We start from the raw sequence: 57,671 nt of genomic DNA, 5'->3' as shown, positions 1-57,671 counted from the left end.
ATGCCAGAGAAAAAACGTCAAACTGCTTATGAATTATCTAAGTGTATGACTTGTGGTGTATGTTTAGAAGTTTGTCCTAACGTTACAAGTAAAAATGACTTCGTTGGTGCACAAGCTATCTCACAAGTTAGATTATTTAACTTACATCCAACAGGTTCAATGACAAAAGACGAAAGATTAGAAGCACTAATGGGCGGTGGAGGCTTACAAGAATGTGGTAATTCACAAAACTGTGTAAATGCTTGTCCAAAAGGCATCCCATTAACTACTTCTATCGCAGCATTGAATAGAGAAACTTCATTCCATATGTTCAAATCATTCTTTGGTTCTGACCATCAAGTAAATTAATATTTATATACCAACATCTGTGGCGTAAACAGGTGTTGGTTTTTTTATGAAAAAATTTATATAAAATTTCTAAGTAATATAAAGTGAGATAGATGAATTAAAAAAAGTATCTGTGCTACAATAGTAGTTACTAATATTAAGAGGATGAACGCATATATGGATAAACCAATCGGAGTTATAGATTCAGGAGTTGGTGGTTTGACTGTTGCTAGTGAAATTATCCGCCAACTTCCCAATGAAACAATTTATTACTTAGGAGATATTAAACGCTGTCCTTATGGTCCGAGAGCAAGTGAGGAAGTTAAAGCATTTACTATTCAATTGGCACAAAAGTTATTACAATATGATATTAAAATGCTAGTTATTGCATGCAACACTGCAACTGCAGTGGCATTAAAAACGCTACAAGAACAATTAACAATTCCTGTTATTGGCGTTATAGAACCTGGCGCAAGGACTGCAATTATGACTACTAAAAATCAAAATGTTTTAATTTTAGGTACAGAAGGTACAATAAAATCTGAAGCTTACCGTCATCATATTAAGAATATCAACCCAAATGTCGAAGTATCAGGCGTAGCATGTCCAGGATTTGCACCTTTAGTAGAGCAAATGCGCTATAAAGATCCGACAATTACGAGCATCTTAATCCATCAAACTTTAAAACAATGGCGTAATTGTAAAGCTGATACAGTAATATTAGGATGTACGCATTATCCATTACTGTATAAGCCAATCTATGACTATTTTGGTGGTAATAAAACAGTGATTTCATCGGGATTAGAGACAGCTAGAGAAGTTAGTGCATTACTAACATTCAGTAACGAACATGCAGGTTATCAAAAAAATCCTAAGCATAAATTTTTTGCGACAGGGGATACAGAACATATCGAAAGAATTATTGCAGAATGGCTAAAAATGAATGTTACAGTCGAAGTAGTCGATGTAGAGGAGGAAGTAGTAAGTGAAAGATATAGTCATAGCATCTAATAACAAAGGAAAAATAAACGATTTTAAAGTTATTTTTCCTGAGTATAATATCATTCCAATCGGTGATTTAATTCCAGGTTTCGATGTTGAAGAAACAGGTACTACTTTTGAAGATAATGCTAAATTAAAGTCTGAAGCAGCAGCACAAGCTTTAAATAAGCCTGTAATCGCAGATGATAGTGGATTAGAAGTATTTGCTTTAAATGGTGAGCCTGGCGTATATTCAGCTAGGTATGCAGGTTTAGAAAAAGATGATGATGCAAATATCAAAAAAGTATTAGAGCAGCTAGGTGACACAGAGGATCGTCGTGCTCAATTTGTTTGTGTCGTTAGCCTAAGTGCACCAAATGAAAAAACAATTCAATTTAAAGGCACAGTTCAAGGTGAAATTACACTAAATAAAATTGGTGATGAGGGATTTGGCTATGATCCAATATTCTACGTACCAGATTTAAATAAAACCATGGCACAGCTACAAGCGCATGAAAAAAGTGAGATTAGCCATCGAGGTAAGGCAATCGACCAATTACAACGCTATTTAAAGGATGATAATTAATGTCGAAATGGATAATTGTAAGTGATAATCATACGGAAAAAGGTATCTTATTTGAAGTGATTAATCACCACCCAGATGCTGATGTAGCCATACATCTTGGAGATTCTGAGTTTACTTATGAAGATAGTGAACTTAGTTATTATTATAAAGTAAAAGGGAATACCGATTTTTATCCAGAATTTGAAAACGAACAAGTCATAAATAGTGAAAGCTGCCGAGCATTTATTACACATGGGCATCTATATCAAGTTAATCGTAGTAGAATGCAACTGGCCGAACGTGCCCTTGAAGCAAACTGTCAATTAGCATTTTATGGGCATACACATGTTGCAAAATATGAAAATATTGCAGGTGTGCATGTCATCAACCCTGGTAGTATTAGTCAATCAAGAAGCAGTGAAGAAGAAAGTTATGCAGAACTGTTAATTGCTGAAGACACTAATGCAGTTACTTTGAATTTTAGAAATCGTCGACATGAAATAATAGAAACAATTAATTTTGAATTATGATCTCTAAAAGCGTGTAAGTGAATGTCGAATTATAATGCATAGTAAGTGGGGTTGTAACTATGCATTATAATTTATATTTACTTAATGATCGTTATTGAAAAAAAGAGGGTTATTAGGTTATAAATCGTGCAAAATGGCTATTTATAGTGAAAAATCATCATTATTTTAATTATAAAAGTATTGCTTTATAAAGATGAATTAGATATAATAATTATTGTGTTCAAAACGTGATGTCCTGGTAGCTCAGCTGGATAGAGCAATGGCCTTCTAAGCCATCGGTCAGGGGTTCGAATCCCTTCCAGGACGCTAACAGAGCTTTATAGCTCACAATTAAAAAAGAAACCCCATTATGATGGGGTTTCTTTTTTTGTTATACAATGCCACACTATAGAAAATAATAATCACTATATAAAAGAATAGATATTCTCAAGTGAAGCAAACTTGAGAAAATGATGATTAGAAATTATAGAGCAATCCTATACGACATATGAACTTAAGACTGTATTTTTTATGTACACTTATATTATGGTATGAAGTTATGATTATTGGTATAATTGATAGTTTTCGTTTATGTTTAGTGCAATGTATTTCAGTGTATTGTTGTAGTATTAAAGATAAGGGGGATTAGAAATGAAATGTGAAGTGATTTTAAAAAATGATAAAACAATTTATGTAGATGATTTTAATTGCATTGAATATACTGATGGGTATGATGCTGAAACGAAATTATTTGAAAATAAAGATTTCGGGGGCTTAGATTTGCTAGACGATGTTACATATACAATTATTGGCAGTAGTATCATAAAAGTTAAAGGAGAACAAATTCTTTATTTACATTTTAAAAAATAAGTATCTCATCTAATCAGGATTGAATAGCGATTGGGAAAAATATTTTGAATAACTACAGAAAAATATAAAGCAAATGAATACTTGATTTTGTTTAACTAATAAATGAGTGTATAAATCAACTATAATTATAATTTCTATCTAATATAGTAGATGTTTTATCCTTAAATCAGTACAACATGAGTTATGTTGTCAATCATTCAACTAATTTTAGAAATAATAAGCGTAAGAGGAATAGTACTAACAAAGCAACTAAGAACGCAATATGTTATATTTTAGCTAATAATCTTTTTTGGATATGCAAATAAATCTTGGCAACAAAATATATTGCCAGGTGTGTTAGTTAATAAAAAGGATGCACAAGAATCACTAAATTGGGTTAAGTTTATTGCCCAAGACGAAAATTGTGTAGAAGCAATAGCAAATCATGATACGAACACAGAACCACATACAATAGTTTTATAATTTTGGAAAGAGTTAATGTAAGGTTTTTTTGTACAACCACCTATTATGATCAATGGGTGGTTGTTTTATGTGCGTCGCTAGTATGAAAGTTTAAATGAATATGACTCGAAAAAATATTTCATAATGTGACTGGGGAAGAGTCCATAAAAGTTGATTATTAGTCACAAGTCGAGTTCCATCATGCTTCCTTCATTTGATTTCATAAATCCCGTTTTTTCATAAAAATATTCTGCAAGTTCCCCACCTGTAATTAGAAAAATTTTATTTATACCATCAACTTTGAGTGAGTTAGAGACAGAGTTCATTAAATTTTTACCTACACCTTTTTGTTGAAATTCAGGTATGACATGGAATTCATCAATACAAAATTGATTCATATTACTGAAATAATAATCTATTCTACCGATACACATAGCGATTATTTTGTTATTGTTTTCAATTACATAACCCTTAGAATTGAAGCCACTCAAAGTGGCTTCAATCCTAAGTAACGCTTCTTCTTCAGTCCATTTATTATACCACGGTGCTCCTTTGTATGCTGAAACTAAATTTTTAGCACAATTAGTATAATCATCGCTTTTAATTTTTCTGAATTTCATATTTATACCCCATTTTGATTGTATAAGAATTTTAGTATCTGTTTTTGTAATTATCGTTTTACAAACGAGTTTCTTCTTGTCTTAATAGTACTATATATATATTGTGTGTCACAATGTGAATATATTTTACTTAAGCAAACGTTTTTATTACTTTATGAACTTACATTTACATTTGACCTGCTAATTATCGTACATTGTTTTTAGATTAAAGCATGCCATTATTTATTTTTCTGCGTTATGTATAGCATAATATCAATTAAAACAAGAGGTAGTGTATGATTAAAACAAAGTTTAAATTGGAAAAAAACAAACGACGTTTTATTCAGCCGATAAAACAATTTATTGATTGGATAGAAGTATATCGAGAATTTAATCAAAATATACATATAATAATTCACGATTATCCCATATTGTCCTACGGTTATGTGAACGATTGCCAAATAGATATGTATCATAAAACAATTTACTATTCCCTATATGATATAGAAAATGATATGAAAAAGAATTATAGTAAGAAATTTAACATAGACATTATAACTAATGTCATGATTGAAGTGTTTGAAGATTTAAGTTTACAGTTAAGTAAATTTTACATTATTAATCAAGAGAACATGACTATACATGACTTCATAGTTAATTATGAGAAGTTTGAAAAGCAAATGTACCATGAACAAAGATGTATGGTTTATCAATTTGCCTGTATGAATACTAAATATAGTAAACATCTAAAAAGTGGTTTAAAGATAACATATGATAATGCTATACCTTATAAATTACAACATGCTATAGAGTTGTTTGAAGGTTTTATAACAGAACATATGAAATTCCCAATTAAAACTAAAGTAAAAATGACTTATGAGAATTTAATTGATTGCGATGGTTATTTTAAGTATCCAAACAATTTATTTAAGTACCCCAAAATTAAAATATCTTTAAATGATTTTGAGTGTATAGAAAATGAGTTAGGTTCATTCGATGCTGTTTTGAATATCTTAAGAATTTTAGCACATGAATTAGGTCATTATCATGCTTTTGTTAATGGGGTTTGGAATTATGATCAACACAAGCGAGAAATCGACGCATACAATTTTGAAAATTTAATAATACAAAAATTTATAGATGAAGTCTATTATAATTACTATTAATAGCAATTAACGTTATTAGAATATAAGTATAATAGATATTTATGTCTTTGAGGGGATTAAAAGTAATGAAATATGTTGTTAGGTAAAGTTGTACCTTTCCTATTGTAAATAGGATTTAATTTCATTTATGAATGCTATAAATGTATTTTTATCTACTTCTAAGCGTATAGACGGACCTGAATCACTTGGACTGTTTGAGTAATTCAATCCAGAATCAAAATTTAAATAAAAGATTATATCAGTTGTAATACTTTCAAAAACGGTAAAAGATATGTTTAGCTCGTAAAATGCATATTCTATTTTGTCCAACTTGTCAGTGAGGTTATTAATTTGATCAATTTCGGGAGAAAATAACACAAATTCATCATTAATTGTATTATCTTCATAAGTAACTGTTAAAGCAAAAATAATCGTTCTCAAATCATCTTCTACATAAGTATTTTTATGTTTTAAACTTATTGAAATATTACTGCATTTATAATTATTATCCTTAAGAACAATAGTATTTTTAGACATGAATTATCCTTCTTTCTCCACATTTTGTAATTTTCATCTTAGTCACAATATAGTAAAGGGGATAACAATCCCATTATGAATAGGCAACTTGATAAGATTAATAATTAAAAAAACAGCACCAACTCTAAAGAGTAAATGCTGTTTATTCTTAAACTTGAGATTGGCAATAATACTAAATGTTTGTCGATAGGATATATCGACTAAATACAGTGTAGCAAATAAAAGTGAAAAGAGCGTAATAGTCATTACAATAGTAAAAAAAGGGACACTATAAGTAATATGGAGAGTAGTTTGTGTAACAAGATTTAGTCATTTGATTCAGCATCATCTACTGATGAAATGAGCTTTTACTGTTCAATTTAAAAATTTTACTTTTAAATTGAATGCTATTTACGTATTTATAAAGAGAAGCTTATTATATGAATAGTCTTAAAAACTATAATTTAAAAAAAGATACATAAATAACAATGTTTGGACGAAGTATTAACTTTTAATATAGATGGCATAATGAGCTACACACTTGAATAAAATAATTTACGTTTTGTATTTATCATCGTATGACGTGATTTTATAAATACTAAGTAATGTGAGATTAATAAAGAAATAAGCATGTTTAGTAATAATTAGTAAATATGAAGAGGAGTGGTTTTATAGATTACCGTTATAATATACATACTAATTGTATGGAAGTATTTGGAAACAGTGATGAAGTTAAAATTTGTTTCGTCGCTGCGGGTACTATTGCAATTAAAAAGGATATGAATTCAATTCAATATATGCAGGGTGAAATCTTTGTACTTACACCTTATGATCAATTACCACTCATTAAATTTACTGGTGTGTTAATAGAATTAAGTATGAACGTGCTTATTTTCAATAGGTTTGCTTTTTATAACATAGAGCATGAAAAGAGTGTTTACTCAGAAAGACATGATTTTTTGAAGCGGCATTTTTTAGAAGTTATATCACAAATTAAAAAACAACAGTGGTTCGATGCTGATGTTAGTGTTATAAAACTTATAAATTATGTGCGTATGTATAATTATTATAATCCAGACGATATTAAGGTTCTGAGTCCTGTAATCAAACAAGTATTGGATTATATTAACGTTAATTATCAGCAAGGTTTAACACTAAACGATTTAGCACAGCAATTTTATGTAAATCCAAGTTATCTGTCGCGACTATTTTCAAAAGAGATGAATATTACTATGGGAAACTATATCAAGAAATTTAAAATATATAAAATAGCGTTGGAGATGTTAATAACTCAAACTACTGAAGGCTTCTATGAAAAGTACGGATATAAAAATTATTCAACGTATAATAAGAATTTTAAAAGTGTATTTGGTGTGCCACCTGAGCAGTTTTTACAAGATAGGAAAAAGTTGAAGGTAAATGACAATAGGTACAAAAACTTTACTGAATTGAAAAATTTTTGTGATGGTATAGAAACTGCATAAATGAATAGCAAAATAGTTCTAGTGTAAATTACACTTACTAAGAAAATATAAAATCAATATGATAAGTAAAATATGTAATTTGCATAAAAAGTAGCGCGCTTTCTGAACTATCATAGTGAAGTGAAGTATGAAACATTCATGATGATATTTTAATTAACGTAATTTAATTGTATGAAAATTTAGATTTATAACAAAAGCACATGGATTTTTGTTAGTTATAGTAGAAAAATAAATTAACTAAAGTAAATTTATAACCTTTGTACATGCGATTATGTAGCTAATCAACTCCATTTTGTGAATAATGTAATAAAATGTGTATATCTATGTAAGTATATAGTCTTATTATTTATATTACTATTTCTTTTCAATGAAATTAATGATATATTACAAATATGTTACAAGTTATTGTGCAAACTTGTAACTAAAAAGTTCTCTACATCTAGTTATGCTCAAACTAAGATGTAATTTAAATTACTTCATGTTAATGAACAAAGACATTCATTTGTAAAGGCAATCGGTTGCGATTGCCTTATTTTAATAATCTTTATAAAAATTATACATTTTTTAATTGTGCAGTAATCGTATTGTAAATTGAATATGCTATTATCTGTGGAGTAACAATTAAAGTTAGAAAAATAAGCTTGTCTGGAGAGATGACATTGAAGGATAAATTACAAAAAAGTTTAAATAAATATGTTGAAAATGGCAAACTTGAACAAGGTTTGCATAAAGTTAATGACCAAGTAAGAAAAAGAAAAGGTAAGGATTTTTCTAAATATATTGATAAAATAATGAAGAAATTACAACACAAATAATTGTTGCTAAGTATAATTAATGGATTAACGGTAAAGAAAAATTGTGATGGGTTAGGGTATGTACCTTAACCTTAGACTGTCGACAAAGTTTCTGACTTTTGTAGGCAGTTTTTTTATGCACGCTTTCCTCGGGCACTGCCTCAGCCTGTAGTCTTCGGCGGGTGCTATTACCGCAGGAGTCGGCATAAATCACTGCTAATATTACCCAAAATATTATAATATATAAATTAAACAGTAGTGATGTTTATTCTGTTAATTAATTGGTAAAAGATAGCAATATGAAATGATTTTTGATTATGAATTAGTTACTAACAATCATTTGTTGCGCTATGTTGATGCGATATTAGTTTTAAATTTTGCATATAGGCTTGTCGAAGACAATATTATGCTAGGGTATACACCTTAGTCTTTTTCTATATTCGATAAATTGTTAAACTAATCTTATAGGTAGCATAGATTGGAGATTAAGATATGACTAGAAAAACGGTACTTCTAGATTTTGATGACACATTGGTTAATTTTAACGACGCCGAAGAATTTGCTTTTTATGCTTTGGCAGAAAATTATCAATTAACATTAAATGAACAAGATTTAATAACATTCAAAGAGATTAACCAAGCGCATTGGGAAGCATTCCAAAATGAACGTTTAACTAAGGAAGAGGTATTGAGTAAGCGATTTGAAGCTTATTTTGCATTACATAAAATGAATGTCAATGGTGCTCATGCCGATCAAGTTTTTCGAGACGCTTTAGCAAATGCGCCTTTAAGTTATTTTGAACATACTTTAACTACATTACGTCAATTAAGCAAAGTGCATGATTTGTATATTGTTACAAATGGCGTATTAGAAACCCAAGAAAAGCGTATTGCTAAGTCTTTATTTAAAGATTATTTTAAAGGCGTCTTCGTATCAGAACAGACAGGTTTTCAAAAGCCAATGCCCGAATTTTTTGATTACGTTTTTAATACAATTGGCCATGAAAAACGTAAAAATAGTATCATTATAGGAGATTCTTTAACTTCGGATATTCTCGGTGGGAAAAATGCAGCAATTGCAACCTGTTGGTTTAATCCAAGACAGAATACTAATAATACACAAATACATGCTGATTATACTATTCAATCATTTGATGAATTATTAACTATTATATAGAAAAAGGTTGTGTAGCAAAAAGCCACACAACCTTTTATTTTATGGTTCCCATGTTAAAATGTCATGGTTTTCATTATTTTGTTGCTCTAAATCTTTAAAGCCATGTTTAAGGAAAAATTGCTTAGATTGATTACGAGCAATGACTTTTATAGGCAAATCTTGAGATTTTGCGAAGTCTAATAGATCAGTACCATAACCACGATTTTGGAAGTCTTTTAATACTTCTAATTTCCAAATTACTAAATAATCATCGAAGTTAGGGAAGTGTTCTTCTTCAACTTCTCCTTTTCTATATAAAGCCATCCTTGCACCGAGTCTATCACCGACGTAAACGCCGTAAAATGGAGAGTCGGAACTAGCGTCAATCATTTCTCCACGAAGCTCATCTACAAGATATAAATCTTTATTTCCGAAGTTTCTAAAATCTTCGAATAGTTCATCAGTTTTATAGTTAATATCAAGACGCTTTACTTCAGACATAGCATCTTCCCCCTTTTTAGTATTAACTTTATTATACCTATTTCTATTATATTAGTACAATAAACAATGTTCTAAACGTATATAAATCATTTTGTTTCCGATAGTTTAAAACTGTGGCAGAGATATTATTACAATAATGGATGTATTAGGTAATAGAAAAAATTTAAAATTTGTAAGCCGTTAAATTGTCATTGAAGAATATAAACTTTATACTTATTAGGAATAGAGTAACATAAGGAGAATTACGAATGGATTGTATGACAACGAAATTAAATGATAAAGATCAATTTATAGAAAAAATTAAAAATAGTGATTCTACATTAGCAGCTTTTTATAATTATGATGCTATGAATGAACAAAATTATAAGTTGAAACTAGATCAAGCTACAAATGGTCGAGAAAAAGCTGTAGCTGCAGTTATCAGTAACTACATGGAAGATTTATCACTTAGTGAAGCTCAAGAAAATAATATTGCTCAGTTACAACAGGGGGCTAAAGTTATAATAGGAGGCCAACAAGCGGGTTTGTTTGGAGGTCCGTTATATACATTTCATAAAATTTTTTCTATTATCTCATTAAGTAATTCGCTTTCTTCCAAATATAATCAACAAGTTATCCCAGTGTTCTGGATCGCTGGTGAAGATCATGACTTTGAAGAAGTAAATCATACATTTACGTATAATAATAAGGAAGCGAAATTATATAAAACTAAATATCATACAATGGAGCCTCCTGAAACAAGCGTCTCTAATTATTATCCAAACAAATTGCAATTGAAAGATGCATTGAAGCAATTTTTAAAACAACAGCCGGAAACAAATCATACAAAAGAATTAATAGAATTGTGCCACTCAATAATAGAGCGTTATGACAGCTGGACTGATATATTTAAAGCTTTATTACATGAAGTGTTTAAAGCTTATGGATTATTGTTAATTGACGCGCATAATCCTGACTTGCGTCAAATAGAAAAACCATTTATCCAAACAATTATTGAGCAGCATGAAACTATTGATCATGCATTTAGAGCCACACAGGGGCAAACAATGGCAGCTGGACTAAATCAAATGATTCAAACGAATACAAATGTACATTTATTTTTAGAAGAAGATAATATGCGCCAATTAATTTCTTATGAAAATGGTGAATTTGTATTAACTAAGTCTGACAAACGTTACTCAAAACATGAGCTCTTACAGCTTGCGGAACAAGAGCCAGAAAGGTTCTCAAATAATGTTGTGACTAGACCGCTAATGGAAGAATGGCTATTTAATACAGTTGCTTTTATAGGAGGGCCAAGTGAAATTAAATATTGGGCAGAGTTACACGGCGTGTTTAACACGTTATCTGTAGATATGCCGATAGTTTTACCTCGTTTAAGAATCAGCTATATTAATGAAAGAATTGAAAAAGTAATCAATAAATATCAACTATCAGTAGATGACATTTTAACAAATGGTGTCCATAATGCTAAAGCATCTTTTATTCGTGAACACGCATCTCAAACTGTAATTGATCAAATTGAAGAAATGAAACAACAACAACAATCATTTTATGAAACAATAAAATCTGAAGTGGCAGGTAATAATGATAATGAGCAATTAGTTGCAAAAAACAATGATATCCATTTAACACAGTATGATTATTTGCTCAAACGTTATTTATTAAACATAGAACGTGAAAATGCAATTAGTATGAAACACTTTAATGAAATAAATGAATCTCTCCACCCAATGGATGGATTACAAGAAAGAATTTGGAATCCACTACAAATAATGAACGAATATGGGATAGATGTGTTCAGTCCCTCCACTTATCCACCACTTCGTTACACTTTTGATCATATTATCTTAAAACCTTGATAACATAAGGATTTAGCCCGATTTATCGTATTGATAAATCGGGCTTTTTTTGTTTGTATAAACAAAATTTTGGTGAAATTTGTATAATTAGTGGAGGATAGTGGGGAGATGTGGTAAATTATATATATGGGAAGGTGAGGTGAGTATAAATGTTCATGGGTGAATACGAACACCAATTAGATACAAAAGGACGTATGATTGTTCCATCTAAATTTCGATATGACCTAAATGAACGTTTTATTATCACCAGAGGCCTTGATAAATGCCTGTTTGGTTACACTTTAGAAGAGTGGCAAGTTATTGAAGAGAAGATGAAATCTTTACCAATGACAAAAAAAGACGCACGTAAATTTATGCGTATGTTCTTTTCAGGTGCTACTGAAGTTGAGTTGGACAAGCAGGGACGTATTAATATCCCACAAAATCTAAGACAATACGCAAATTTAACTAAAGAATGTACAGTGATCGGTGTATCTAACCGCATTGAAATTTGGGATAGAGATACTTGGAATAACTTCTATGACGAGTCAGAAGATAGTTTCGAGGAGATTGCTGAAGATTTAATAGATTTTGATTTTTAAATGGAGGAATTGAATTGTTTCATCATATCAGCGTAATGCTAAAAGAAACCATTGATTATTTGAATATTAAAGAAGATGGTGTGTATGTCGACTGTACGCTTGGTGGAGCAGGTCATGCCCAATATTTACTGAATCAATTAAGTGATAATGGACATTTGATTGCAATAGATCAAGATACTACAGCCATTGAAAATGCGAAAAATGTATTGAAAGAACATTTACACAAAGTGACATTTGTTCATAGTAACTTCCGTGAATTATCTGAAATTTTAAATGAATTAAATATTGAAAAAGTTGATGGCATTTATTATGACTTGGGTGTATCTAGTCCACAATTAGATGTACCTGAAAGAGGTTTTAGTTATCATCATGATGCAAAACTTGATATGCGTATGGATCAGACACAGGAGTTATCAGCGTACGAAGTTGTTAATGAATGGAAGTTTGAAGAGTTAGTAAGAATTTTTCATCGTTATGGCGAAGAAAAATTTGCAAAACAAATCGCCCGACGCATAGAACAAAACAGAGAACTTAAACCTATTGAGACAACGTTAGAATTAGTCGAAAGTATCAAGGAAGGTATTCCAGCAAAAGCACGACGCAAAGGTGGACATCCAGCAAAACGAATTTTTCAAGCTATTAGGATCGCAGTTAATGATGAATTAGCAGCATTTGAAGATTCTTTAGAACAAGCTATAAATTATGTAGAAGTAAACGGTAGAATTTCAGTTATTACCTTCCATTCATTAGAAGATCGTTTGTGTAAACAAATGTTCCAAGAACATGAAAAAGGACCTGAAGTTCCAAGGGGATTACCAGTTATACCTGAAGCATACACGCCTAAATTAAAACGTGTTAACCGTAAGCCCATTACTGCTACTGATGAAGATACAGATAGTAATAATAGAGCGCGTAGTGCCAAGTTACGTGTTGCAGAAATTTTAAAATAAGGAGTGAACCTTGAGTGGCTGTAGAAAAAATTTACGAACCATATAATGAAGCAGAACAACATTCTCCTGAGAGACAACCCTCGACAAAACCACAAACCAAAACGGTAAAGAAGAAAGTTGTAGTACAATTAACGAAGTTTGAAAAAATGTTATACATAGGATTAATAACAATTATTGCTTTGATAAGTATATATATGCTATCTTTAAAAATGGATGCGTATGATACTCGAGGTAAAATTGCAGATTTAGATACAAAAATTGAAAAACAAGCAAGTGAGAACAGCGCAATTGAATCTGAAATTAAAAAGAACTCTTCTTATGAACGCATTTACGACAAGGCTAAAGATGAAGGAATGAGCCTGAAGAACGACAATGTAAAGGTAGTGCGTAATAATGGCGAAGCGAAAAATTAAATTAAAAAAACCCAGAATACCTAAGATACCAATAAAACAAAATAAAATAGGGGCAGTCCTACTCATCCTTGGATTCGGGCTGCTCTTTTTTATGTTAATCTTAAGGTATTCTTATATCATGCTAACCGGACACTCATCTGGTGAGGACTTAATTTTAAAAGCCAACGAAAAATATTTAGTAAACACGCAACAGCAACCCGAAAGAGGTAAAATATATGATCGTAATGGTAAAATTTTAGCTGAAGACGTGGAACGTTACAAATTAGTAGCGGTAGTTGATAAAAAGGCAAGTGAAGGTAGTGACAAGCCTAAACACGTTGTAGATAAAAAGAAAACAGCTAAAAAATTATCAGAAGTGATAGATATATCTGCAAAAGATATCGAAAAAAGACTACAGCAAAAAGGAAGTTTCCAAGTTGAATTTGGACAAAAAGGAACAGATTTAACATATCAAGAAAAAGAAAAAATTGAAAAGATGAATTTGCCAGGTATTACATTGTATCCGGAAACTGAACGCTTTTATCCTAATGGTAACTTCGCATCACATCTTCTTGGCATTGCTCAAAAAGATCCAGATTCAGGAGAACTAAAAGGTGCGATGGGTGTAGAAAAAATCTTTGATAGTTATTTATCAGGACAAAAAGGTTCATTGTCATATATTCATGATATTTGGGGTTACTTAGCTCCTAATACTAAGAAAGAAAAAATGCCGAAGCGTGGCGATGATGTGCATTTAACCATTGATTCTAATATTCAAGTCTTTGTAGAAGAAGCACTTGATAAAATGGTTGACCATTATGAACCAAAAGATTTATTTGCGGTAGTTATGGATGCTGATACAGGTGAAATCTTAGCATTTAGTCAACGACCAACATTTAATCCTGAAACAGGTAAAAACTTTGGTGAGAAATGGGCAAATGATTTGTATCAAAACACTTATGAACCTGGTTCTACCTTTAAATCATTTGGTTTAGCAGCGGCTATCCAGGAAGGTAAATTCGATCCTAATAAAAAATATGAATCTGGACATAGAGATATAATGGGCTCAAGAATCTCTGACTGGAATAAAGTTGGTTGGGGCGAGATACCAATGTCTCTAGGATTTACTTATTCATCTAATACATTAATGATGCATTTACAAGATTTAGTTGGTGCAGATAAAATGAAATCGTGGTATGAAAAATTTGGATTTGGTGAAAGTACAAACGGTATGTTTGATGGTGAATCGACAGGTGGAATTGCGTGGGAAAATGAAGCGCAACAAAAAACGTCAGCCTTTGGACAATCTACAACTGTAACACCAGTACAAATGTTACAAGCGCAATCTGCTTTTACAAATAAAGGAGAAATGCTGAAACCATGGTTCGTTGATTCGGTAACAAATCCAGTTACAAAAGATACTTACTATAAAGGTAAAAAGCAAACAGCTGGTAAACCAATTACTGAAAAAACAGCAAAACAAGTTCGTAAAGAACTAGATAAAGTTGTTAATAGTGAAAAAAGTAATGCCAAAAATTATCGAATTGATGACTATGAGGTAGCAGGTAAGACAGGTACTGCTCAAGTAGCCGATTCAGATAATGGCGGTTATGTCGAAGGTGAAAATCCTTATTTTGTAAGCTTTATCGGAGATGCGCCGAAAGATGATCCTGAGGTAATTGTTTACGCAGGTATGAGCTTAGCGCAAAAAAATGATCAAGAAGCATATGAAATGGGAGTTAGCAAAGCATTTAACCCAATTATGGAAAACACATTGAAATATTTAAATGTTGATGACAAGAAGACAAAAGACATGTCAGACGTTAAATATAGTAAAGTACCTAATGTCTCAGGAAAAACAGTTCAAAAAGCAGAAGATAGTCTTAATGCTAAGTCATTGAAACCTATCGTTATCGGAGATGGAGAAAAGGTTGAAAAACAATCTGTATCTGCTGATAAAGAAGTCTTGCCTAATAGTAAAGTATTACTATTAACAAACGGCAACATTACGATGCCAGATATGAAAGGTTGGACTAAAGAAGATGTCATTGCTTTTGAACGTTTAGCAAATGTAAAAATAGAAACTAAAGGCAGTGGCTTTGTTAACGAACAATCTGTATCAGAAGGTCAGCAACTTAAGAAAAATGATAAAATTGAAGTGAAATTCGAAGCAGAAAACGTAGATAGTGAAGCAAAATAAATAAAGCGAATTAACACACAGCTTTAAATAAATGAGGTGTAAATAAGAGGTCAAGACAAAGTTTGGTAAGTTTAATATTAGGTGCTTTTTATCCTAATATGTACCTTTGTCTAGCCTCTTTCCTCATGTTATATTGTTTTAGGTGTTAATGAGATATATTACAATTCCATAATATATAAAAAGGAGAATAAGATGGTTTATTTACTCGCAATAATTGCATTTTTAATTACATTTATATTAGTACCAGTTTTAATACCTACCTTAAAAAGGATGAAGTTTGGTCAAAGTATTAGAGAAGAAGGCCCTCAAAGTCACATGAAAAAAACTGGAACACCAACAATGGGTGGCTTAACATTCCTAATTAGTATTATCGTAACTTCTATATTGGCGATTATATTCATGGATAATTCTAATCCGGTCATTTTATTATTATTTGTCACAATTGGTTTTGGATTGATTGGATTTATCGATGATTATATCATTGTTGTTAAAAAGAATAATCAAGGCTTATCGAGTAAACAGAAATTTTTAGCACAGATTGCTATTGCGATTATCTTTTTCATATTAAGCCAAGTATTCCAATTAACTAGTTTTTCTACAGGCATCCATATTCCATTTACAGGCATTGAAGTTCCATTATCACTTGCTTACGTAGTTTTTATTGTCTTTTGGCAAGTTGGTTTTTCAAATGCGGTTAACTTAACAGATGGATTAGATGGATTAGCAACAGGTTTATCAATTATTGGATTTGTAATGTTTGCAATTATGGCGTATTTCCAAGGTGCAAACTCAATTGGGCTATTTTGTATAATTATGATTTTTGCACTACTTGGTTTCTTGCCATTTAACATGAACCCTGCGAAAGTCTTTATGGGCGATACTGGTAGTTTAGCCCTTGGTGGTATTTTCGCTACGATTTCAATTGTATTAAATCAAGAATTATCATTACTATTGATTGGATTTGTATTTGTTGCTGAAACATTGTCAGTAATGATTCAAGTAACATCTTTCAAATTGACAGGCAAACGAATTTTCAAAATGTCACCATTACATCACCATTTTGAATTGGTGGGTTGGAATGAAAAGAAAGTTGTAACAGTATTTTGGACAGTTGGTTTAATCACAGGTTTAATCGGATTATGGATGGGAGTGCACTAAAATGCTAAAATATACAGGTTTAGAAGATAAAGATGTCTTAGTCATTGGTTTAGCAAAAAGTGGTTACGAAGCAGCAAAGTTGCTTAATAAATTGGGTGCACGTGTAGTAGTTAATGACGGCAAAGATTTGACACAAGACTCTCACGCCAAAGATTTAGAAAATATAGGGATTAAGGTAGTTGGTGGAGAACATCCATTAACATTGTTAGATAATGACCCTATCATCGTTAAAAACCCTGGCATACCTTATACTGCACCTATTTTAGAAGCAGCAGTTGCTAAAGGATTAACGATCTTAACAGAAGTTGAATTAAGTTACTTGGTTTCTGAGGCTCCTATTATTGGTGTTACAGGCACAAATGGTAAGACTACTGTGACATCGTTAATAGGTGATATGTTTCAAAAAAGTAGGTTAGTTGGTAGAATTTCTGGGAATATAGGATATGTTGCCTCAAAAGTGGCACAAGAGGTAACTGCACAGGATTATTTAGTTACAGAGCTTTCATCTTTCCAATTGCTAGGAACAGAGCAATATAAGCCTCATATCGCTATAATTACTAATATTTATTCGGCACATCTAGATTATCACGAAACATTAGAAAATTATCAAAATGCCAAAAAACAAATATATAAAAATCAAGATGAAAATGATTACTTAATTTGTAATTATCAACAACGCCATTTGATAGAATCAGAAAATGTTAAAGCACGTACATTCTACTTTTCAACGCAACAAGAAGTTGAAGGTATTTACATCAAAGATGGTTATATCGTGTTCAAAGGATTTAGAATTATCCATACGGATGACTTAGTGTTACCAGGAGAGCACAATTTAGAAAATATTTTAGCAGCTGTACTTGCTGCATTATTGGCTGGTGTACCTGTAAATGCGATTATTGATAGTTTAACAACATTCTCTGGCATTGAGCATAGATTACAATATATTGGCTCAAATAAAACCAACAAGTATTATAATGACTCAAAAGCAACAAATACATTAGCAACTCAATTTGCGCTCAATTCTTTTAAACAACCAATTATTTGGCTATGTGGAGGACTTGACAGAGGCAATGGTTTTGACGAACTTATCCCATATATGAATAATGTTCGCGTAATGGCTACATTTGGTGAAACGCAAGATAAATTTGTGAAACTCGGAGAAAGCCAAGGTAAATATGTAGTGAAAGCTATAGATGTTGAAGACGCAGTCAACAAAATTCAAGATATTATTGAACCTAATGATGTAGTCTTGTTATCACCAGCTTGTGCAAGTTGGGATCAGTATAATACGTTCGAAGAGCGTGGCAACAAATTCATCAATAGTTTCAAAGCACAATTACCGTCTTTTTAAAGGATGTGACGAATATTGGCTGATAAAGTAAAGAAGTTTGACTCAGAATACTTAAAAGAAAAGCGCGAACGACGTCGAAAACAACAAAAACAAATACAATATGTTATATTTGGGATACTGTTGTTTATAATAATAATCATTTTACTTTATATGTTTACACCACTGAGCAAGATTAATAATGTCAAAGTGGTGGGGAATGATAACGTATCGAAAAGTAAGATTGATAAAATGGTCAATGTCACTTCAAAGTCAAGGATGTACACTTTTAGTACGAAAGATGCAGAAAATAAATTAAAACAACATAAGTTAATTAAAGATGCTAAAGTAACAAAACATTTTCCTAACTCAATGACGATTAAGGTGACTGAATATCAAGTAGTGGGGTTGGTTAAAAAGAAAGATAAATATGTACCTATTTTAGAAGATGGTAAAGAACTAAAAAATTACAGTGGCACAAGTACGGATGACGGACCTATATTAGAAGGTTTTGAGAAAGATAAAAAAGAGAAAATTATCAAGGCTTTAGCAGAAATGCCATCTAAAGTTAGAGCGATGATTTCAGAAATCAAATATGATCCTAAATCTAATTTGAAGAATCAAATAAAGTTATTTACTACGGATGATATTCAAATTATAGGAAATATTAATACAATAGGTAATAAAATGAAATATTACCCTCAAATGTCACAATCACTTGAACGTGATGACTCTGGTAATTTGAAAAAGTCTGGATATATTGATTTGTCTGTAGGTGCTTCATTTATACCATATTCACAATCTGATGATTCTGAGTCAGAAAGTGATAAGGATTTAGAAGAAGGTACCGCAAAAGAAGATAAAGCAAAAGACGAATTACAAAGTGCGTTAAATGACATAAATAAGAATTCAGACTAAACTAATTAAAAATTTTGACAAATACATGTGTTTATAGTTCACAAGCTACGCAACGTATTGTAAACTAAACATAGTGTAAAATAGAAAGTAACTGTCAGGAGGTGCCTATCTATGGAGGAACATTATTATGTAAGTATAGATATAGGTTCATCAAGCGTAAAAACAATTGTAGGCGAAAAATTTCACAATGGTATTAATGTGATAGGTACAGGACAAACCTACACAAGCGGTATTAAGAATGGCTTAATTGATGATTTTGACATCGCTAAGCAAGCGATTAAAGATACAATAAAAAAAGCCTCAATTGCTTCTGGTGTAGATATTAAAGAAGTATTTCTAAAATTACCGATTGTCGGTACTGAAGTTTATGATGAAGCTAATGAAATTGAATTTTATGAAGATACTGAATTAACAGGAGAGCACATTGAGTCTGTATTAGAAGGCATTAGAGAAAAAAATGATGTCCCTGAGACAGAAGTGATTACCGCTTTTCCAATTAAATTTGTTGTAGATGGTGATAATGAAGTTTCTGACCCTAAGGAATTAATTGCAAGACATTCACTTAAAGTCGAAGCTGGCGTAATCGCAATCCAACAATCAATTTTAATTAATATGATTAAATGCGTAGAGTCATGTGGAGTCGATGTATTAGATGTTTATTCTGATGCTTATAATTACGGCTCTGTATTATCAGCAACTGAAAAAGAGCTTGGCGCGTGTATAATTGATGTCGGTGAGGATATTACACAGATTGCCTTTTATGAGCGCGGCGAACTTGTTGATGCTGACTCTGTTCAAATGGCAGGAAGAGACATCACAGAAGATATTGCGGAAGCATTTAATACAACTCATGAAACAGCTGAAAAAATCAAACATCAATACGGACATGCTTTTTTTGACTCAGCTTCAGATCAAGATGTATTTAGTGTTGACCAAATCGATAGTGAAGAAGACGTCCAATATACACAAAAAGATTTAGCTGATGTTATCGAAGCACGTATGGAAGATATCTTCTTTAGTGTATTTGATGTTTTACAAGAATTAGGATTAACAAATGTAAATGGTGGTTTCATTGTCACTGGTGGTTCTGCAAACTTACTCGGCGTCAAAGAATTACTACAAGACATGGTAAGTGAAAAAGTTAGAATTCATACACCATCACAAATGGGAATCAGAAAACCTGAATTTTCTTCAGCAATTTCAACTATTTCTAGTAGCATTACTTTCGACGAATTATTAGATTATGTTACAATTAGTAATCATGATAGTGAAGATTTCGAAGAAGAAGTAATCGAGTCTGATAATAGAGAAAGTGCTTCCAAATCAAATGGTTTTGATTGGTTTAAGAAAAAATCAAACAAGCAAGATGATGAACCATCATATGTATCTGATGAACCAAGTACAACGACAACATCAGAATCGTCACATAGTACAACTGAAAATGACGATACATACGAATACGAAAACAAAAATCATGAGCCTGAACAAAAAGAAGAAGGTAAATTTAAAAAATTGATGAAATCTCTATTCGATTAATTGGCCATTAAAACTAGGAGGAAATATAAATGTTAGAATTTGAACAAGGATTTAATCATTTAGCGACAATAAAAGTCATCGGTGTAGGGGGCGGCGGTAATAACGCTGTAAACCGTATGATTGACCATGGAATGAATAACGTTGAATTTATTTCAATTAACACAGACGGACAAGCATTAAACTTATCAAAAGCAGAATCTAAGATTCAAATTGGTGAAAAGTTAACTCGTGGTTTAGGCGCTGGTGCTAACCCTGAAATTGGTAAAAAAGCTGCTGAAGAATCACGCGAACAAATTGAAGACGCGATTCAAGGTGCTGACATGGTATTCGTTACTGCTGGTATGGGTGGCGGTACAGGTACTGGTGCTGCTCCAGTTGTAGCTAAAATTGCTAAAGAAATGGGATCGTTAACAGTAGGTGTTGTAACTCGTCCATTCGGTTTCGAAGGACGTAAACGTCAAACACAAGCTGCAGCAGGCGTTGAATCTATGAAAGCTGCTGTCGATACATTAATCGTAATTCCAAACGACCGTTTATTAGACATCGTTGATAAATCAACACCAATGATGGAAGCCTTTAAAGAAGCAGATAACGTACTACGACAAGGTGTTCAAGGTATTTCTGATCTAATCGCTGTATCAGGTGAAGTAAACCTTGACTTTGCAGACGTTAAAACAATCATGTCTAACCAAGGTTCAGCATTAATGGGTATTGGTGTTTCTTCTGGCGAAAATCGCGCAGTTGAAGCAGCTAAAAAAGCTATTTCTTCACCATTACTTGAAACTTCAATTGTAGGCGCTCAAGGTGTGTTAATGAATATTACTGGTGGCGAATCACTATCATTATTCGAAGCACAAGAAGCAGCTGATATTGTACAAGATGCAGCGGATGAAGATGTGAATATGATTTTCGGTACAGTTATTAATCCTGAATTACAAGATGAAATTGTAGTTACTGTTATTGCTACTGGTTTCGAAGACAAACCATCAGTTCAAGCACGTAAAGCTTCTAATACTGGATTTGGTTCAAGTGCTACTAGCTCAGCAAAAGATGATTCATTTGCTTCTAACTCAGCTCAATCATCACAATCAACACAATCTTCTGAGTCATCAAGTGAAGGTAGAAGTCATACAACAAAAGAAGATGACATCCCAAGCTTCATCAGAAATAGAGAAGAAAGACGTTCTAGAAGAACAAGAAGATAATTAAAGTTATTACTGTGATTATCTGTTAATAATGGTAGGGAATTAGAATCAACTTAACCATTTTATAATGTCATCAGATCCAGAGATCTGGTGACATTTTTCATATAGTTAGACAACTGAATACTATGTATTTAATAAAACATAGTGATTAATCATTTGGAGGACTGAAACATGACGGAAAAATTTGAAAAGTATAATCATGTTTTATTGTATAAATCGCAAAATATCGACAATATCACTCTTGGTATTACCACTAGAGAACAAGGAATCAGTCCATACCCTCAAAATGCCTTTAATATGGCCAGATATATTGATGATGATCAAAATAATGTGACGCAACATCAACGACAATTAGCAGAAATTATCAACTATCCACGTGAACAATGGGTCTTTCCAATTCAAACACATGAAAATCGTGTCGCACATATTACACAGTCACAGCGCGGTACTAATATTGATGAATTAACAGATGCATTACATGGTATTGATGCTATGTATTCATATGATTCGGATGTCTTACTGACGATGTGTTATGCTGATTGTGTACCTATTTACTTTTATAGTGCAAAAAACAACTTTATTGCGTTAGCGCATGCTGGTTGGAGAGGTACAGTGAGCGAAATCGTTATTGAATTAATTAAAAAGATTGATTTTGATTTACAAGAATTATCGATAGTCATTGGGCCTGCTACCTCAAATTCATATGAAATTAATGAAGATATTAAATCAAAATTTGATACTTTAGCTATCCCAAGTGAAGATTATATCGAGTTTAGAGCTGAAGATCGATATGGTATCGATTTGAAACAAGCGAACAAATTATTATTAATGCATGCTGGCGTCCCAGAAGCTAATATTTATATTACTAATTATGCAACTTCTGAAGACTTATCATTGTTTTTCTCGTATAGAGTTGAACAAGGAAAAACTGGTCGGATGTTAGCATTTATTGGACAGTAAATTAAGAGGTGTAATACAGTGAATGTACAACAAAATTATGACAAAATAAAAACTGAATTAGATACATCAATAAAGAAAGCAGGAATTTCCACACAACCTAACGTGATTGCTGTTACAAAATATGTTACAATAGACCGTGCTAATGAAGCTTACGATGCAGGCTTAAGACACTTTGGAGAAAACCGTGTTGAAGGTTTTCTAGCGAAACAAAATGCTTTACCTGACGACGCAGTATTTCATTTTATTGGTACACTTCAAACACGAAAAGTAAAAGAAGTTATTAATCAAGTGGATTATTTTCATGCGTTAGATCGTTTGAAATTAGCTAAAGAAATTCAAAAACGAGCAGAGCATAAAGTAAAATGTTTTGTTCAAGTTAATGTCTCCGAGGAAGAATCTAAACAAGGCATAACTATCAATGAAATTAATGATTTTATCGAGGCTATTAAAGAATATGACAATATAGAAGTTGTTGGTTTAATGACAATGGCACCTCTAACAGGTGATGTTGACTACATTAGACAGTTATTTAACACATTAAAAGAGAAACAATCAGAAATTCAAGCGCTCAATTTATCATATGCGCCCTGTACAGAATTATCAATGGGAATGAGTAATGACTATCAACTTGCAGCAGAAGCAGGTGCGTCATTTGTGCGAATTGGGACTAAACTTGTAGGAAAAGAGGAGTGAGCCCGATGGCTTTAAAGGACTTATTTAACGGATTTTTCGTAGTTGAAGAAGAGGATGAAGAATTAGAGGCGCCACCAGTAGAAGAAAACGAGAATCAACGACAACAAAAGCAAGCACAGGCTCAGACTAACTTTAATGAACAAGCACAACAACCTAAATATGACAATACAGAAAGCGCACGTGCAATTCAATCAGTGCCTAAAAAACAATCTTCAAGACAGCAAAATGGGTCAAATGAACGTAAATATCAAGTGAACCACAATTCACCGAAAAACAATACAAGGAATGTTGTTAATATGAATCAAGACCAAGGTAATCACAATTATTTACAAGAAAGTTCAAAAATGTGTTTATTTGAGCCACGTGTTTTTTCAGACACTCAAGATATAGCTGATGAACTTAAAAATCGCCGAGCTACTCTTGTGAATTTACAACGTATTGATAAGGTGTCTGCAAAACGTATCATCGATTTCTTAAGTGGTACGGTATATGCAATTGGTGGAGACATTCAACGTGTCGGCTCAGACATCTTTTTATGTACACCAGATAATGTAGAAGTAGCTGGTAGTATTACGGACCATATTGAAAATATGGAACAAGGTGAATAGAGGTTAGAAAATTATGGATATTGGACTTTTAGCTACTATTTTTAATTTTATATTAATCGTAGTACAAATATATTATTACGGAATGATTGTCTATTTCTTTATGTCATGGATTCCTAATGCTAGAGAAAATAAATTTGGCCAATTTTTATCAAAAATATACGAACCATTTTTAGAGCCTTTTAGGAAAATCATCCCACCAATCGGTTTTATTGATATTTCATCAATTGTAGCTATTATAGCACTTGTACTATTTCAAAGAGGTTTAGCCAATATATTTAACTTAATCATTAGTAATTTGGCTTAACGTTCAAACGAAGTACATATTAGATATTTAGTAATGTTAAAGCACCTGTCGTTTAAGACGTTAGGTGCTTTATATCGTTGTTAGGGGTGAACTAAAATAGATATTTATCAACATTTTCGACAAGAGGAACGGGCAATTATCGATATGTTACTCGATAAATGCCAACAAGCAAACGAACAATATGCGCCTGTATTAACACATTTCTTAGATCCGAGAGGGCAGTATATTTTAAAAGTCATCGTGGGAAGCTTTGAAGATTTAGATGTTCATTTTTATGGTGGCAATCAAGCAGAAAGACAACGTGCCATTATTGCACCTACTTATTTTGAACCTAATGCAGACGATTTTGATATTGTGCTAATCGAGATTGACTACCCGCAAAAGTTTGTAACGTTACAACATCAACACATCTTAGGCACTATAATGTCATTGGGAATAGAACGTGAACAATTAGGTGATATCATTGTCAATGAGCGTATACAGTTTGTTTTGACAAAACAACTAGAATCTTATATTATATTAGAACTTACGCGTATCAAAGGTGCTACAGTAAAACTTAATACTATTCCACTGACAAATATGATACAATCTAATGAGCAATGGAAATATTTTGAAACAACGGTGAGTGGTTTACGATTGGATGTCGTACTTAAAGAAATGATTCGTAAATCTAGAACTATAGCCAAACAACTTATTGATAAGAAGAGAGTCAAAGTGAATCATACTATAATTGATGCTAGTGATTTTCAATTAGCACAAGAAGATTTACTATCAATTCAAGGATATGGCAGAGCGGTCGTTGTCGAAATCGGCGGCAAAACAAAAAAAGATAAAGTACGCATCAGTTACAAAACTCTTTTTAAATAATGTATAATAAAAGTGTCTTAAAAACACAATAAAATATTGAAAGAAATGGTAGACACATATTTTTGAATTAACTAAAATAGTGTAGTATAGAAGGAGGATATCCCATGCCTTTTACACCAAATGAAATTAAAAATAAAACATTTACACGTGTGAAAAATGGTTTAGAACCTACTGAAGTTGAAAGTTATTTAGAACAATTAAGTAATGAAATAGAACGATTAAAAGAAGATAAACAACAATTAGAAAAAGTCATCGATGATAAAGAAACTAATATTAATTCTTATAAAGAAGTACATCAATCTGTAAGTGACGCTTTAGTGCAAGCACAACATGCTGGTGAAGAAACAAAAGCAGCAGCTACGAAAGAAGCAGAAGCAACAATATCAAAAGCACAAGGACAAGCAAATCAAATTGTTAATGATGCTATTGAAAAGGCACGTCGTTTGTCATTCCAAACAGAAGATATGAAGAGACAATCTAAAATATTTAGATCTCGTTTCCGTATGCTAGTTGAAGCGCAATTGGATTTATTAAAAAATGAAGATTGGGACTATTTATTAAACTACGATTTGGATTCAGAACAAGTTACAGAAGAAAATATTAACCATTTGCATGATAATGATTTAACAGAAGCTGAAAAAGCTCAAAAAGCGGCACAAGATAATAATAATCAATCATCAGATAGTGAATCTAAATAATTACAAATACTATATAGACGCGTAAATAACCATACGTATATCACAGCGAATTAGGGATAGTGTGAGCCTAATATATACCGGTTGTTTATATCACTATATGGCACAGTTTCATAATTATAACGAGAGAACTCTAAGTTGAGTTAATCAGGGTGGTAACGCGGTTAAATCGTCCCTGTTAATTGAACTTAGAGTTCTTTTTTAGTTCTAAAATTTAAAGTGAATATGAGGAGTGAAGAAAATGGATTATAAAGAAACATTATTGATGCCTAAAACGGCTTTTCCAATGCGTGGCGGTTTGCCGAATAAAGAGCCGAAAATTCAAGAGCAATGGGATCAACAAAATATATACCAAAAAGCATTACAACAAAATGAAGGAAATCCTTCATATATTCTACATGATGGACCACCGTACGCTAATGGTAGCTTGCATATGGGCCATGCATTAAATAAAATTTTAAAGGATATCATTACTAGATATAAAACAATGCAAGGTTTCTATACACCATATGTGCCAGGATGGGATACTCATGGTTTACCTATTGAACAAGCACTTGCGAAAAAAGGTGTTAAACGTAAAGAAATGTCTATTTCTGACTTCAGAAAAAAATGTGAAGCATTCGCATTAGAACAAATTGAATTACAGAAAAAAGACTTTAAACGTCTTGGTATTAAAGGTGACTTTAATAATCCATATATTACTTTAAAACCAGAATATGAAGCTGCTCAGTTACGTTTATTCGGTGAAATGGCAGATAAAGGACTAATTTATAAAGGTAAAAAACCTGTTTATTGGTCACCTTCAAGTGAGTCATCATTAGCAGAAGCCGAAATTGAATATCATGATAAACGTTCAGCTTCTATATATGTAGCGTTTGATGTGAAAGGTGGTAAAGGCATTGTAGATAATGATGCAAAATTTATTATTTGGACAACTACACCATGGACATTGCCTTCAAATGTTGCAATTACAGTGCATCCTGATTTAACTTATGCTCAATATAAAGTTAATGGTGAGAAGTACATTGTTGGGAAAGATTTAATCTCAGACGTTGTGAACCAACTTGAGTGGGATGAAAATGAGATTGAGTTAGAAAAAGAGTTTAGAGGTTCTGAATTAGAATATGTTGAAGCACAACATCCATTTATGGATCGCACTTCTGTAGTAATTAATGGTACGCATGTTACAACAGATGCTGGTACAGGATGTGTTCATACAGCACCTGGTCACGGTGAAGATGACTATATTGTCGGACAAAAATATAATCTACCTGTTATTAGCCCAGTTAATGATAAAGGTGTTTTCACTGAAGAAGCTGGACAATTTGAAGGCTTATTTTATGATAAAGCTAACAAAGAAATTACAGATCTATTGAAAGAGAAGCATGCATTATTAAAATTAGAATTTATCACTCATAGTTATCCACATGACTGGCGTACGAAGAAACCAGTTATTTTCCGTGCTACGCCTCAGTGGTTTGCATCTATTGATAAAGTGCGCTCAGACATTTTGGCAGCTGTTGAAGATACACACTTCAAAGTTGATTGGGGTAAAACAAGAATTTACAATATGATTCGTGATCGTGGTGAATGGGTAATCTCACGTCAACGTGTTTGGGGTGTACCATTACCTGTATTTTATGCAGAAAATGGCGAACCTGTAATCACAACACAGACAGTTAATCATGTGGCTGATTTAGTAGAACAATATGGTTCAAATGTATGGTTTGAGCGTGAAGCTAAAGATTTACTTCCAGAAGGTTTTACACATGAAGGTAGCCCTAATGGCACATTTACTAAAGAAACGGATATTATGGATGTGTGGTTTGATTCTGGTTCTTCACATCGTGGCGTATTAGAAGCTAGACCAGAACTATCATTCCCGGCAGATTTATATCTTGAAGGTAGTGACCAATATCGTGGTTGGTTTAATTCATCAATCACTACAGCAGTTGCTACAAGAGCACAATCACCATACAAAATGTTGCTATCCCATGGATTCGTTATGGATGGTGAAGGTAAAAAAATGAGTAAATCATTAGGAAATACGATAGTGCCAGATCAAATTGTAAAACAAAAAGGCGCGGATATTGCTCGTTTATGGGTAAGTAGTGTTGATTACTTGGCAGACGTTCGTATTTCTGATGAAATTTTAAAACAAACTTCTGACGTTTATCGTAAAATTAGAAATACGCTAAGATTTATGTTAGGTAATGTGAATGATTTTAATCCTGAAACGGATGCATTACCAGAAACAGAATTATTAGAAATTGATCAGTATTTACTCAACCGTTTACGTGAATTTACAGCTAGTACAATTGAGCATTATGACAACTTTGATTATCTAGATATCTATCAAGAAGTACAAAACTTTATCAACGTTGAACTAAGTAACTTCTATTTAGATTATGGTAAAGATATTTTATATATTGAAGCTCAAGATGCACATAAACGTCGTAGTATGCAAACAGTGCTATATCAAATTATTGTCGACATGACGAAATTGTTAGCACCAATTTTAGCGCATACAGCTGAAGAAGTATGGTCACATATTCCTCACGTTAAAGAAGAAAGCGTACATTTAACGCGTATGCCTGAAGTAGTAGAAGTAAACCATGAAATATTAGAAAAATGGAATACTTTTATGAAATTACGCGATGATGTGAACCGTGCGTTAGAAGTGGCACGAAATGACAAAGTTATTGGTAAATCGTTAGAGGCTAAAGTTATTATTGGTAATAATGCCCAATTTGATGTGACTTCATTCCTAAATCAATTTACGGATCTTGAACAATTGTTTATTACTTCTCAAGCAGAAGTAGTAGACCAAGTTGACAACGGTACATCATACCCTTACGGTGATATTCGCATCGAACATGCTGAAGGTGAAAAATGTGAACGTTGTTGGAATTATAGTACAGAATTAGGTAACGTAGGAGAATTAGAAAATCTCTGTCCACGTTGTCAAGAAGTTGTGAAAACTTTAATTTAAAACTGTACAAACTAAAAATGAATGACTGATAAATAGCTTATGTAACATATATAACGACGAAAGTGATTGTTTAGGTGCACAATAGGTTGATATTTTGCACTGTGAACAATGCAATCAATGTTAATGGGGACGCGTATATGAAATCAAATGATTGTTATTTGGTTTCTATAGCGTCCTCAGTTTTTTTTATTTTGTCATTATAAATGAATAAAGTATAATTAATGAAATAGATTTGTAGAAAGGTGTTTCATATGTCTGAAAACGTAAAAGACCATTTTATTAATGGCATTACTTTAAATGTTCGAGATAAGGCTTTGATGAAATGGTTTTATGGAGAAGTTCTGGGCTTAAATATAGTAAATGAATCATATACTGAAGTACGTTATGAGATAGGCCAACACAATCATTTTATTATATTTAAACAACTTGCAGCAGGTAGAGAACCTTTGCAATCAGAAGCAGGTTTATTTCATTTAGCCATTGAACTGTCCTCATATAGTGAACTTGCGGATTTACTAGTACAGCTAAATCAATATCATATTCCAATGAATGGTGGAGAGCATAGATTTGCAACTTCCTTATATATAGAAGACCCTGAACATAACGGGTTAGAGTTTTATGTTGCAAATCAAAATATTAAGCCAATTAGTACCAATGAAAAAGAACATAACCATGGCATCCAGCCAATTGATGTTTCACAACTTATGATACATGTTTCACAGGAACAGTGGCAACATATACCAGATTTAGCTAAAATTGGCTATGTTAATATCAAAACTATAGGTATAAATGCTGTTAAGCAATATTATCAAGATTATTTTGGTATGAGCGCAATGATTAGAGAAACAGAAGACGCTTTATATTTTGAAAATAGTAATCAGCAACAACATTTAGTATTAAATAATTGGAATTCTCATATTAAACGTATGAACAATGAGCAAACATATGGTTTAGCGTGTATTGATATGCATAATCCTCAAACAACTCATAAGCAATTACAAGGTCCTGATGGGATATTGTACAGGTTTAATCAGCTAAAGGTAAAATGACAACATGAAAATGAGCTGTTGATACTGTGTTTCACTTTAGTGTTATTTAAGAATATCAGAATGAAAATATGGTCATGTAGTATAGTTAGCAACTGTTAATTAGTTGGTTCACACTAGCTATGTAAAATGTGTTTTAGCAATACTTATCATTTTACAACATCTACATAAGTAGATTTTTGAAAAATAATTAATTGTGTTGTGACAACTCGAACTTTTTTTATACTAACGAGTAAGCTATAATGAAAGATGTTGTACAGCAAGGTGAAATAGGAGGAACGATCATGAAACGTCAGTATTATGTTGGATTATCGTTAACAGTTACTTTTTTAATAATTATTATTGATCAGTTAACGAAGTATATTATTGCCACTTCAATGAAGATAGGTGATTCAGTAGAAGTATTGCCAGGATTTTTAAATATTACTTCACATCGTAATGACGGAGCAGCTTGGGGCATTTTAAGTGGGAAAATGGGCTTTTTCTATGTTGTTACAGTTATTATTTTAGTTGTGTTGATAGTGTTCTATATACGAGAAGCCAAACATAATTTGTTTATGCAACTTGCACTAAGTTTATTATTTGCTGGCGCTTTAGGGAATTTTATTGATCGTGTGCTACATGGAGAAGTGGTAGATTTTATAGATACTTATATTTTAGGGTATGATTTTCCAATTTTTAACGTGGCTGATTCTAGTTTAACAATAGGAGTTATTTTGATTATTATAGCTCTATTAACAGATATAAATAAGGAATGATAGGAGTATTATTAATATGGATAGACATGAATTTGTTATAGATAGTCCAGCATCAGCCGGGCAACGTATAGATAAAGTATTACCTGAATTTAATGCTGATTGGTCACGCACACAAATGCAAGATTGGATTAAGGATGGGCTTATTAGTGTTAATGGTAAAGAGGTTAAATCAAATTATAAAGTGAAGACGAATGATACAATTGAAGTAACTGAAAAAGAAGTCGTAGAGGCAGACATACAACCAGAAAATTTAGACTTAGATATTTATTATGAAGATGATGATGTTGCGATAGTCTATAAACCTAAAGGTATGGTAGTGCATCCTTCAGCTGGTCATTATACAGGAACTCTAGTAAATGGGTTGATGTATCAGATGAAAAATTTATCAGGTATCAATGGCGAGGTTCGTCCTGGAATTGTTCACCGAATAGATAAAGATACATCTGGTTTATTAATGGTCGCTAAAAATGATATTGCTCATCGAGGCTTAGTAGACCAACTCGTAGATAAATCAGTGACACGTAAATATACAGCTTTAGTACATGGCAATATTCCACATGATTACGGTACTGTAGATGCACCAATTGGTCGTAATAAAAATGATCGTCAAGCAATGGATGTTGTAGACGACGGAAAAGAAGCGGTCACACATTTCAATGTCAAAAAGCATTTTAAAAATTATACTTTAGTAGAATGTCAATTGGAAACAGGACGTACACATCAAATACGTGTGCATATGAAATATATTGGTTTCCCGCTTGTTGGCGACACTAAATACGGTCCTAGAAAAACGATGGATATTGGTGGACAAGCATTACACGCTGGAGTTATTGGTTTTGAGCATCCGATAACAAAAGAATACATTGAGCAAGAAGCACCATTGCCACAATATTTTAATGAAATTTTAACTGAATTAGAAGAAGTAGAATCTTAATTAACAGTAGTATCTACAGCGTGAAAATTAACTTGAATAATTAGAATTCTAATATAGTCGCTTGACTTAAAATAACTAGTGGGTTAAACTAATGACAGTTGAAAAAGAAAACGTTCATCTTTAATTGAAAGTCCAGAGAGGCTTCGAAGATATGAAAATATAGTTGGAATAGAGCATAATATTCTATATATTACAGGAGTTATCATACTTTTGTAGTGGACTACGTGAAGAAAGAGCTACCGGCGGGTAAGCCGTCCAGCGTTCGCGTGTCAGACTGTATATCTAAATCTCATGTCTTCAATGAAGATGTGAGGTTTTTTTGTATCATTGAAGCGCTAGTTATTTTTGAAAACACGAGGAGGCGAGTATATAACATGGCAGAACGAGTTATTATGGATGAGGCTGCGATACAAAGAACAGTAACACGAATTGCACATGAAATATTAGAATACAATAAAGGCACAGATAATCTAATATTACTTGGAATTAAAACACGTGGTGCTTTTTTAGCAAACCGCATACAACAAAAAATTAACTCAATTGAAAATATACAAGTTCCCACTGGTACAATTGATATTACGCAATTTCGAGATGACTTAGAACAAGTTTCAACGACTATGACTGAAAAGTCATATGAAATTGACGTGGATATTACGAATAAAGTAGTAATTATAATTGATGATGTATTATACACAGGCCGAACTGTGAGAGCATCATTAGACGCAGTACTTAAACATGCTCGACCTAAAAAAATTGGTCTAGCAACCTTAGTTGATCGAGGGCATCGTGAACTGCCAATAAGAGCAGATTTTGTTGGCAAGAATATACCTACTGCACGTCATGAAGATGTAGAAGTATTTGTAGATGAAATCGATGAGCAAAATGCAGTAATAATTAAATAGACCTTTTAATTCAGTACGAGAGACTGGAAAAGGAAGTGAGTCGCGATTAAGTTGCGGCTCACTTGATACAAACAAAATTTAGTATAGGTATAACTGTTGGCAGTTAAACGCTATTTAAATTACTTTGTATACCTTTGACGTCTCTTTACATGAATTCATGTAAAGAGTTTTTTTGAAGGGAAGCGAATTAAAAATGGAAAATGACATGATGTTTGAACGTACAGCTAAACCAGTGTTAGATGTACGAGATAGGCCAAAATTAGGAAAGTGGGCGTTTTTAAGTACACAGCACCTCTTTGCAATGTTTGGAGCAACAGTACTTGTCCCGTTCTTAACCGGATTGCCAATATCAGCAGCGTTAATTGCTTCAGGAGTTGGCACATTATTATATATCTTAATAACACAAGCAAAGATCCCGGCTTATTTAGGATCTAGTTTTGCTTTTATTACTCCAATCATTTCGGGTTTAAAAGCACACAATTTAGGAGACATGTTAGTTGCTTTGTTCATGAGTGGGGTAATGTACGTCATTATAGGCCTATTTATCAAAATCAGTGGTACCAACTGGTTAATGAATTTGCTCCCACCTGTAGTAGTTGGTCCTGTAATTATGGTCATTGGATTAAGTTTAGCTCCTACAGCAGTAAATATGGCGATGTTTGAAAATTCGAATGCTATGGAGGGCTATAACTTAAATTATTTAATAGTAGCAATGATTACGCTTGTAGTTACCGTCGTGGTCCAAGGTTATTTCAAAGGCTTTTTATCACTCATTCCTGTCTTAATAGGAATTGTGACTGGTTATGTAGTAGCGGCATTTATGGGAATTGTTAATTTTGCACCCATTGCGCAAGCAAAGTGGTTTGCGATTCCTGATATTTATTTACCATTCAAAGATTATACACCTACATTTCACTTAGGCTTAATCCTTATTATGATACCGATTGTCTTTGTCACTGTGAGTGAACATATTGGCCATCAAATGGTAATTAATAAAATTGTAGGTAAAAACTTCTTAAAGATCCTGGCTTAGATAAATCAATTATCGGCGACGGTGTATCGACAATGTTTGCTAGTATTATTGGCGGGCCACCAAGTACAACATATGGTGAGAACATTGGAGTACTGGCAATAACAAAAATTTATAGCATTTATGTTATTGGTGGTGCAGCAGTTATTGCAATAGTACTAGGTTTTGTAGGTAAATTTACAGCAATTATTTCATCAATACCGACACCAGTTATGGGTGGTGTTTCCATACTCTTGTTTGGAATCATCGCATCAAGTGGCTTGAGAATGTTAGTAGAAAGTGAAATCGACTTTGCACAAAATCGTAATTTAGTTATCGCATCTGTGATACTAGTAATTGGCATTGGTAATTTAATGCTGGATTTAAAAAGTACAGGTATTAACTTGCAAATAGAAGGCATGGCATTAGCGGCATTAGCAGGCATTATACTCAACGTAATTTTACCTAAATCCAACAAAGGCAGTTAAAGACTAGGAGGCTAATCATGAATCATCTATTATCTATGGAACATTTAACTACAGCTGAAATAAATACATTAATACAAAAGGCAATTGAATATAAAGAACAAGGAATTCAAACCACACAATTTGATAATAAATATGTTGCTAATTTATTTTTTGAAAACTCAACTAGAACAAAAAGTAGTTTTCTTGTGGCTGAGCAACAACTCGGTTTAAAATTAATAGATTTTGAAACATCAACTTCTTCGATTCAAAAGGGCGAGTCGTTATATGACACATGTAAAACACTTGAAAGTATTGGTGTGAACTTATTAATTATTCGACATTTCCAAAATGAATACTATGAAGAATTGAAAAACATTAACGTGCCAATTATCAATGCAGGCGATGGTAGTGGTCAGCATCCAACACAAAGTTTGCTAGATTTGATGACAATTTATGAAGAATATAGTTCTTTTGAAGGTATGAATGTTTTAATTTGTGGCGATATCAAAAATTCACGTGTCGCCAAAAGTAATTATTTTAGTTTGAAAGCTTTAGGAGCCAACGTAATGTTCTCCAGTCCTGAAGCATGGCGTGATGAAACATTAGATGCACCATATGTAGATATAGATGAAGTTATAGACCAAATCGACATTGTTATGCTGTTAAGAGTTCAGCATGAACGTCATGATAATGGTGATGTTAATACTTTTGAAACAAACAGTTATCATGAAGAATATGGTTTAACACAAGCAAGATATGATCAATTGCAAGCACATGCTATAGTAATGCACCCAGCACCGGTCAATAGAGGTGTAGAAATTGATAGTAACCTAGTAGAAGCATCAAAATCCAGAATATTTAGACAAATGGAAAATGGTATGTATTTAAGAATGGCTGTCATAGATTATATTTTACAAACGAAAGGGGAACAAACAAATGCAATTAATTAAAAACGCACAAATATTACGAGATGGTGAATTATCAGTAGCATCGATTTTGATAGAGGGAAAATATATTAAAGATATTGGCACGGATATTAGTGTAGATTCAACAGTAGAAGTTATTGACGCACAAGGTCAGTTCATAGCACCGGGTTTAATTGATGTGCATGTTCATTTAAGAGAGCCAGGTGGTGAGCATAAGGAAACTATAGAAACAGGAACAAAAGCAGCTGCACGAGGTGGCTTTACAACAGTTTGCCCTATGCCGAATACACGACCAGTACCAGACTCTGTCGACAATATAGAGCGTTTAAATCAATTAATTGCAAATAACGCACAAGTGCGGGTGCTACCTTACGCAGCTATTACTGAACGTCAAGCTGGTAAAAAGCATGTTGATTTTGCTGCGTTAGCAGAGCACAATGCATTTGCTTTTACAGATGATGGTGTTGGAGTACAAGAAGCAAGTATGATGTATGAAGCTATGCAACAAGCTGCAAAAGTCAATAAACCAGTTGTAGCACATTGTGAGGATAACAGTCTAATTTATGGAGGGGCTATGCATGAAGGTAAACGTAGTGAAGCATTAGGAATACCAGGCATTCCCAATATTTGTGAAGCAGTGCAAATTGCTAGAGATGTATTACTAGCGGAAGCAGCTAATGCACATTATCATGTTTGTCACGTATCTACTAAAGAGAGTGTTCGTGCAATTAGAGATGCTAAACAAGCTGGTATTCATGTGACAGCAGAAGTAACACCGCATCATTTGTTGTTAACTGAAGACGACGTACCTGGTGACGACGCAATTTTCAAAATGAATCCTCCATTAAGAAGTCAAGAAGATCGAGCGGCATTACTCGAAGGCTTAGTAGATGGAACGATTGACTGTATTGCTACTGATCACGCACCACATGCTGCAGACGAAAAAGCACAACCTATGACTAAGGCACCATTCGGTATTGTAGGTAGTGAAACAGCATTCCCGCTGTTATATACGCATTTTGTAAAAAATGGCAGTTGGACATTACAACAACTTGTAGATTATTTAACGATAAAACCGGCACAAACGTTTGATTTACCTTATGGTAAGTTGGAAGAAGGTAGCTTGGCAGATTTGACGATTATCAATTTAGATACTGAACGTGAAATTAAAGCTGAAGATTTCCATTCTAAGGCGTTTAATACACCATTCTTAGGTTACAAAGTATATGGTAATCCAGTACTAACAATGGTCGAAGGTGAAGTGAAATTTAAGGAGGAAATGTAATGTTAAAAACGCGTTATCTCGTATTAGAAGATGGATCATATTATGAAGGGTACCAATTAGGTTCAGATCAACTTACAATTGGCGAAATTGTATTTAATACAGCAATGACAGGCTATCAAGAAACTATTTCAGACCCGTCATATACTGGACAAATCATTACATTTACGTACCCGTTAATTGGTAATTATGGTATTAACAGAGATGATTTTGAATCGTTAATTCCCACGCTTAATGGTGTAGTGGTGAAGGAAGCAAGTGCCAAACCAAGTAATTTTAGAATGAAAAAAACGTTGCATGAAGTGCTCGTTGAATATGATATACCAGGTATTTCAGGTGTAGATACGCGCAGTATTACACGTAAAATTAGACAACATGGTGTTTTGAAAGCAGCTTTTACTGACAATAAAGAAGAAATTACTCAAATCGTAGATAAGTTAAAAACATATGTGTTACCACACAATGAAGTGGAAACTGTCTCTACAAAAACATCATATATTTCAACTGGATATAAATATAGTGTAGTATTAGTAGACTTTGGAAAAAAAGAAAATATCGTGCGTGAACTGAATGCCCGAGGTTGTAATGTGACGGTCGTACCACATAATACTACAGCTGATGAAATTATAAGAATGGAGCCAGATGGCGTAATGTTATCCAATGGTCCAGGTGATCCAGAAGCGGTCAAAGAAGCAGTAACAATGATTAAAGGTATCTTAGGACAAATTCCATTTTTCGGTATATGTTTAGGCCATCAACTATTTGCCCTTTCTCAAGGTGCACAATCATTTAAAATGAAATTTGGTCACCGTGGTGCAAACCACCCAGTTAAAGACTTGAAAACTAATAAAATAGCTTTAACTAGTCAAAACCATGGTTATGCGATAGATAAAGATTCGCTACAAAACACTGATTTAGAAGTAACGCATATAGCTATCAATGACGGAACAGTTGAAGGATTGAGACATAAATTTTTACCGGCTTTTTCTGTTCAATACCATCCAGAAGCATGCCCTGGTCCTTCTGATTCTAATTACTTATTTGATGAATTTATTGAGATGATGAACAACTTTAATACAAAGGAGTCAATTGCCAATGCCTAAACGTAATGATATAAAAACAATATTAGTAATCGGATCTGGACCTATAATAATTGGTCAAGCTGCAGAATTTGATTATGCTGGAACACAGGCTTGTTTAGCTTTAAAAGAAGAAGGCTACAAAGTCATTTTAGTAAACTCAAACCCTGCAACAATCATGACTGATAAAGAAATTGCTGACAAAGTCTATATTGAACCACTAACGCACGATTTTATTGCACGAATAATACGAAAAGAACAACCAGATGCATTATTACCAACGCTTGGTGGTCAAACAGGCTTAAATATGGCAATACAATTACATAATAGTGGTGTACTCGCTACAAATAATGTGCAATTACTTGGTACAGAATTGGACTCTATTCAACAAGCAGAAGATAGAGAGTTATTCAGAACATTAATGAACGATTTGGATGTACCAGTACCAGAAAGTGACATTGTCAATACAGTTGAACAAGCATTCGAATTTAAAGAGCGTGTTGGATATCCATTAATAGTAAGACCTGCGTTCACTATGGGCGGTACTGGTGGCGGTATTTGTTACAACGATGAAGACTTACAAGAAATAGTCTCTAACGGCCTACATTACAGTCCAGCTACACAATGTTTGATTGAAAAATCTATCGCAGGATTTAAAGAAATCGAGTATGAAGTTATGCGTGACAAAAATGATAATGCAATTGTTGTGTGTAATATGGAAAACATTGACCCTGTAGGTATTCATACTGGAGATTCAGTTGTGGTAGCGCCGAGTCAAACATTATCAGATATCGAGTATCAAATGTTACGCGATGTATCCTTAAAAGTAATACGTGCATTAGGAATTGAAGGTGGATGTAATGTGCAGTTAGCTTTAGATCCACATTCTATGTCCTATTACATTATCGAGGTTAATCCTCGAGTGTCACGTTCGTCTGCACTTGCGTCTAAGGCAACTGGTTATCCAATAGCAAAATTAGCAGCTAAAATTGCTATTGGTTTAACACTTGATGAAATGTTAAACCCTATAACTGGAACTTCATATGCTGCATTCGAACCAGCGTTGGATTATGTTATTTCAAAAATCCCACGTTTCCCGTTCGATAAATTTGAAAAAGGTGAGCGTATATTAGGTACACAAATGAAGGCCACTGGTGAAGTTATGGCAATAGGTCGGACGTATGAAGAGTCATTACTAAAAGCTATACGTTCATTAGAATATGGTGTCCATCATTTAGGATTACCTAATGGCGAAACTTACGATTTAGACTATATTAAAAATCGTATTCAAGACCAAGATGATGAGCGATTATTCTTTATTGGTGAAGCTATTCGTCGAGGGACAACATTAGAAGAAATTCATGACATGACACAAATTGATTATTTCTTTTTAAATAAATTTCAACATATTATCGATATCGAGCACGATTTAAAAGCACATAAAGGTGATATCAATTATTTAAAATTTGCCAAAAATTACGGTTTCAGCGACCGCGTTATAGCACATCGTTTTGAAATGACTGAGCAAGAAGTATATGAATTGAGAAAAGCACATGGTATAACACCGGTGTACAAGATGGTTGATACTTGTGCAGCTGAGTTTGAGTCAGCAACGCCTTATTATTATGGAACTTATGAACAAGAAAATGAATCAGCAGTAACAGAAAAAGACAAAATCCTAGTACTTGGTTCTGGACCAATTCGTATCGGTCAAGGCGTTGAATTCGATTACGCAACGGTGCATGCAGTGTGGGCAATACAAGATGCAGGTTATGAAGCAATCATAGTTAATAATAACCCTGAGACAGTTTCTACAGACTTTTCAATTTCTGATAAGTTGTATTTCGAACCACTAACTGAAGAAGATGTTATGAGCATTATTGATTTAGAGCAACCTAAAGGCGTTGTTGTTCAATTTGGCGGACAAACAGCAATTAATCTTGCAGACAAATTAAGTAAGCATGGTGTGCAAATATTAGGAACAACGTTAGATGATTTAAATCGTGCTGAAGATAGAAAAGAGTTTGAGGCATTATTGCATACAATTGATGTACCGCAACCACAAGGGAAAACAGCAACATCACCAAAAGAGGCACTTGCAAATGCTCAAACAATTGGTTATCCGGTAGTAGTACGACCATCGTATGTACTTGGTGGTAGAGCTATGGAAATTGTTTACAGTGATGAAGAACTAGAAAATTATATGAATCAAGCAGTTAAAGCTAGTCCTGATCATCCTGTGTTAGTAGACCGTTATTTAACAGGTAAAGAAATTGAAGTGGACGCCATTAGCGATGGCGAAACGGTAATTATTCCTGGAATTATGGAACACATTGAACGAGCGGGAGTACATTCTGGTGATTCCATTGCAGTTTATCCACCACAAACATTAACGCAAGCAGAGATTTATACATTGGAAGATTATACTATTAGATTAGCAAAAGGATTAAATATTGTAGGTCTCATCAACATCCAATTTGTAATTGCACATGACGGTGTTTATGTACTTGAAGTAAACCCACGTTCTAGTCGTACTGTACCTTTTTTAAGCAAAATTACAAATATCCAAATGGCACAACTCGCAATGAAAGCAATAATGGGTGAAAAATTAAAATCATTAGGCTACCAAGAAGGCATTCAAGCATATACCGAAGGCGTCTTTGTTAAAGCACCCGTATTCAGTTTCAATAAATTAAAAAATGTCGATGTTACATTAGGGCCTGAAATGAAATCTACTGGCGAAGTAATGGGTAAAGATCAAACTTTAGAAAAAGCATTATTTAAAGGTTTAACAGCAAGTGGAGTGGAAGTTAAAGATCATGGTACTGTACTAATGACTGTCAGTGATAAGGATAAAGAAGAAATTGTGTTGTTAGCACAACGTTTAAATGAAGTGGGTTATAAGATATTAGCTACAGAAGGTACAGCACAGAAATTAATGGAACATCATATTCCCGTTGAAATTGTAGGTAAAATTGGTGCTGAAGGTGATTTGTTAACGCGCATCCAAAATGGAGAAGTTCAAATTGTCATTAATACCATGACTAAAGGGAAAGAAGTGGAAAGAGATGGTTTCCAAATTAGAAGAACTACAGTTGAAAATGGTGTACCATGTCTCACATCTTTAGATACAGCAAGTGCACTTACAAATGTAATAGAAAGTATGACATTTACTATGAGCAACATGTAATTATCATGAATAAGAGGTGTAAAGACGTTGATGAAGAATCTACCAATTATAGCATTAGATTTCGATTCTGCTAGTGCAGTGCATGACTTTTTAGATCAATTTGATGAACCTTTATTTGTTAAAATAGGGATGGAACTATTTTATCAAACTGGGCCTCAATTAATAGACGAAATTAAAGCTAAAGGTCATAACATATTTTTAGATTTAAAACTACATGATATTCCTAATACTGTAGGTAAAGCCATGGAAGGATTAAGTAAGTTAAATGTTGATTTAGTAAATGTGCATGCTGCAGGTGGCATCATGATGATGAAGCAAGCAGTCCAAGGACTGCGTAAATACAACCAAGACATTAAAATTATAGCTGTAACCCAGTTAACATCAACTTCAGAAGCAATGCTACATGACGAACAAAAAATAAACACCACTATGGATGAAGCGGTACTAAATTATGCATCATTAGCACATACTGCGGGTTTAGATGGTGTAGTGTGTTCACCGCTTGAAACGACAATGTTAACCGAACAGTTTGGTCCAACATTTTTGAAAGTTACACCTGGTATAAGATTAAACAGTGCAACAACTGATGATCAACAGCGTATTACAACACCACAACAAGCAAAAGAATTGGGATCTACGCATATTGTAGTCGGTAGACCAATTACTCAAAGTGATTCGCCAGTTGAACAATACAATATTATTAAAGAAAGTTGGTTACAATAAATGACAAAAGCGATTGCACAATCATTATTAGATATAAAAGCGGTGAGTTTATCTCCTAATAATTTATTTACGTGGAGTTCTGGAATTAAATCACCTATTTACTGTGATAATCGAGTTACATTAGGATATCCAACTGTGAGAAAAGCAATTAGAGACGGTTTGACTGATTTAATAAAGCATCATTTTCCAGATGCACAAGTCGTGTCAGGTACTGCTACTGCAGGAATCCCACACGCTGCATATATCTCAGAACAATTGGATTTACCTATGAATTACGTTCGATCAAAAAGTAAAAGTCACGGAAAACAAAATCAAATTGAAGGTGCAACATGCGAACAGCAAAAGGTAGTTGTAGTTGAAGATCTCATATCTACTGGAGGCTCTTCCATTGCAGCAGTTAATGCATTAAAAGAAGCAGGTGCAGAAGTGTTAGGTGTTGTAGCTATATTTACTTACGGTTTAAAAAAAGCTGATGATCAATTCGCTGCAGAAAAGTTGCCATTTTATACACTGAGTGACTATAACGAATTGATTGAAGTTGCACAAGAAAATGGAGAAATTTCTGCTAATGATATACAGACTTTAGTTGATTGGAGAGACAACTTGTCATAAAATGATAGGTGGAGGAGATACTCTATGTCCAATAACCCAGATGAGATTTATCGAAAATTTTCGCATGTAAATAAATTTTTACAAAAAGATGAAGATTTTAGACACAATGTAAAACAAGAGAATAGTCATGAATGGCTGTCGAATTCAACAGACAAAGATATTTTTAAAAAAGCAAAGTCCGATATCAAGCAAAAAGGACATATTTAAAACCACATAAATAAGAGGTCGAGACAAAATAGTGTGCACACATCATTGTGAGTGGATACATTATTTTGAATCTCGACCCCTTTTTATATTTATCTAATATAAAGTTTAATTAATAAGTAACCGATTAATAAGACAAGAACAGCAATAGCTACAGGAATAATATAAAACATCATAAATTAAAACCTCCATAGGTATTTGTTATTAATTTTAACGGTTTCTATATAAATGTAAAGTTTTGGCTTTCTATAAACCCGACTATTAAATATATCATGAGTAAAATTCCAAAGCAATTTTGCAAGCTATTTATTGTAATGAAGCTTTAAAGCTAACGTGATGAGAGTTATGTCTTTTTGAGTGAAATATGCTACACTAATTTTATTTCTATGCAATTAAATAAAAGTGTTGAGGTAGTAACATCAATATAAGAAACTACTGGGGGTTAAAAGATCATATGAAAAAATTTATACAAGAACATTATAAAAACGTCTTATTTTGTTTAATTGGCTCATTTATCAATGCACTTGGTGTTAATTTGTTTATTATTGGTGCCAATATGGGGGACGGTGGTACGATAGGTATCGCGTTGGCATTAAAATATACATTAGGATTTTCTCCTGCAATAAGTTCATTAATTATTAATACCCTCGTTATTATAATTGGTTGGAAATTTTTAAGTAAATGGACTGCAGTATATACGTTTATTACAAACACTTCACTCTCGTTATTTTTAGATTTAACGAGTAGTTGGCACCTTGGACTGCATGATTTTATTATTAGTGCAGTATTTGGCGGTGTCTTTATTGGTATTGGTTCAGGTTTTATCATAGCTGCCAACAGTACTTCTGGTGGTACCTCAGTTGTAGCAAAAATGCTTAATAAATATTTTGACGTGAAAACATCACAGGGCATTTTTATTTTAGATGGTATTGTGGTATTATCATTTTTACTCGTATTACCAGTCAAAAATGTCTTGTTCACTGTAATAATGCTCTTTATTACAGAAAGAGCTACAGCATTTATTGTCGAAGGCTTTAATCCGAAAAAAGCAGTTACTGTTATTTCGTCAGAGAATGAGAAAATTAGTGATGCCATTAATTCCTTTACTGGAAGAGGGTCCACACTGCTTAATGGTAAAGGTGGTTACGGAAAAACTGAAACGAGTATGCTGTATGTCGTAGTACCTCAATCACAAGTTACTCGTGTAAAAAGGATGATAAGTGAGATTGATGATAATGCATTTTTAGTTATTCATGATGTTCGTGATGTCTTAGGTAATGGATTTATGAATGTGAAGTGATGGATCGTACAGCGCTTTATTCGATTTCTCAAAGTATATGTTTTATCATTAAGTTACTGAAGTAATGAAAGGGGAATTAGAATGAGCATACCCAAAGTCACAACATTTTTAATGTTTAACGGTAATGCTGAAGAAGCAATAAATCTCTACATGGATGCTTTTGAAGATGCTGAAATATTATCGATGGTCAAATATGACGAAGAGAGTGGGGAAATGGCTGGTGCAGTACAGCACGCTATTTTTAGAATTAAAGACCAAGTGTTAATGGCCATTGATAATATAAATGGAGTCGATATAGAAATAACACCAGCAATGTCTCTATATGTAACAGTTGATAATGCAATGGAGATGGAACGTTTATTTAGTAAATTAAAAAGTGGTGGTGCTATTTTAATGCCGAAAACGGAAATGCCACCAACTTTCAAAGAATTTACATGGATTGTTGACCGTTTTGGAGTCAATTTCCAACTTGCCTTACCAGAAGAAAATTAATAATAAAAATCCGAAGTTCTATGCAATGACAGAACTTCGGATTTTTGTTTATTCGTTTTTCATAGATTGAATGTGATTATAATCTGGTGTTACAAATAAAGTTTTTTGATTATCATAAGTGACAAAACCTGGTTTGGCACCTGAAGGCTTATGCACATGTCGAATTTCAGTGTAATCTACAGGTATTTGACTAGATAATCCAGCTTTAGAAAAATAACCTGCTAACATAGCCGCTTCTTTAATGGTATTTTCCGTAGGATTGTCAGCCAATATAACTACATGTGACCCAGGAATATCTTTAGTATGGAACCATAAGTGATGTTTTGCTGCTTTTTTATTCGTTAAATGGTCATTTTGCTTATTGTTTTTACCGACTAATATGGGCATACCATCTGTTGATGTGTAACTTTGTAAATGTATAGTGTGTTTCTTTTTTTGTTTTTTTTGTTTTCGTTGCTTCATAAATCCTTGTTCAGCAAGCTCATCTCTTATATCATCAATTTCATCAACTGAAATGTGCGTTAACTGTTGCTCTATACTTTCAAAGTAAGCAATGTTTTCTTGTGTTAATTCCATTTGATGTTGTAATTCATGTTCACGTGTTTTCAATTTATTGTATTGTTTATAATAATGTTGAGCATTAACTGATGGTGATTTTGTTGGATTTAATGGAATTGTCAATTCTTCGTTCGTATAATAATTCAATACTGTAACACTATCATCACCTTGTGCAATACGATAAATATTAGCAGTAATCAATTCACCAAACAGCTGTTGTTGTTCTTTGTCCTTAGTTCCTTCCAGTTCAGCTGCCAATTTGGATAATTTATTTTGATTTTTTTGCAATTGTTGATGAACAAATTTTACTAAATCATTCGCACGTTGTTTAACACGTTCGCGTTCGCCACGTGCATCATAGTAGCGATCTAATAGTTCATTTAATGAAGCATAAGTTGTTATATCATCATCGAATTGGTGCAGGCGCATAAAATAAAAATCCTCTTTGCCTGTTTCGTGATTTTTGTGGAATATAGGTACAGGTGTTTCATTTACTTCAGCCATAACTTCATCAAATGCCACTGGTAAAGTTTGTGTTGTCATAAATTGTTGCCTATTAACAATTTCATTTGCAATTAACGGACTAAAGCCTTCAAACGTATTGAGTAACTGCTTAGCAATTTTACCGCTATTAAAATCAATGTATTGTAAAGCATCCGTACCAGTCACGTTGAATGGATTAATTTTATTTTGTGTTGGCGGTGCATCATAAGTAAAACCAGGCATTACAGTACGATATTGATTTGTGTTAGGAGTAAGATGTTTAAAGCCATCGATGATTTTACGCTTATCATCAACTAAGATTAAGTTACTATGTTTACCCATAATTTCTAAAATAATTGTGCGGTATATAGTGTCACCAATTTCATCCTTGCTTTCGACATCAATTTCAATACGACGATCATTGTCGATTTGACGAATTGCTTGAATAAACCCACCCTCTAAATGCTTACGAAAGACACGTGCAAACATAGGTGGGTTAAATGGATTGTCATATTTTTTATCCGTAATTTGTAGACGAGAAAAATTTGGATGTATAGATAGTAATAGTTGGTGATTTTTGCGATTTTGACGAACTACCATAATAATTGTATCGTTTTCGGGTTGATTAATTTTATGAATTCTACCACGTGTTAAAAATTGTAGAGATTCAATCATTTTTCTAGTGAACAGGCCATCATATGCCATTTTTTTCAGCCACCTTACATTAAGTCATTCATTTAATTGTAACATGTAGAGAATCATGAGTCATAGTTAAAGTTTATATGAGTATGCTATACAACTGAAGTGTGGTTATGGTATTATATGTTAATAATATAGTATAGCTTAGAGAGGTTATAAGTCATGGATAATGAGAAAGGTTTGTTAATCGTTCTTTCTGGGCCATCCGGTGTTGGAAAAGGTACGGTAAGAAAAAAAATATTTGATGATCCAACTACTTCCTACAAATATTCTATTTCGATGACGACACGTGAAATGCGTGAAGGAGAAGTAGATGGTGTAGATTATTTCTTCAAAACTAAGGCTGAATTTGAAGAATTGATTAAACAAGATCAATTTATCGAATATGCAGAATATGTTGGAAATTATTATGGTACGCCAGTTCAATATGTTAAAGATACAATGGACCAAGGTCATGATGTTTTTCTAGAGATTGAAGTCGAAGGTGCGAAGCAAGTACGTAAAAAATTTCCAGATGCGTTATTTATTTTTCTGGCACCGCCGAGTTTAGACCATTTACGTGAACGTTTGGTTGGTCGAGGTACAGAATCGGATGAAAAAATCCAAAGCCGTGTGCTAGAAGCACGCAATGAAGTTGAAATGATGAATTTATACGATTATGTGGTAGTTAATGACGAAGTTGATTTAGCTAAACAACGTATACAATCTATTGTTGCTGCAGAGCATTTAAAAAGAGAACGTATTGAAGCAAAGTATAGAAAAATGATATTGGAGGCCAAAAAATAATGTTATATCCACCATTAAACCAATTAACTGACAAAATTACTTCTAAATATTTAGTAGCTACTACGGCTGCTAAACGTGCAAGAGAATTAGAAGATCACGAAGACACTGAATTATTAGAGAGATACCGTTCTAAAAAAGCTGTAGGCAGAGCTTTAGAAGAAATTGCTGGCGGTAAAGTATATCCTGATAAAGTTAAAAAATAACTTTTCTAAGCTATTGGAATATTGATAGATTGGCACACCCTGAAATTCAAGGTGTGTCTTTTTTATAACAATGTTTTTTTGTGTATAATGATTTTAATAGCACTTATAATAGTGACGATATTTCTGTTACTTAAGTAGCAATAGATAATTAAACAGAGACCGATGTTAAACATGGAGGTAAATGGAAAATGAAACGAATTTTATTAGCCGTTTCGGGTGGCATTGCAGCATATAAAGCCATTGATTTAACGAGTAAATTAACTCAAGCAGGATATGAAGTTAGGGTTATGCTCACTGAAAATGCACAAGAATTTGTAACACCATTAGCGTTTCAAGCAATTAGTAGAAATCCAGTCTATACCAATACTTTTAAAGAAGAAAATCCTGCTGAAATTCAACATGTCGCATTAGGTGATTGGGCAGATGCAATTGTCGTGGCACCAGCAACAGCAAATCTAATTGCTAAATTAAGTAATGGCATTGCAGATGATATGATAACGTCTACCTTATTAGCTACAGAAACACCTACATTTATTGCACCGGCTATGAATGTACACATGTATGAAAATAACAGAACGCAACATAATATGGCTGTTTTGAAATCAGATGGCTATCAATTTTTAGAACCTGGTGAAGGGTATTTAGCATGCGGTTATGTAGCAAAAGGGCGTATGGAAGAACCGCTTCAAATTTTAACGCGTTTAGAAACATTCTTTAACGAAGAGCCAGTAACAAATCACACACATAGTTCCTTTGCTGGCAAGCGTGCTTTAGTAACTGCAGGACCAACTATAGAAGAATTGGATCCAGTGCGTTATTTGTCAAACCATTCTTCAGGTAAAATTGGATATGCTTTATCAGAAGCATTGGCTGATAGAGGTGCCAAAGTAACATTAGTGTCGGGACCCACCCATTTAGCTCAGCCTGAACACGCAAATATTGAAGTGATACAAGTACAAAGCGCCGAAGAAATGTTCGAAGCGGTGAAGTCTAAATACAAACAGATAGACATTGTTTTTAAAGCAGCTGCAGTATCTGACTATACACCAGCAGAAGCGTTAACGCATAAATTAAAAAAGCAAGATGGCGAATTAGCTGTCACATTTAAACGTACACCGGATATTTTAAAATATTTAGGGGAACATAAAACACATCAATATTTAGTGGGCTTTGCTGCTGAAACTCAACATATTACAGAATATGCTCAACAGAAACTACAAAAGAAGAATGCCAATGTAATTATCGCTAACAACGTAGGTGATAAGTCAATTGGATTTAGCTCGGATGACAATGATTATACAATGCATTTTGCTAATCAAGAGGTTATAGCATTAGGTAAAGATACTAAAATTAGTTTAGCAGCGAAAATTTTAGACGCATTAGAAACTAGGTGGCAATAAAATGATAGCAAAAGTAATCGTCGACATACCATCGAAAAGTGTAGATTTCACCTTTGATTACATTATTCCTCAACGATTACAATTTATGATAGCAGTTGGAATGAGAGTTATAGTGCCATTTGGCCCACGTACGGTACAAGGTTATGTAATGCAAATATCTGAAGAACCAGATTCATCCATTGAGCTTTCAAAGTTAAAAGAAATCAAAGAAATACAAGATATTAAACCTGAACTGACTACTGAATTAATAGACTTAAGTGCATGGTTTAGTAAATATTTTGTGACCAAACGCATTTCTATTTTAGAAATCATGCTACCAAGTGCGCTCAAAGCTAAATATACGAAAGTTTTTACTATACAAGATACTGAGCAAGTTCCGAGTCACTTACTAGCAAAATTTGATTCACAGGGACAATATGCATACAAAGAAGCACAAAAAAATAACGACTTAGAGTCGCTATCTCAATTGTTATCAATAGGTGTCGTTGCGGAACAAACGATATTATCGCAAAATACTAAAAAGAAAAAACAACGTGCAGTCAAAGTTGTGCCAGAAGTGGACCATGAAGCGGTATTAAATGATCTAGCAAGTACTAAAAAATTACAAAAACAACATGACTTATATGCCTACTTACTCGAAGAACAACATCATACAGTATTATTAACAGAGCTAGAATCAATGGCATTTTCTAAATCAAGTATTGATGGTCTTGTGAATAAAGGTTGGATAGAAAAGTATGATACTGTAATTTCTCGTGATCCATTTGAAGCTAGAGTCTTTGAAAAAGAAGACAATCAACAACTAACTGCAGATCAGCAACAAGCATATAATAGTATATTAGAAACGATAAAAGCCGAAAAACAACAAACATATTTATTACATGGGGTTACAGGTTCAGGTAAAACGGAAATTTATTTACAAACTATCGAAGAAGTATTAAATAAAGGGCAACAAGCCATGATGTTAGTACCAGAAATTGCATTAACTCCACAAATGGTATTGCGATTTAAACGGCGTTTTGGTGATGATGTTGCGGTGCTTCACTCAGGCTTATCTAAAGGCGAACGCTATGACGAATGGCAAAAAATTCGTGATGGTCAAGCGAGTGTTAGCGTAGGTGCACGTTCCAGTGTATTCGCCCCTTTTAAAAATTTAGGGATGATTATTATTGATGAGGAACATGAATCTTCATATAAACAAGAAGACTATCCTCGTTATCATGCTAAAGACATTGCAGAATGGCGTAGCCAATACCATCAGTGTCCATTAGTTTTAGGAAGTGCTACACCAAGTTTAGAATCATATGCACGTGCTGAAAAGGGTGTTTATCAATTATTATCTTTACCGAATAGGGTAAATAATCAAGCGTTACCAGAAATAGATATTGTTGATATGCGTAAAGAATTAAGTGAGGGCAATCGTTCGATGTTTTCAGAGAATTTACGTAGCGCTATTCAACAACGGTTAGATAATAAAGAACAAATCGTCCTTTTTCTAAATCGTCGTGGTTATGCTTCATTTATGTTATGTCGTGACTGTGGTCATGTACCACAATGCCCAAATTGTGATATTTCGTTGACGTACCATAAATCATCAGACTTACTAAAGTGTCATTATTGTGGCCATCAAGAACAACCGACAAATCAATGTCCAAATTGCGAAAGCGAGCATATACGTCAAGTTGGTACCGGAACACAGCGTGTAGAAGAATTGCTACAACAAGTATTTTCAGAAGCACAAATTATAAGGATGGATGTAGATACTACGTCGAGAAAAGGTGCTCATGAAAAATTGTTAAATGATTTTGGTGCAGGCAAAGGTGATATTTTACTAGGCACACAGATGATAGCTAAAGGGTTAGATTTTCCTAATATTACTTTAGTAGGTGTCTTAAATGCGGATACGATGCTCAACTTACCAGACTTTAGATCAAGTGAACGCACTTATCAATTGTTAACTCAAGTCTCAGGTAGAGCTGGAAGACATGAAAAAGAAGGCCAAGTAATTATACAAACATATAATCCTGAACATTATGCTATAAAAGATGTGCAAGCGAATGATTTCACTGCATTTTATTATAAAGAGATGAATTATCGAAAATTAGGTAAATATCCACCATATTTCTTTTTGATTAATTTTACGATAGCACATCAAAATATGAAAAAAGTTATGGAAGCATCTAAACATATTCATCAAATATTATTACAACACATTTCTGATAAAGCTTTTGTTTTAGGTCCGTCACCAGCTGCTTTGTCACGTATAAACAACGAATATCGCTTTCAAATACTGGTAAAATATAAAAATGAACCAGCATTACATGAAGCTTTACAATATTTAGATGATTATTATCATGAACAATATATAAAAGACAAATTATCGTTAAAAATAGATATCAATCCACAAATGATGATGTAAAATAGGTTGATAAATGGCTTTATGCCAATATTTTCAAGAGTTTGATTACCTTATTAAATAATAAAAAGGGCAGATAGTTTAACTTGAACTATTCACTAAGCTAGAGAAAAGATACCTGAAAGATTTAAACAGTTCATATACAGAACAGAGATAAACCCTTCGCATTAATTTGCGAAGGGTTTATTTATTTCAATTTATATGTTGTAGTGATTTATGCCTATTTTTACGAGAAAAGCACGAGCCGAAGACTAAATAGGCTGAGGCAGTGCCCGCGGAAAGCATGCACAAAAACTGCCAACAAAGTCTAAGTCCAATTTCACATTGACTTAATGTAATAAATAATTATTAGGAAATAATTCAGAGATAAACATCATTTTAGTTGATCTCAATTGTCATTTGATGTATTCAACATAATAGACAACTTTACTACTTAATATAAATACCAATATTTTCCTATCATAAATGGCAGCTTTTTGAGCTGACTCCTGTGGGAAAAGCACGAGCCGAAGACTAAATAGGCTGAGGCAGTGCCCGCGGAAAGCATGCACAAAAACTGCCAACAAAGACGGTAACTTTGTCGACAGTCTGCTATAGAATGATGTCTCTATAGATGGAAGAATATTTAATCATTGATGTTAAATTATTGTTTTTACTAACAATAATTAATATTTTACCTTTCAATTATACTGTCTATACAAACATATAAATGAATTATAGAATTTACTATGTGGAGTGACTTCCGCTTCACATTAATATTAACTTAAATCTATGATGACCGAGATATATTTACAACTACTAAGCAAAGAGGCTAGGACAATGTTGATTCGTCCTAGTCTCTTTTCATATTGACAATACTGGTTGCATTGAAAATGCGCTTCAAATCAAGTTTTTTTCAACGTTAAGTTAAAAAATAATTATACAATATAATGACCGACATATTTACTTTTTACAAGTTAGAATGCTATATTATTTATAATTCACAAACGTATACAGTAATAAATGGTAAGCGTTGGAAACAAAATAATAGGTAAGCCCACTTTTCAAACTCAGAACACTTTCATAAATAAAAATACCTTCATCTATAACATTAAGTAAGGAGAAATTAACATGCCATATAATAAATATAATCAACAAATTGGTTTCGCATTGCCAGACTTTGAAATGCCTAAAAAACCTACTGCACAAGTATTAGAAGGTAATTATAGCCGCTTAGAAAAAATTGATAATACACATATTGATGATTTATTTAAAAATTTAGGAAATGAAAAAGACAATAATAATTGGACATACTTACCAAGAGAGCCAATCACTGATTATAATCAGTTTAAACAATTTATTCAAAATCAAATTGACTCAACAGATCCTTACTTTCTCGCAATAGTTGATAAAGAAACAAATGAGGCATTAGGTGAATTAGCGTTATTAAGAATTAATGTACAGGATGGATCGATAGAAGTAGGTCATATACAATATTCAACAAAGTTACAGCGCACACGTATCGCCACGGAAGTTCATTTTTTATTAGCTCAATATATTTTTGAAACTTTAGGATTTCGACGTTACGAATGGAAATGTGATGCTTTAAATAAAGCTTCATTTCGTAGTGCCCAACGTTTAGGTTTTACCTTCGAAGGTATTTTTAGGCAACATAAGATTTATAAAAATAGAAATCGTGATACAGCTTGGTTTTCAATGTTAGATGCGGAATGGCCTGAAATCAAAAGTGAATTTCAGCGTTGGCTCATACCAAATAACTTTACTTCAACTGGTGAACAACGGACGAAACTTACAATGAAGGAATAAAAATAGATTGTGAAAGTTGTAGTAACTTGTGATAAATCGAGAGTTACTACTATTATGGCATGTATAAGTAGATAAAATTTAAATTATTTAAGAGACGTGAGGACGAACTATTACTTATGACGAAGTAAAGTGACCTTACGTCTTTTTGTTATTATATTAATTGCTCACTCTAGAAGTGTAATTAACTACAAAGCATTATGTCACTGAGCAGCTCAAATTATTATAATTAAGGTGGAAATATTTTGAAGACGTAGTTAGACCTGTAGTATATTTAATTCCAAACGTATCTGGATATTAAGGTCGCAATTTTACTTTAGATAAGTTATAATTGTATGATGAATTTTTGAGAGGTGGCAATGCCATGACGATTCGGCAACTGGTAGCAAAACAACATCCAATATTAACGAAGAAAATAAACAAAGTGGAACGTTTTGATAGCGAGTTAGCGCAGTTACTATTAGATTTAGAAGACACTATGTATGACGTCGAAGCATCTGCGTTATGTGCTCCACAAATTAATATAAATTCTCAAGTTGCAATAATAGATATGGAAATTGACGGTTTATTACAACTTATCAACCCAGTCGTTATTAAGCAATCAGAAGAATGTACAACCGATTTAGAAGGTTCCATAAGTTTACCTGATGTATACGGAGAAGTAACTAGAAGTAATATGATTGTAGTACAAAGTAATGATAAAGAAGGCAATGATGTAGAACTTACTGCATATGATGATGTAGCACGCATGATTTTACATATGGTAGATCATTTTAATGGTGTGTTGTTTACAGAGCGCGCTGAAAAAATTTTAACTGAGGATGAGATGGAGGCGTATTTTGACGATGAGTAAAATAATTTTTATGGGTACACCAGATTTTTCTACAAAAGTATTAGAAATGTTAATTGCAGAACATAATGTTATAGCAGTAGTGACTCAACCAGATAGACCTGTAGGGAGAAAGAAAACTTTAACAGCACCGCCTGTTAAAGAAGTAGCAGTAGCACAAGGTATTCCAGTGTATCAACCTGAAAAGTTAGCGACATCTGAGGAATTAGATACGTTAATTAATTTAGAGGCTGATTTGATAGTGACTGCTGCATTTGGTCAACTTTTACCTACAAGCTTACTTGAAGCACCAAGATTAGGGGCAATCAATGTTCATGCTTCTTTATTACCAAAATATAGAGGTGGCGCACCAATCCATCAAGCAATTATTGATGGCGAATCCCAAACAGGAATTTCTATAATGTATATGGTAGCTAAGCTTGATGCCGGTGATATTATTGCACAACAAGCTATCGATATTGAACAAACAGATGACGTCGGTACGATGCATGATAAATTAAGCTTTTTAGGTGCAACTTTATTAAAAGAAACATTACCATCAATCATTAATGAAACGAATGAGCGCACACCACAAGATGATGCACACGCTACATTTGCTTCTAACATTAGTAGAGAAGATGAACACATTAATTGGAACCAGTCAGCAGATGAAATATATAACCACATTCGTGGCTTATCACCTTGGCCAGTTGCTTATACTACATTAGACGATGCAAACATGAAGATCTATGCTGCTAAAATCGAACGTAATAAACAAGGTGAAGCAGGAAAGATTATCGAAACGACTAAAAAAGCTATTATAGTAGGAACAGGATCAGCTGATGCAATAGCGTTAACTGATATTAAAGTTGCGGGGAAAAAACGAATGCTTGCTGCAAATTATTTAAGCGGTGTCCAAACGTCACTTGTTGGAAAGGAACTTAAATGATGACAACTACGGCTAGAATGTTAGCTTTTGATTCGTTACAAGCGATTATTAACGACAAAGCGTATAGTAATCTTGAAATAAATAATATATTATCTGAATATCCATTATCACGTGCAGATAAAAATTTATATACAGAAATAGTCTATGGTACATTAAAACGTAAATATACGTTAGATTATATGTTGAAACCTTTTGTGCAAACTAAAATTAAAGGATGGGTCAGACTCTTATTATGGATGAGCATTTATCAACATGTGTATTTAAATCGTATACCACAACATGCCATTATTAATGAAGCGGTGGAAATAGCTAAGTATAAAGGCGGACCGCATAATGGTAATGTAGTAAATGGAATTTTACGTAATTTCATGCGCACAGAATTACCTGATTTCAGTAATATTAACAATGATCAAACACGTATTGCAATAGCATACAGTCTTCCTAAATGGCTAGTAAAACATTGGGTTACTCATTTTGGTATTGAGAAAACTGAAGCGATGGCGCAATCATTTTTGACAAAAGTAAATCAAACCGTCCGTGTTAATACGACTCAAACTACAATAGAAGCAGTCATTGCAAAATTACAAGATGAAGGATTTGAAGTGGAACAAGATCACGATATTGCTGAATGTTTACACATTAAAGGTAACACTATAATTGAGTCTAGAATTTTTAAAGATGGTTTAGTATCTATTCAAGATAAAAGTTCAATGTTTGTAGCGAATGTTTTAGCACCCGAGCCTGGCGACAGCGTTTTAGATGCGTGTAGTGCACCTGGAGGAAAAGCATGTCATATCGCTGAGCTGATGGCAAACCAAGGGCAAGTAGATGCAACAGATATACATGAACATAAAATAGAATTAATCAATTTTAATAAAAGAAAGTTACGATTATCTAACATTTTGAGTTATCAACACGATGCTACGCAAAAATATGATAAAGTTTATGATAAGATTTTAGTTGATGCGCCATGTAGTGGCTTAGGTGTCTTGCGCCATAAACCTGAAATTAAATATGAACAAAGTCAAACGTCTATTCAAGCATTGGTAGAATTGCAATTAGAGATTCTAAACAATATCAAACACAATGTGAAACCAGGTGGTACGATCGTGTATTCAACTTGTACAGTTGAACAATTAGAAAATGAAAATGTAATTTATACATTTTTAAAAGAAAATAAGGATTTTGAATTTGAGTTGATTGAACATCCAATTACTAAAGAACAAATGAAAACGATGCAGATTTTACCACAAGATTTTAACTCTGACGGCTTCTTTATTACTAAAATTAAAAGGAAGGAACAATAATATTATGATTACAACGGAAAAAAAGAAGAAAAATAAATTTCTTCCAGATTTTGAAAAGCAATCGATTTATTCTTTGCGTTACGATGAAATGCAAAATTGGTTAGTAGAACATGGCCAACAAAAATTCAGAGCAAAACAAATCTTTGAATGGTTATATGAAAAACGTGTTGATAGTATAGATGAAATGACAAACTTGTCAAAAGAATTAAGAAATCTACTAAGCGAACATTTTGCAATTACTACATTAACAACGGTAGTTAAACAAGAAAGTAAAGACGGTACAATTAAGTTTTTATTTGAATTACAGGATGGCTATACAATAGAAACAGTATTAATGAGACATGAATATGGTAATTCGGTGTGTGTTACGACACAAGTAGGTTGTCGAATTGGTTGTACATTTTGCGCGTCCACACTCGGAGGTTTGAAACGTAACTTAGAAGCAGGAGAGATTGTTTCACAAGTACTTACTGTACAAAAGGCCTTAGACGAATCAGAAGAACGCGTTTCTCAAATTGTTATTATGGGAATTGGAGAACCGTTTGAAAACTATGATGAAATGATGGATTTCCTAAAAATAGTAAATAACGATAATGGTTTAAACATTGGTGCGAGACATATTACAGTTTCAACATCTGGTATTATACCGCGTATTTATGATTTTGCTGATGAAGATATTCAAATTAATTTTGCAGTGAGTTTACATGGAGCAAAAGACGAAATACGTTCAAGATTAATGCCTATAAATAGAGCTTATAATGTTGAAAAATTGATGGAAGCTATTCATTATTATCAAGAGAAAACAAACCGTCGTATCACATTTGAGTATGGTTTATTTGGTGGTGTTAATGACCAACTAGAACATGCACGTGAATTAGCACATCTTATTCAAAAATTGAATTGTCATGTGAACTTAATTCCAGTAAACCATGTACCTGAACGTAATTATGTAAAAACGCCAAAAGAAGATATTTTCAAATTTGAAAAAGAACTTAAACGATTAGGTATTAATGCAACAATTAGACGTGAACAAGGTTCTGATATTGATGCAGCTTGTGGTCAATTAAGAGCAAAGGAACGTCAAGTAGAAACGAGGTAGAGCCAAATGCTAAAGGCACAAATTTATTCTGACAAAGGTCAATACCGTGAAAATAATGAAGATACAGGTGGCATATTTTACAATAAAACACAGCAGCAATTGCTTGTTTTATGTGATGGCATGGGAGGTCATCTAGCAGGTGAAATTGCTAGCCAATACGTAACTAACGAACTGCAAAAATGTTTTGAAGAAGAAAATCTGATAGAACCTGATCAGGCAGAAAGTTGGTTACGTACAACATTAAAACGTATTAATAGAGAACTTTATCAGTTATCGACAGACCGCCCTGAATATAGTGGAATGGGAACCACTTGTGTCTGTGCATTAGTCTTTGATGAGTATGTAGTAGTAGCAAATATTGGTGATTCACGTGCTTATCTAGTGAATAGTCGAGAAGTTGAACAAATTACAAATGATCATTCTTTTGTTAATCATTTAGTAATGATTGGTCAAATCACAGAAGAAGAAGCATTTAATCATCCACAACGTAATATTATTACGAAGGTAATGGGGACAGATAAATTAGTATCACCGGATATATTTGTGAAAAAAACTAATTTCTATGATTTTTTGATGTTAAATACAGATGGATTAACCGATTATGTTAAAAACAAACCGATTCAAGATATTTTGAATGATGAAGATGCAACAATGGATAGTTTAGGACATTCGCTTATTGATATCGCATTGACGAATGATTCCAATGATAATATTAGTATAATACTAGCTAAGATTGAAGGTGATAAAGTATGATAGGTACAACGTTGAATGATCGTTACAAAGTGTTAGAAAAACTTGGTGGCGGTGGAATGAGCAACGTCTATCTTGCTGAAGATACGATATTAAATCGTAAAGTTGCTATTAAAGCAATTACGATTTCTCATGGTGAAAAAGAAGAAACGATTAAACGGTTTGAACGAGAAGTACATAATCTAACACAATTGTCCCACGAAAATATTGTTAAAGTATTCGATGTAACTGAGAATGAATCGAGCTTTTTTATAGTAATGGAATATATTGAAGGACCAACATTGTCTGAGTTTATTCAGGCACATAGTCCGTTAGAAATTGATACAGTTA

The 57,671-nt window shown here is 33.1% G+C and carries 54 protein-coding genes, 1 tRNA gene and 1 pseudogene (2 of these 56 only partly in view); 52 read left to right on the top strand and 4 right to left on the bottom strand.

All coding sequences use genetic code 11. The features are described 5' to 3' along the window. The 6 genes from sdhB to JVU85_RS03480 all read left to right on the top strand — a co-directional run. On the top strand, window positions 1-348 hold the 3' end of the coding sequence (gene sdhB, locus JVU85_RS03505) for a succinate dehydrogenase iron-sulfur subunit (RefSeq protein WP_002510896.1). Its footprint begins 450 nt before the window's first position; 348 of the gene's 798 nt are visible here — the last part of the coding sequence; its start codon lies off the left edge, out of view; its stop codon occupies window positions 346-348. A gap of 156 nt (window positions 349-504) precedes the next feature. Beyond that, window positions 505-1,338: a glutamate racemase gene (racE, locus tag JVU85_RS03500; RefSeq protein WP_002510897.1), complete on the top strand. Its 834-nt coding sequence runs from the start codon at window positions 505-507 to the stop codon at window positions 1,336-1,338. Further along, a complete protein-coding gene (locus JVU85_RS03495) occupies window positions 1,313-1,894 on the top strand; it encodes an XTP/dITP diphosphatase (RefSeq protein ID WP_002510898.1) in 582 nt (193 codons plus the stop codon). The genes racE and JVU85_RS03495 overlap by 26 nt, the downstream gene beginning before the upstream one ends. Next, window positions 1,894-2,403 (top strand): metallophosphoesterase family protein, encoded by a 510-nt coding sequence (locus JVU85_RS03490; RefSeq protein WP_103388165.1) that lies wholly within the window; start codon window positions 1,894-1,896, stop codon window positions 2,401-2,403. The genes JVU85_RS03495 and JVU85_RS03490 overlap by 1 nt, the downstream gene beginning before the upstream one ends. A 232-nt stretch (window positions 2,404-2,635) precedes the next feature. Next, a tRNA-Arg gene (locus tag JVU85_RS03485) sits at window positions 2,636-2,709 on the top strand. Window positions 2,710-3,033: 324 nt separating this feature from the next. Then, window positions 3,034-3,252, top strand: a complete 219-nt coding sequence (locus JVU85_RS03480) for a hypothetical protein (RefSeq protein ID WP_002510900.1) — start codon at window positions 3,034-3,036, stop codon at window positions 3,250-3,252. Between the two features lie 623 nt (window positions 3,253-3,875). On the opposite strand, the gene JVU85_RS03475 is transcribed toward JVU85_RS03480, so the two are convergent. Beyond that, entirely contained in the window at window positions 3,876-4,313 is a 438-nt protein-coding gene (locus JVU85_RS03475; RefSeq protein ID WP_021458938.1) for a GNAT family N-acetyltransferase, read from the bottom strand. Between the two features lie 275 nt (window positions 4,314-4,588). Between JVU85_RS03475 and JVU85_RS03470 the strand changes: the two genes are divergently transcribed. Then, entirely contained in the window at window positions 4,589-5,458 is an 870-nt protein-coding gene (locus JVU85_RS03470) for a hypothetical protein (protein WP_103387971.1), read from the top strand. A gap of 99 nt (window positions 5,459-5,557) precedes the next feature. On the opposite strand, the gene JVU85_RS03465 is transcribed toward JVU85_RS03470, so the two are convergent. After that, complete coding sequence (locus tag JVU85_RS03465; RefSeq protein ID WP_021458936.1) at window positions 5,558-5,974, bottom strand: hypothetical protein; 417 nt, start codon at window positions 5,972-5,974, stop codon at window positions 5,558-5,560. A 683-nt stretch (window positions 5,975-6,657) separates the two neighbouring features. Between JVU85_RS03465 and JVU85_RS03460 the strand changes: the two genes are divergently transcribed. From JVU85_RS03460 to JVU85_RS03450, 3 genes are all read left to right on the top strand, one after another. Next, complete coding sequence (locus JVU85_RS03460; protein WP_172606418.1) at window positions 6,658-7,437, top strand: helix-turn-helix transcriptional regulator; 780 nt, start codon at window positions 6,658-6,660, stop codon at window positions 7,435-7,437. 659 nt (window positions 7,438-8,096) lie between these two features. After that, window positions 8,097-8,252 carry a hypothetical protein gene (locus JVU85_RS03455; protein ID WP_021458935.1) on the top strand — a complete coding sequence of 52 codons (156 nt, stop codon included), beginning with the start codon at window positions 8,097-8,099 and terminating at the stop codon, window positions 8,250-8,252. 471 nt (window positions 8,253-8,723) lie between these two features. Further along, complete coding sequence (locus JVU85_RS03450; protein ID WP_002510902.1) at window positions 8,724-9,407, top strand: YjjG family noncanonical pyrimidine nucleotidase; 684 nt, start codon at window positions 8,724-8,726, stop codon at window positions 9,405-9,407. Between the two features lie 39 nt (window positions 9,408-9,446). On the opposite strand, the gene JVU85_RS03445 is transcribed toward JVU85_RS03450, so the two are convergent. Further along, window positions 9,447-9,887, bottom strand: a complete 441-nt coding sequence (locus JVU85_RS03445) for an N-acetyltransferase (protein WP_021458934.1) — start codon at window positions 9,885-9,887, stop codon at window positions 9,447-9,449. A gap of 248 nt (window positions 9,888-10,135) precedes the next feature. Here JVU85_RS03445 and bshC point away from each other — a divergent pair, with 248 nt between their 5' ends. The 31 genes and pseudogenes from bshC to JVU85_RS03290 all read left to right on the top strand — a co-directional run bounded on the left by bshC (window position 10,136) and on the right by JVU85_RS03290 (window position 44,059). After that, on the top strand, window positions 10,136-11,749 hold the full coding sequence (gene bshC / locus JVU85_RS03440; protein ID WP_021458933.1) for a bacillithiol biosynthesis cysteine-adding enzyme BshC: 1,614 nt from the start codon (window positions 10,136-10,138) through the stop codon (window positions 11,747-11,749). 149 nt (window positions 11,750-11,898) lie between these two features. Beyond that, the gene (mraZ, locus tag JVU85_RS03435) at window positions 11,899-12,330 is read left to right on the top strand and encodes a division/cell wall cluster transcriptional repressor MraZ (protein WP_002510905.1); all 432 of its coding nucleotides are present in this window, start codon (window positions 11,899-11,901) and stop codon (window positions 12,328-12,330) included. A 14-nt stretch (window positions 12,331-12,344) separates the two neighbouring features. Beyond that, window positions 12,345-13,280, top strand: coding sequence for a 16S rRNA (cytosine(1402)-N(4))-methyltransferase RsmH (gene rsmH / locus JVU85_RS03430; protein WP_204172087.1), 936 nt, complete (start codon window positions 12,345-12,347; stop codon window positions 13,278-13,280). A gap of 14 nt (window positions 13,281-13,294) precedes the next feature. After that, complete coding sequence (gene ftsL, locus JVU85_RS03425; protein ID WP_021458931.1) at window positions 13,295-13,693, top strand: cell division protein FtsL; 399 nt, start codon at window positions 13,295-13,297, stop codon at window positions 13,691-13,693. After that, on the top strand, window positions 13,674-15,872 hold the full coding sequence (locus tag JVU85_RS03420) for a penicillin-binding protein (RefSeq protein ID WP_052032782.1): 2,199 nt from the start codon (window positions 13,674-13,676) through the stop codon (window positions 15,870-15,872). Before ftsL ends, JVU85_RS03420 begins: the two co-directional genes overlap by 20 nt. 192 nt (window positions 15,873-16,064) lie before the next feature. Then, window positions 16,065-17,030, top strand: coding sequence for a phospho-N-acetylmuramoyl-pentapeptide-transferase (gene mraY / locus JVU85_RS03415; protein ID WP_002510909.1), 966 nt, complete (start codon window positions 16,065-16,067; stop codon window positions 17,028-17,030). A 1-nt stretch (window position 17,031) separates the two neighbouring features. Next, window positions 17,032-18,381 (top strand): UDP-N-acetylmuramoyl-L-alanine--D-glutamate ligase, encoded by a 1,350-nt coding sequence (murD, locus tag JVU85_RS03410; protein WP_021458929.1) that lies wholly within the window; start codon window positions 17,032-17,034, stop codon window positions 18,379-18,381. A gap of 15 nt (window positions 18,382-18,396) precedes the next feature. Beyond that, window positions 18,397-19,275, top strand: a complete 879-nt coding sequence (locus JVU85_RS03405; protein ID WP_021458928.1) for a cell division protein FtsQ/DivIB — start codon at window positions 18,397-18,399, stop codon at window positions 19,273-19,275. A gap of 111 nt (window positions 19,276-19,386) precedes the next feature. Beyond that, complete coding sequence (gene ftsA / locus JVU85_RS03400; protein ID WP_002510911.1) at window positions 19,387-20,811, top strand: cell division protein FtsA; 1,425 nt, start codon at window positions 19,387-19,389, stop codon at window positions 20,809-20,811. Between the two features lie 29 nt (window positions 20,812-20,840). Next, window positions 20,841-22,016 carry a cell division protein FtsZ gene (ftsZ, locus tag JVU85_RS03395; protein WP_002510912.1) on the top strand — a complete coding sequence of 392 codons (1,176 nt, stop codon included), beginning with the start codon at window positions 20,841-20,843 and terminating at the stop codon, window positions 22,014-22,016. A 171-nt stretch (window positions 22,017-22,187) separates the two neighbouring features. Continuing rightward, window positions 22,188-22,976: a peptidoglycan editing factor PgeF gene (gene pgeF, locus JVU85_RS03390; protein ID WP_204172086.1), complete on the top strand. Its 789-nt coding sequence runs from the start codon at window positions 22,188-22,190 to the stop codon at window positions 22,974-22,976. 18 nt (window positions 22,977-22,994) lie between these two features. Next, complete coding sequence (locus JVU85_RS03385; protein ID WP_103387966.1) at window positions 22,995-23,669, top strand: YggS family pyridoxal phosphate-dependent enzyme; 675 nt, start codon at window positions 22,995-22,997, stop codon at window positions 23,667-23,669. A 5-nt stretch (window positions 23,670-23,674) separates the two neighbouring features. Next, window positions 23,675-24,277: a cell division protein SepF gene (locus JVU85_RS03380; RefSeq protein ID WP_021458925.1), complete on the top strand. Its 603-nt coding sequence runs from the start codon at window positions 23,675-23,677 to the stop codon at window positions 24,275-24,277. 13 nt (window positions 24,278-24,290) lie between these two features. Further along, entirely contained in the window at window positions 24,291-24,581 is a 291-nt protein-coding gene (locus tag JVU85_RS03375) for a YggT family protein (RefSeq protein ID WP_002510916.1), read from the top strand. 144 nt (window positions 24,582-24,725) lie between these two features. After that, window positions 24,726-25,448 (top strand): YlmH family RNA-binding protein, encoded by a 723-nt coding sequence (locus JVU85_RS03370; RefSeq protein ID WP_021458924.1) that lies wholly within the window; start codon window positions 24,726-24,728, stop codon window positions 25,446-25,448. Window positions 25,449-25,552: 104 nt separating this feature from the next. Further along, window positions 25,553-26,146, top strand: a complete 594-nt coding sequence (locus JVU85_RS03365) for a DivIVA domain-containing protein (protein WP_002510918.1) — start codon at window positions 25,553-25,555, stop codon at window positions 26,144-26,146. A gap of 238 nt (window positions 26,147-26,384) precedes the next feature. Continuing rightward, on the top strand, window positions 26,385-29,135 hold the full coding sequence (gene ileS / locus JVU85_RS03360; protein WP_204172085.1) for an isoleucine--tRNA ligase: 2,751 nt from the start codon (window positions 26,385-26,387) through the stop codon (window positions 29,133-29,135). A gap of 251 nt (window positions 29,136-29,386) precedes the next feature. Next, window positions 29,387-30,184: a VOC family protein gene (locus JVU85_RS03355; RefSeq protein WP_204172084.1), complete on the top strand. Its 798-nt coding sequence runs from the start codon at window positions 29,387-29,389 to the stop codon at window positions 30,182-30,184. Window positions 30,185-30,465: 281 nt separating this feature from the next. After that, window positions 30,466-30,939 (top strand): signal peptidase II, encoded by a 474-nt coding sequence (lspA, locus tag JVU85_RS03350; protein ID WP_002510922.1) that lies wholly within the window; start codon window positions 30,466-30,468, stop codon window positions 30,937-30,939. A 16-nt stretch (window positions 30,940-30,955) separates the two neighbouring features. After that, window positions 30,956-31,873: an RluA family pseudouridine synthase gene (locus tag JVU85_RS03345; RefSeq protein WP_204172083.1), complete on the top strand. Its 918-nt coding sequence runs from the start codon at window positions 30,956-30,958 to the stop codon at window positions 31,871-31,873. 374 nt (window positions 31,874-32,247) lie between these two features. Next, entirely contained in the window at window positions 32,248-32,775 is a 528-nt protein-coding gene (gene pyrR / locus JVU85_RS03340; protein ID WP_002510924.1) for a bifunctional pyr operon transcriptional regulator/uracil phosphoribosyltransferase PyrR, read from the top strand. A gap of 193 nt (window positions 32,776-32,968) precedes the next feature. Further along, a pseudogene (locus JVU85_RS03335) lies at window positions 32,969-34,272 on the top strand (uracil-xanthine permease family protein). A gap of 17 nt (window positions 34,273-34,289) precedes the next feature. Further along, the gene (locus JVU85_RS03330) at window positions 34,290-35,201 is read left to right on the top strand and encodes an aspartate carbamoyltransferase catalytic subunit (protein ID WP_002510926.1); all 912 of its coding nucleotides are present in this window, start codon (window positions 34,290-34,292) and stop codon (window positions 35,199-35,201) included. Then, window positions 35,188-36,462: a dihydroorotase gene (locus JVU85_RS03325; protein ID WP_204172082.1), complete on the top strand. Its 1,275-nt coding sequence runs from the start codon at window positions 35,188-35,190 to the stop codon at window positions 36,460-36,462. The genes JVU85_RS03330 and JVU85_RS03325 overlap by 14 nt, the downstream gene beginning before the upstream one ends. After that, window positions 36,462-37,562 (top strand): carbamoyl phosphate synthase small subunit, encoded by a 1,101-nt coding sequence (locus JVU85_RS03320; RefSeq protein WP_107376689.1) that lies wholly within the window; start codon window positions 36,462-36,464, stop codon window positions 37,560-37,562. Before JVU85_RS03325 ends, JVU85_RS03320 begins: the two co-directional genes overlap by 1 nt. Next, window positions 37,555-40,728 carry a carbamoyl-phosphate synthase large subunit gene (gene carB, locus JVU85_RS03315; protein WP_021458919.1) on the top strand — a complete coding sequence of 1,058 codons (3,174 nt, stop codon included), beginning with the start codon at window positions 37,555-37,557 and terminating at the stop codon, window positions 40,726-40,728. Before JVU85_RS03320 ends, carB begins: the two co-directional genes overlap by 8 nt. 30 nt (window positions 40,729-40,758) lie before the next feature. After that, window positions 40,759-41,451, top strand: coding sequence for an orotidine-5'-phosphate decarboxylase (gene pyrF, locus JVU85_RS03310; RefSeq protein WP_021458918.1), 693 nt, complete (start codon window positions 40,759-40,761; stop codon window positions 41,449-41,451). Then, complete coding sequence (gene pyrE, locus JVU85_RS03305) at window positions 41,452-42,063, top strand: orotate phosphoribosyltransferase (protein ID WP_021458917.1); 612 nt, start codon at window positions 41,452-41,454, stop codon at window positions 42,061-42,063. 24 nt (window positions 42,064-42,087) lie between these two features. Continuing rightward, on the top strand, window positions 42,088-42,270 hold the full coding sequence (locus JVU85_RS03300; protein WP_002510932.1) for a hypothetical protein: 183 nt from the start codon (window positions 42,088-42,090) through the stop codon (window positions 42,268-42,270). Window positions 42,271-42,721: 451 nt separating this feature from the next. After that, complete coding sequence (locus JVU85_RS03295; RefSeq protein WP_002510933.1) at window positions 42,722-43,567, top strand: YitT family protein; 846 nt, start codon at window positions 42,722-42,724, stop codon at window positions 43,565-43,567. 81 nt (window positions 43,568-43,648) lie between these two features. Continuing rightward, complete coding sequence (locus JVU85_RS03290; RefSeq protein WP_002510934.1) at window positions 43,649-44,059, top strand: VOC family protein; 411 nt, start codon at window positions 43,649-43,651, stop codon at window positions 44,057-44,059. Between the two features lie 48 nt (window positions 44,060-44,107). Here JVU85_RS03290 and JVU85_RS03285 read toward each other — a convergent pair whose 3' ends face one another. Next, entirely contained in the window at window positions 44,108-45,805 is a 1,698-nt protein-coding gene (locus JVU85_RS03285) for an Rqc2 family fibronectin-binding protein (protein ID WP_021458916.1), read from the bottom strand. Between the two features lie 156 nt (window positions 45,806-45,961). Between JVU85_RS03285 and gmk the strand changes: the two genes are divergently transcribed. The 11 genes from gmk to pknB form a co-directional block, all read left to right on the top strand. Next, complete coding sequence (gmk, locus tag JVU85_RS03280; protein WP_002510936.1) at window positions 45,962-46,585, top strand: guanylate kinase; 624 nt, start codon at window positions 45,962-45,964, stop codon at window positions 46,583-46,585. Further along, window positions 46,585-46,788, top strand: coding sequence for a DNA-directed RNA polymerase subunit omega (gene rpoZ / locus JVU85_RS03275; protein ID WP_107389078.1), 204 nt, complete (start codon window positions 46,585-46,587; stop codon window positions 46,786-46,788). Before gmk ends, rpoZ begins: the two co-directional genes overlap by 1 nt. Window positions 46,789-46,976: 188 nt before the next feature. Then, window positions 46,977-48,188 (top strand): bifunctional phosphopantothenoylcysteine decarboxylase/phosphopantothenate--cysteine ligase CoaBC, encoded by a 1,212-nt coding sequence (coaBC, locus tag JVU85_RS03270; RefSeq protein WP_021458914.1) that lies wholly within the window; start codon window positions 46,977-46,979, stop codon window positions 48,186-48,188. Window position 48,189: 1 nt separating this feature from the next. Then, window positions 48,190-50,607, top strand: coding sequence for a primosomal protein N' (gene priA / locus JVU85_RS03265; protein ID WP_021458913.1), 2,418 nt, complete (start codon window positions 48,190-48,192; stop codon window positions 50,605-50,607). A gap of 1,107 nt (window positions 50,608-51,714) precedes the next feature. Then, complete coding sequence (locus JVU85_RS03260) at window positions 51,715-52,410, top strand: GNAT family N-acetyltransferase (RefSeq protein WP_204172081.1); 696 nt, start codon at window positions 51,715-51,717, stop codon at window positions 52,408-52,410. Window positions 52,411-52,771: 361 nt separating this feature from the next. Further along, window positions 52,772-53,260 carry a peptide deformylase gene (locus JVU85_RS03255; RefSeq protein WP_021458911.1) on the top strand — a complete coding sequence of 163 codons (489 nt, stop codon included), beginning with the start codon at window positions 52,772-52,774 and terminating at the stop codon, window positions 53,258-53,260. Then, a complete protein-coding gene (gene fmt / locus JVU85_RS03250; protein WP_002510941.1) occupies window positions 53,253-54,185 on the top strand; it encodes a methionyl-tRNA formyltransferase in 933 nt (310 codons plus the stop codon). The genes JVU85_RS03255 and fmt overlap by 8 nt, the downstream gene beginning before the upstream one ends. Further along, window positions 54,185-55,492 (top strand): 16S rRNA (cytosine(967)-C(5))-methyltransferase RsmB, encoded by a 1,308-nt coding sequence (gene rsmB, locus JVU85_RS03245; protein WP_204172088.1) that lies wholly within the window; start codon window positions 54,185-54,187, stop codon window positions 55,490-55,492. The genes fmt and rsmB overlap by 1 nt, the downstream gene beginning before the upstream one ends. Before the next feature lie 4 nt (window positions 55,493-55,496). Then, entirely contained in the window at window positions 55,497-56,591 is a 1,095-nt protein-coding gene (gene rlmN / locus JVU85_RS03240; RefSeq protein ID WP_002510943.1) for a dual-specificity RNA methyltransferase RlmN, read from the top strand. Window positions 56,592-56,597: 6 nt separating this feature from the next. Continuing rightward, a complete protein-coding gene (locus JVU85_RS03235; protein ID WP_002510944.1) occupies window positions 56,598-57,344 on the top strand; it encodes a Stp1/IreP family PP2C-type Ser/Thr phosphatase in 747 nt (248 codons plus the stop codon). Next, on the top strand, window positions 57,341-57,671 hold the start of the coding sequence (gene pknB / locus JVU85_RS03230) for a Stk1 family PASTA domain-containing Ser/Thr kinase (protein ID WP_002510945.1). Its footprint extends 1,703 nt past the window's final position; 331 of the gene's 2,034 nt are visible here — the first part of the coding sequence; the start codon lies at window positions 57,341-57,343; its stop codon lies off the right edge, out of view. The genes JVU85_RS03235 and pknB overlap by 4 nt, the downstream gene beginning before the upstream one ends.

Source organism: Staphylococcus sp. GDY8P72P (assembly GCF_016890655.1).
Lineage (GTDB): Bacteria > Bacillota > Bacilli > Staphylococcales > Staphylococcaceae > Staphylococcus > Staphylococcus arlettae.
The sequence above is the reverse complement of the archived record's forward strand: the minus strand, read 5'-3'. Positions and strand labels throughout refer to the sequence as shown.

What these genes read in the sequence shown, in the direction of transcription:
- racE (WP_002510897.1), top strand. Translation starts at nt 505, where the DNA reads ATGGATAAACCAATCGGAGTTATAGATTCAGGAGTTGGTGGTTTGACT.
- JVU85_RS03490 (WP_103388165.1), top strand. Translation starts at nt 1,894, where the DNA reads ATGTCGAAATGGATAATTGTAAGTGATAATCATACGGAAAAAGGTATC.
- JVU85_RS03480 (WP_002510900.1), top strand. Translation starts at nt 3,034, where the DNA reads ATGAAATGTGAAGTGATTTTAAAAAATGATAAAACAATTTATGTAGAT.
- JVU85_RS03475 (WP_021458938.1), bottom strand. Translation starts at nt 4,313, where the DNA reads ATGAAATTCAGAAAAATTAAAAGCGATGATTATACTAATTGTGCTAAA.
- JVU85_RS03470 (WP_103387971.1), top strand. Translation starts at nt 4,589, where the DNA reads ATGATTAAAACAAAGTTTAAATTGGAAAAAAACAAACGACGTTTTATT.
- JVU85_RS03465 (WP_021458936.1), bottom strand. Translation starts at nt 5,974, where the DNA reads ATGTCTAAAAATACTATTGTTCTTAAGGATAATAATTATAAATGCAGT.
- JVU85_RS03460 (WP_172606418.1), top strand. Translation starts at nt 6,658, where the DNA reads ATGGAAGTATTTGGAAACAGTGATGAAGTTAAAATTTGTTTCGTCGCT.
- JVU85_RS03450 (WP_002510902.1), top strand. Translation starts at nt 8,724, where the DNA reads ATGACTAGAAAAACGGTACTTCTAGATTTTGATGACACATTGGTTAAT.
- JVU85_RS03445 (WP_021458934.1), bottom strand. Translation starts at nt 9,887, where the DNA reads ATGTCTGAAGTAAAGCGTCTTGATATTAACTATAAAACTGATGAACTA.
- bshC (WP_021458933.1), top strand. Translation starts at nt 10,136, where the DNA reads ATGGATTGTATGACAACGAAATTAAATGATAAAGATCAATTTATAGAA.
- mraZ (WP_002510905.1), top strand. Translation starts at nt 11,899, where the DNA reads ATGTTCATGGGTGAATACGAACACCAATTAGATACAAAAGGACGTATG.
- JVU85_RS03420 (WP_052032782.1), top strand. Translation starts at nt 13,674, where the DNA reads ATGGCGAAGCGAAAAATTAAATTAAAAAAACCCAGAATACCTAAGATA.
- mraY (WP_002510909.1), top strand. Translation starts at nt 16,065, where the DNA reads ATGGTTTATTTACTCGCAATAATTGCATTTTTAATTACATTTATATTA.
- murD (WP_021458929.1), top strand. Translation starts at nt 17,032, where the DNA reads ATGCTAAAATATACAGGTTTAGAAGATAAAGATGTCTTAGTCATTGGT.
- ftsA (WP_002510911.1), top strand. Translation starts at nt 19,387, where the DNA reads ATGGAGGAACATTATTATGTAAGTATAGATATAGGTTCATCAAGCGTA.
- ftsZ (WP_002510912.1), top strand. Translation starts at nt 20,841, where the DNA reads ATGTTAGAATTTGAACAAGGATTTAATCATTTAGCGACAATAAAAGTC.
- pgeF (WP_204172086.1), top strand. Translation starts at nt 22,188, where the DNA reads ATGACGGAAAAATTTGAAAAGTATAATCATGTTTTATTGTATAAATCG.
- JVU85_RS03380 (WP_021458925.1), top strand. Translation starts at nt 23,675, where the DNA reads ATGGCTTTAAAGGACTTATTTAACGGATTTTTCGTAGTTGAAGAAGAG.
- JVU85_RS03375 (WP_002510916.1), top strand. Translation starts at nt 24,291, where the DNA reads ATGGATATTGGACTTTTAGCTACTATTTTTAATTTTATATTAATCGTA.
- JVU85_RS03370 (WP_021458924.1), top strand. Translation starts at nt 24,726, where the DNA reads ATGTTACTCGATAAATGCCAACAAGCAAACGAACAATATGCGCCTGTA.
- JVU85_RS03365 (WP_002510918.1), top strand. Translation starts at nt 25,553, where the DNA reads ATGCCTTTTACACCAAATGAAATTAAAAATAAAACATTTACACGTGTG.
- ileS (WP_204172085.1), top strand. Translation starts at nt 26,385, where the DNA reads ATGGATTATAAAGAAACATTATTGATGCCTAAAACGGCTTTTCCAATG.
- JVU85_RS03355 (WP_204172084.1), top strand. Translation starts at nt 29,387, where the DNA reads ATGTCTGAAAACGTAAAAGACCATTTTATTAATGGCATTACTTTAAAT.
- lspA (WP_002510922.1), top strand. Translation starts at nt 30,466, where the DNA reads ATGAAACGTCAGTATTATGTTGGATTATCGTTAACAGTTACTTTTTTA.
- JVU85_RS03345 (WP_204172083.1), top strand. Translation starts at nt 30,956, where the DNA reads ATGGATAGACATGAATTTGTTATAGATAGTCCAGCATCAGCCGGGCAA.
- pyrR (WP_002510924.1), top strand. Translation starts at nt 32,248, where the DNA reads ATGGCAGAACGAGTTATTATGGATGAGGCTGCGATACAAAGAACAGTA.
- JVU85_RS03330 (WP_002510926.1), top strand. Translation starts at nt 34,290, where the DNA reads ATGAATCATCTATTATCTATGGAACATTTAACTACAGCTGAAATAAAT.
- JVU85_RS03325 (WP_204172082.1), top strand. Translation starts at nt 35,188, where the DNA reads ATGCAATTAATTAAAAACGCACAAATATTACGAGATGGTGAATTATCA.
- JVU85_RS03320 (WP_107376689.1), top strand. Translation starts at nt 36,462, where the DNA reads ATGTTAAAAACGCGTTATCTCGTATTAGAAGATGGATCATATTATGAA.
- carB (WP_021458919.1), top strand. Translation starts at nt 37,555, where the DNA reads ATGCCTAAACGTAATGATATAAAAACAATATTAGTAATCGGATCTGGA.
- pyrF (WP_021458918.1), top strand. Translation starts at nt 40,759, where the DNA reads ATGAAGAATCTACCAATTATAGCATTAGATTTCGATTCTGCTAGTGCA.
- pyrE (WP_021458917.1), top strand. Translation starts at nt 41,452, where the DNA reads ATGACAAAAGCGATTGCACAATCATTATTAGATATAAAAGCGGTGAGT.
- JVU85_RS03300 (WP_002510932.1), top strand. Translation starts at nt 42,088, where the DNA reads ATGTCCAATAACCCAGATGAGATTTATCGAAAATTTTCGCATGTAAAT.
- JVU85_RS03295 (WP_002510933.1), top strand. Translation starts at nt 42,722, where the DNA reads ATGAAAAAATTTATACAAGAACATTATAAAAACGTCTTATTTTGTTTA.
- JVU85_RS03290 (WP_002510934.1), top strand. Translation starts at nt 43,649, where the DNA reads ATGAGCATACCCAAAGTCACAACATTTTTAATGTTTAACGGTAATGCT.
- JVU85_RS03285 (WP_021458916.1), bottom strand. Translation starts at nt 45,805, where the DNA reads ATGGCATATGATGGCCTGTTCACTAGAAAAATGATTGAATCTCTACAA.
- gmk (WP_002510936.1), top strand. Translation starts at nt 45,962, where the DNA reads ATGGATAATGAGAAAGGTTTGTTAATCGTTCTTTCTGGGCCATCCGGT.
- rpoZ (WP_107389078.1), top strand. Translation starts at nt 46,585, where the DNA reads ATGTTATATCCACCATTAAACCAATTAACTGACAAAATTACTTCTAAA.
- coaBC (WP_021458914.1), top strand. Translation starts at nt 46,977, where the DNA reads ATGAAACGAATTTTATTAGCCGTTTCGGGTGGCATTGCAGCATATAAA.
- priA (WP_021458913.1), top strand. Translation starts at nt 48,190, where the DNA reads ATGATAGCAAAAGTAATCGTCGACATACCATCGAAAAGTGTAGATTTC.
- JVU85_RS03260 (WP_204172081.1), top strand. Translation starts at nt 51,715, where the DNA reads ATGCCATATAATAAATATAATCAACAAATTGGTTTCGCATTGCCAGAC.
- JVU85_RS03255 (WP_021458911.1), top strand. Translation starts at nt 52,772, where the DNA reads ATGACGATTCGGCAACTGGTAGCAAAACAACATCCAATATTAACGAAG.
- fmt (WP_002510941.1), top strand. Translation starts at nt 53,253, where the DNA reads ATGAGTAAAATAATTTTTATGGGTACACCAGATTTTTCTACAAAAGTA.
- rsmB (WP_204172088.1), top strand. Translation starts at nt 54,185, where the DNA reads ATGACAACTACGGCTAGAATGTTAGCTTTTGATTCGTTACAAGCGATT.
- rlmN (WP_002510943.1), top strand. Translation starts at nt 55,497, where the DNA reads ATGATTACAACGGAAAAAAAGAAGAAAAATAAATTTCTTCCAGATTTT.
- JVU85_RS03235 (WP_002510944.1), top strand. Translation starts at nt 56,598, where the DNA reads ATGCTAAAGGCACAAATTTATTCTGACAAAGGTCAATACCGTGAAAAT.